Below are 56,461 nucleotides of genomic sequence, written 5' to 3'. Positions count from 1 at the left end.
CCGAACGGCACCAGAAAAATCAGATACAGAAACGGCGCCGCCATCGCCCGATAAACCCGCCGCCCCAGCACCCCGAGCAGCAGGGCCTGCACCATCCCCATCGCCGCAAGCTGCCGCCCCTCCATGATCCCGAGCCGATCCGCCGCCAGCCACCCGATCGCGAACGGCACCGCCAGCAGAATCGCGAGCGCCTCCGGTGCCGGCGTCAACCCCCGCAACCGCCCCCGCCGGTCCCACGCCAGCCAGACCGCGATCGGCAGAATCAGAAAACAATGATTATACGCGGTCGAAGCCGACCACACCTGAACCGCCGCCACGATCTCGGCATGAAACAGTACCCCCATCACCGCCAGCGCCACCCCCAGCACCCCCAGCGACGCCCGATACCGCGCCGGTATATCGATCCGCGGTACCCTCGATGTCACAACACTCATGCCGAAACCTGCTCTTCCATCGTGCCCACCGGCGCCGGAACTCCCAGCACCGCATCCAGCGGCGCCAGCGCCCGCGCCCAGGAATGCCGCGCCTCAACCGCCAGCCGCGCCGCCATCCCCATCGCGCCATGCCGCCCCGCCAGAACCGAAACCGCCTGATCGATCCAACAAGCCGCCCCATCCGCCACCAGCAGATCCCGCCCCGCCACCGCCGCGATCCCGGTGAACGCCGCTGAAGTCGCCAGCACCGGCCGCGCCATCGCCATCGCCTCCAGCACCTTGTTCTGCACCCCGCGCCCGATCTGCAACGGTGCCACCACCAGATCCGCCCGCGCAAGATACGGCCTGGTATCCGCCACCCGCCCGGTCACCATCACCGAGCCTTCCCGCGCAAGCCCCAAAACCGCCGGCCCCGGATTCGAACCCACGATCACGAATAACGGATCGAAAGCCCCAAGGTCAGGCATCACCTCATCCACGAACCACCGCACCGCCTCGATATTCGGCCGGTAATCCATCGCCCCGGTGAACAGAATGATCTTCCGCCCCACCGGCAAAGGCGACGCGCCCGCGAAATCGGGACTGAAATAATCGAGGTCCACCCCATTGCCGATCGCCATGGTCAACGCCTCGGATTCGGGGGCCAGCCGGGTGAAATGCCCCCGTTCCGCCTCGGAGACGAACAGGCTCCGATCGAACCGCCGCACCGCCGCGCGCTCATAGGCAAGCAGCGTCCGCCCCTCCCGCGCCCAGACCAGCCGCTTCGGCCACGCGGACGTCCGGCCATAGGCCGCGAATTTCTCGGAATCGATATCGACAAAATCGAGCAGTTTCGGCATGCCCGAAATCCGGTCGGCATATTGGGCCATCGCCGCCGAAAACACGACGATCTGGCTGACACCCTGCTCCCGCACCGTTGCATCCACCCAGGAAGCCAGCGCCGGATCATGAAAATACCCGGTCAGCAACGGCATCCCCGGACGGCAGCGCCACAACGCCCGCAGGCGCGCCCGGCGAGGATCGAGCGGGAAACACCCGAGGCTCGCCACCCGAGCGCGCAAGGCCGGCAAATGCACCGCATCCGCCGGATCATCGATGAAACAGCCCAGATGAACCCGGAACCGGGCACGCAGATGCTCGATCAGATGATACGCCCGGATCTTGTCGCCCTTGTCCGGCGGGTAGGGAATCCGGTGGCACAGAAACATCAGATCGCGCATCACCCCAGCCCCCGCACGATCATCGGCCCCAGCGCATTGGCCACCCCCAGCGGCAGGCGCTTCCACATCTCGATCTTGCGCTGATATTTCGGGCTGAGCGGATTGGTGTCCGGCATGCTCGCGCCGGGCCGCAGATAAAACTGATAACCCAACGGCGTCGGCGTAAATCCCCAGTTGGTCTTGAACTTGTGCGGGCCGGTCTCGCGCTTGCTGCGCCCGAAATCGAACGTGTCGCACCCGAGCGAAATCGCCCGGCGCACCACCTGCCAATACATGAAATCATGACCGCCACGGCCCCGCGCCGCAATGCCACCCCCGGCATAATACGGCAAAATCTCGCGCTTATCGATGAACGACAGCACGCCGCATAACGGCTTGTCACCGTCGAACACCGTGAGGATCTCGGCGGCATCGCCGAACACCTCCAGCAGGAGCCGGAAATATTTCGCGGGAAACACCGGTGTGCCGAGATTATGGACACTCTCCGCATAAAGCCCGAAAAACCGCCGCCAGTCGCGATCGATCGTGCTGGTCAACCCGAGATCGATCGCCTTGCGTACCACTGCCCGCTGCTTGCGGGGAATCGCCTTCAGACACGCCTCTTCATCGGGCGGGATCGACCGGCGGAAAATATCATAGATCGCGGGACCCGCGACCCAGCCGGGACCCGCGAAACCGCCTTCAAGCGTCCGCATTTCGCAGGACTCGGCCCCCAGCGAGATCATGAGCGCGAGCCCCGCCTCGACCAGCGCCTGGTCCACCGCCTCATCCTCGCCCAACGGCCCACCGAGCACGCAGAACGGCGTGGATACCAGAGTGTTCCGCCGGAACAGCCGCGACCGCATATGCACCAGCGGAAACACGCCGCAGATCCGCCCCGCCCGTTCCGCCAGCATGAAATGGGGCCGCTGGCCGAACGCCTCGCCAATCACCCGGTGCCAGCCGGACCGGTGGAAAAAAGTCCCGGCGGGGTGCGCCTGCACGAAACCGTCCCATGCCGCGACATCGCCATCATCCATTATCCGGCAGGTCACGCTCATGCCGCGCCACCGGCGATGTCGGCAGCAAAAACCTGGTCCATCCGGCCCCAGGCGAAATCGGTCAGCAAACGCTCCAGCCGCGCCGGCATGAGCGCAAGATTGACCCGGTGGCGAAATCGCGACGCACGCTTGGCCTGCGGCACGTCGGGCTGGCCCGGATCGAACTCCCAGGGATGCGAATAGAAAACCGCAGGCCGCCGTTCGGCCCGATGCAGATGCCGGATCCCGAACCGATAGGTCGCGTAGGGCAACAGGCGAAAATACCCGCCACCGGCACAGGGAAAGTTGCGACCGAACGCAGCGACCGTGGTCAGCGGGATCTCGACGATCGACCGCCCCTCCGGGTGATACGGCCTGCGCGGTGCATCGGGCGTGCCGTAAAGGTCGTGGCGGACCGGAAATACGCTCGAACTGTACCCATGCCCGGTGGCCGCAAGCACATCCCACGCCCAGGCATTGCGCGGGCCGATCGAGAAAGTCGGCGCGCGATAGCCGCGTACCTCGACCCCGCCAGTGTCTTCCAGCACCGCCTTGGCCCGTTCGAGATCGGCGCGAAATGTGGCCGGGGTCAGGTCGGTCACCAGTTGATGGCCGTAGCCATGGCTGGCGAGTTCATGCCCCTCCGCGACGATCCGGCGGATCAACCCGGGATGACGATCCGCGATCCAGCCCAGGGTGAAAAACGTCGCCTGCGTCGTGTGCCGTGCCAGCGCATCGAGGATCAGGGTCGTGTTGGCCTCGACCCGCCGGGGGATCGTATCCCAGCTGGCACGGTCGATGGCGCCGGCATAGGCCTGCACCTGAAAATAATCCTCGACATCGATGGTCAATGCATTGCGGATCAAGCCGGGATCGGGCGCAGCGGCGGTCATTATTCGCTCTTCGCCTTGAGGACCTGAAACAGCCGGTCGACGACCTGATCTCCCTGGTCCGGCGCCGGGTCGGACTCCGCGCGACGCGCGGACGTTGCCACCCCTCCACCGATGCCATCGAGATCGGTGTTGAGTTCCTCGGCGACGGAGTCGACGATCGCGGCGGTGATCACGGTATAATGTTCCAGCGCCGCGTTCAGCAGGATCCGGCTGCACAGCCGGTTGATCCGGCGCGGAATCCCCTGGCTCGCATCGTGGATCGCCCGCAGGGCGCCTTGTTCGAAAAAGCCTTCGGCACTCCCGCCCGCCGCCGTGAAGCGATGCAGGACATAGGCTTCGGTGTCCTCGGCCGTCAGAGGGCCGAGATGATACGAGGCGAGCACCCGTTGGCGCAGCTGATCGAGATCGGGGTTGGACAGCATGTCGCGAAATTGCGGCTGGCCGAGCAGCACGATCTGTACCAGCGCCTGGCCGCGTTCGGCCATGTTCGAAAGCATCCGCAATTCCTCGAGCGTCGGCTTCGAGAGATTTTGCGCCTCATCGACCACGATCAGCGCCCGCCGGCCCCGGCTGCGATCGGCGCGCCAGCGTTCCTTCAGCCGCAGCAGCAGCGTGGCCTTGTCGCCCGCTGCCGATAGGCCGAAATCGGCGGCGATCAGCCGCAGACTGTCATCCGGATCGATCTGGGTCGTCGAGAGGCTGGCGATCCGGTAGGTCGACTGAGTGAGCTGGGCGATCAGCCGCTCGACCAGCGTGGTCTTGCCCGCCCCGACCTCGCCGGTGATGACCACGAAGCCTTCGCTCTGCGCCAGCCCGAACAGCAGATGCGACAGGGCACGCCGGTGTTCGCTGCTCGCGAAATAATAGCGATCGTCCGGGGTGAGCCGGAACGGCATATCGGCGAGGCCAAGATGTTCGAGAAACACAATATCCCTTTCAGAATGTCTTGCGGAACCCGACGGTAAAGATGTTCTGAACCCCCTGGCTGCCGTATCCTGTATTGCCGTAACCACCGATATCATAGCCGCCATAAGCATTATTGGTCAGGCTATATTGCGCGTTGGCGTAAAGTGTTGGTGATAGCCGGTAGGTGAAGGCGGCACTGAAACCGTAAGTCGATGTCGTCGAGCTGTTCAGCGCCGGTGAATCGGTGCGGCCATAATCGAAGTAGACGGTTCCCGTCGCATAGGGCGAGAACTGGTGCGATTCCGATATCGAGACGGTCGCGCTCTTCTGGGAAAATCCAACCAGGCCGGGTGCCCTTGCCACCAGCGTATCCTGATAGGCCTGAACCGAAAGCGATACGGTATCGTACGTGTATTGCGTGGTCAGGGCCGCTGAGAACTGCCGGTTGCGGGTCAGGCTCGATTGCACGCTGAGGGACTGGTTGCTGAGCAGGACCGGCTGTCCGCTCAGGCCGCCGATCGGCAGACCGACGCTGTTGACGCCGCTCGATGCGACACCGAGACCGATTCCCTGTTGCTGGGTCGAGAGCGCTTCGGAATACCCGGCCGACAGGGTGGTGCGCTGGGTGAGCTGATAGGTCAGGCGAATATAGGGCGCATTGAACCCGTAGAGATGCTGATAGCGCGCGACCAGAATCCCGTTATCTGGGAACCTGATCCGCGCGCCGATGCTCCATGTCGCATCACGGATCAGGGTCGGTGGAATACCGGAATAGGCCAGATCTTCGTAGCCGCCGGATGCGGACAGCACGACGTGGGGGACGACGGCGTAGCGCACGGTATTTTTGATGAAATACTGGTGCGCGCCGTTGAGAACCCCGCTGCCGACATCCTCGGTCGCGGAGAAGCTCGGCGTGTCGTCGAACCGCCGGAAAAACGGCACGGTCGTGAAACTGCCGGCCTCGGTCTGGGCGAAGACATCACCGGTCTCGAAATACGGGTTGTTCTGGTTCGTGAGATAGGCGGTATTGCCGGACTGACGGGTGAATTGGGCAGAGTATAGCAGATTGAGCGTGCCGGTTTCGAACGTGTCGTTGAAACTGGGTGTGATGGAATAGCTTTGCGTCAGGGTCCGGTTGTTATTGTTGTAGACCGAACTGCCGCCGGGCGGCAGACCGCCCGAGGTCGCCTGTTCGGTCGCGTAGGCGCGGGCTTCCACCGTGAGCATCTGCGGGATCAGGGTCGCATCGATCACACCGTCGAGCGATTGATTGATCCCGTTATCCTGGGACTGGTTCGAATAGAACTGGATGCTCGGATTGTAGGCAAGGGTGAAGGTGGTGGCTCTTGTCGCGCCGTTGATCAGGAGGGACGGGTTGATCGAGGTGACGAATTCATGGCCGCTGCCATTGCCGGAGCCGCCATATCCCCCATACCCGCCGGTGACGAATTGTTCGGTCGCGCCGATCGAGGGCTGGATCTGAATGAATGGTGTTGGAACCGCGCTGCCCGATCCGCCGATCCCCGCACCTGGGGCGCTTTCTCCGCTGAGGCCCGGTGCGAGCAGCGTTCCGGCATCGCCCAACCGGACCGCCGTGCCGAATGGCGGGGCGCCACCGAGATCGCTCAGCGCCGCCGCGCCGGGAAACGCCGGAGCACCGCCGCTGACCGAGGAACCGGACGCCGTGGTAGCCGACGTCGAAGCGCCAGACGTGGTGGCGGCGGACGCTCCGCTATCGCCCGAGTCGGCAAATGCGACGCCCGGCGTTGCCGCCGCGGCGGCTGCGGCGAGAGCGAGCCATGAAACGCCGACCAACCGATGAATTTTTCGCATTCCCAGACCTTTTCTCCACAACCTGAAGTGTTGGAGCATGAATTTTGGCCAACGACCAGAACAGAGTTGACCCGCAGCCTTGGTGCTCAACGCGCCGGCCCATGGCCGCACGACCGACGCCAGGTTCAGTGACGGTGCGACGCCGCATCCTTGTGCCCCGAGCGCCGGTGCCCGGTATCACAGGGCGAAGCTGCCGCGCCCTCGCTTGGTCATGCGGTTGAGCACAAGGCTGATGTTCGGGCAGGCATCGATGAGATCGAGCGCGCCCTCGACATCCCGGCGGCGGGTTTGTCCGGCTTCAACCACGAGGACGATCTGACCGACCACCGACGCCAACTCGATCGGGTCACTGTTGGACAGGCAGGCCGGACTGTCGATCACGACGATGCTGTCACGGAACTGGTCCGCGAGACGCTCGACCAGCGCCTTGATCGGTTGGCGCGACGATATATCGCCACGGGCCGAAGGATCGAGGCCGCCGCCGATCGGAATGAAGGTGAGATTTTCCGATTCGGCGGGAATCGTCATCGCCTGGGCCAACTGGCGCGGCGACACCGCAAGGTCGAGCAATCCCGGCTTGGCTTCGAGTCCGAAATGCGACGACAGCGAGTTGCCGCCGATATCGGCATCGATCAGGACGACGGGCCGGTCCCCGCCTTCGGCGAGGATATTCGCGAGATTGAGGGCCATGAAGCTTTTGCCCTCGCCATGTTTCGCGCTGGTGACCATGACGACGTTCGCACAGGGCGGTACCGTGCCATCGGCACGCGAACCGCTGGCTGCCATTGATTGCAGGATCTGCTCACGGACGATCCGGAACTCTTCTCCGGCCTGATCCCGACGCCCGCGCCCGACCACCATGCCGGCCTCCTCCATGGTTTTTCGCGATATGACGTCGCCCCCGGCGACCCGCCCGGAGCCGACCGGGACCGGATCGACGATTGGTCGCACCGTGCGTGGCGCGATTGTACCGATCGGGGTCACGGTGATCGGCGCAGCAGGCCGGTCGGACGCCAGAGGTACGCCGCGCGCTGCGGCCTCGGCCTCAACCGGCTTCGCTGCTTCGGTTGGTGCCGGGGACGGGCGCAAGGGCTGGACCCTGGCTGCATTCATTCGGTCGAGACCGACCAACGAATCCGGCAGCAACTCGGCGGCGACACGCTCAGCGAGGTGGCGCGGGGTTTTGTTCTCGATCACGCGAACCTCTGCATCAGCACGGTTCCAACCATGAACCCGCTAAAAATGACGAACAGGAGAGCCATTGCCGCAGCGAGGCGCAAAACCGGCCCGAGCATTTCCGCCCGCTTGCGGATATCGGAGATGCCGCCGATCACCGGCAGGCCCAGTTTTTTCAGATCTTCGAGCGTGTCATAGCGCCCTTCGAGTTCCGCGAGCACCGCAGCAACCGCGGCTCCGGCTGCGACCCCGAGAATGAGCACCGCAGTCAGCAGCAGAGGACGATTGGGGGCGATGGGCAGACGCGGCACCTGCGGCGGATTGACCACCTGCAACTGAATCCGGTTGGCATCGACATTCGCCGCAGCGCCGATCCGCATCGCCTCGCGGCGTTCGATCAGATCGTGATATTCCTTCTGCAGAACCGAGTAATTGCGATCAAGATTGATGTATTTGGCCTCGATCCCCGGCTGGGATTTGGCAAGTGCGGCGAGCCGGTCGCGCTCGGCGGTTGATGACTTGATCTGCCGGCGCAGGGAAAACAGCGCCGTCTCGATCTTGAGGAGTTGCAGGCGCAACTGCTCATACACCGGATTGGCGACCGCCGGCGTTGCGATACCGGGCGTTGCTCCGCTGCCGGAGGCCATTTTTTTCAGGGCGGCAACCTGGCGTTCCGCGGCGATCACGCCGGGATAAGCGTCAGTGTATTGCTGCTTCAATTCGGAGAGCCGCGCTTCGGCCGCCGCAAGCGCCGCACCGCCCGATCCGCTCGCCATCGCCGCCGCACCGGTCAGAAGCGGTTTGGTACTGGCGAGTTGCTTTTCGATGATCGCGCGTTCGGCGAGCGCGTCTTCCAACGCACCGTTCAGCTGGCGCACCTTGGTCTGCTCCTGTTCGAAGGCGGAAACGCCGTTCGCTCCGGGCAGCAACTGGAGATATTTGGCCTGGAAATCCGCCCGGCGCTTTTCCAGCTGCTTGAGCTGGGTATGGAAGTAGGTGATCTGCGAATTCAGAAAATCCCGCGCGTTGTCGATATCGCCCTGATTACGGACCGAGGCGCGTTCGACATAGATGTTCACTAGGCCTTGCACGACCTGATAGGCCTTGGTCGGGTTGGGACTTTCAAAGCGGATCGTGAAGAGGTTATCGGTCTGCGGCACGATTTCCACCTGCTGGCGCAAGCTCCGGATCATGGCTTCCTGCGCGCCGGGTCCCTGCGCGCTGAGACCCAGACCGGTTTTTTGCAACAGGGTCGTCAGATTGGGGTCGCTCAGAAGGGTCCGCTGCAACAGGCTGAATTCCTCGCGGGTGTTGCCGTTGATCGCGATACCTTCGAGCAACGGGGTCAGAACCGGATCGGCGGCGACGTAGAGCTGCGCACTGGACTGATATTTAGGCGGAATCGTCATCACGCTGAACCAGCCGACCAGGCAGATCGCCCAGGCGACCGCCACGCCGAGCCAGCGTTTGCGCCACGCGCCACCGGCAAACCGTCGTGCAAGTGCTATGAGTTCGTCCATTGCCCTGCCTCAGAACATCGTTTGGGGAATGACGAGAATGTCGCCCGGCATCATCTGGATATCCTGCGACATCGCGCCCCGGTTGATCAACGCACCAAGCTTGACCGGAATTTTCTCGTCACCCGTTGCGGTGTGACGAATGATATACGCATCGTTGGCAGCTGCGAACTGAGGCAGGCCGCCGATTTCGGTCATGACATCGAGCAGGGTGATGTGGTCCACATAAGGGACGGCGACCGGCTTGGCGCCGCCACCGATGACGCGGATCGCCGATCCCAACATGCCGTGGAAACTGTCCACAATCACCGTCACGTTAGGATCGCGGACGAATTTTGATAGTTTGTGGGTGATATCCACCCCGAGTTCACGTGGCGTCTTGCCCACCGCGACGATCGAAGGCACCAGCGGTATCGCGATCCGCCCATCGGGCCGAACCGGAATACCATGCACACTCAGATCCGGTGATCCATAGACGAACACGCTTAACGTGTCGCCCGGACCGATCCTGTATGGGAGAGACACATTGGAAGAGGCTGCCGCCACGGGTGGCGCGATCGATGACGAATTCGAGCAGCCCGCAAGACCGCCTGCCGCCAGAAGACCGAATAAAGAGACAAACCCGATGTTATAGGCGCGCACCCGCCGGGCGAGACGTCCGGGCACACCCGCACGATCACCGGAAACCAACTGAAATTTCGTCGTTTTTTTCATAATTTTCTCTCAAACACCGTTATCAAATCATCGAACGCCGAACCGCTATCGATCAGGATATACTGCGTTATGGCATACTTCACAACGGAAAGCGTTAACGTGCGCGACGCTCGACACGCATTCCACAAGCATCCATCTGCCTAAAATTACTAAACTCGCCCAAAAATTATTCTGGCTCATATAAAAAACATCATGGCACCATCTTTTGCAACAGTCCAAGTTAATTTCCTCCTATCAATTGACGATCTTCGGCGATTTTGTTATGAACCTACAAGAAACGTGATATTGAAATTTTAGGACTAAACCTCAGGTTGCTCGACGTAAATCTGTAGTTGAATTTTGATATTGCCCCGTAATCCCGATGCCACGTTATTTTGTGGAAGGGTTTTTTCGTGGTGAATTCAATACGCTCCGGCGATGTCGAGTATGACAGGATTGAATAATAACTCGTAGTGGAGCGCGCCGGTTTACAAGAATATGTTACGTATAATTTTCGGTTTTCATTTTCTATTTGAAAAATAGCTTACGATGATTCGATCAAGATCAGGTTTCGGGGGGCAAGCGATGAGTGTCGTCAATTCCAGCGTCGTGTCGTTTGGTGACATTCGGCCCGACGAGCATCAGCGGACGCCATCTCAAATTTCGTCAATTACGTGTGAAAACTTCCGGAATATCGATGCCGGGGACCTCAAGCGGCAAGGCGTGAGCACGATCGTGGTGCCGTCCGCCTTCAGGGCGCTCGTGGACGATCAGGCCTTGATCCGGTGCCGTGCCGCCGGAATTCGGGTGCTCAACGAAATCGAGTATCGGGAAATGTCGTCGCGTTCGATCGATATCGACCGGCTTTCGAACGGGTGGCTGGCCTATGGCGACACGCTGGGCGGCGGGCGGTTTCGGCGCGTGGTCGAACGCTTGTTCGATATCGCCCTCAGCCTCATGATCCTGACGATCACCGCGCCGGTCCTGATCCTTGCGGCGATCGCGGTGAAGCTCGACAGTCCGGGACCGATCCTCTACCGGCAGACGCGGGTGGGGCGGTTCAACGTCCCGTTCGAGATCGTCAAATTCCGCAGTATGATCGTCGATGCCGAAGCCGGCGGCGCGCCGGTCTGGGCGTCGAAGCAGGACTCCCGGGTTACCCGCGTGGGGGCCGTACTACGCCTTTTGCGCATCGATGAACTCCCCCAGTTGTTGAATGTCCTGCGCGGCGACATGAGCGTGATCGGACCGCGGCCGGAGCGTCCTCATTTTGTGGATGACCTGGCCGCCCGGATTCCACACTACCGGGATCGCAGCGTCGCCAAGCCGGGAATTACCGGATGGGCGCAGGTCAACTACCCTTATGGTGCGTCGGTCGAGGACGCGCGGAAAAAACTTTCGTACGATTTATATTATATTACCTGCTTACCCATAAACCTCCGCCAGTTTCAGCAGTCTGTATGGCATTGGCGGGGCGTGGACGACGGCGTATCCGAGCCTTGGGATCATGCTGGCGAGATCGTATCGGCGATTATAGCGGTACTCGAATTCGGCGAGATATCGCGGCGTGTGTTTGCTGCTGATGGCCCGGTAGGTGCCGACGATCGCGGACTTGATGTTCCCAAGGGTTGTGTTGACCCATCGGAACACCGGGTGACGCGCGGCTTCGGCACCGCCTCCGGTGACGATTGCCTGATGCGCACACCCGGCGTCGGTGACCCGATGAAAGCAGGCCAACCCGTCACTGACCACATTGCAGGCGGGATCGAGACTGCGCAACGCGAAACGCGAAATCTCCTGGCCGGTGAACCCCGCGACCCGGCGCAGTTTCAACTGGACCGCCTTGCCGTCTTCGGTCGTCTCGACCGCCGCGACAAACGGGGTTTTGCCTGGCGCGCCGCGTCCTCGCTTACCACCGGAGCGCTGACCGCCGAGAACCGCGTCGTCGATCTCGATCCGCCCTTTCAGACGTTTGCGTCCGTCACGCTCCATCATCGCCTGCTGCAGCTTGTGCTTGAGCATCCACGCCGTCGTCTGGCGGACACCGAGGCGTCGGCCGAGCTCGATCGAGGAGATCCCCTGTTTGCTCTGCGTCATGTGGTACATCGCCCGGAACCACGTACGCAGCGGCAATTTCGTCGCAGCGAAGATCGTTCCCGCGGTCGGCGAGGTCTGCCGACGGCAGCGCGTGCATTGAAACAGCCCCCGCGATGTGTGGATGCTGTGCGACGTCCCACCGCAGACCGGACAGGAAAAGCCGTTCGGCCACCGCAGCTTGATCACCACCGCCCGGCATTGCTCCTCCGTGCCGTAAAGCCCGTCGAATTCAGCCTCGCTCAGCCCTTTCTGAAATTGCACAGCGTTGCGCGCCATCGAAACCTCCAGATCATATCGCTATGTTCCCGTTTCGTACCGCAGAGAAATCGGCGGATCAAGATGGGTAAGCAGGTTATATTAAGCATCGCAGCCTAATGATGGATATCAGAATTTGCCTTGCGACCATTCGTGTCATCATATTCCGGGAGGGTGCTCGCTGATTTTTCCAGCACGCGGGTAGTCACGATCATGACGATCCTTGCTTTGACCTATTCGCTGACCTCGATTGCCTACGGCCTTCTTGCAATCGGGCTGATCGGACTGCGGCGTACGCCGGCTATCGCACTCGCGGGATTCCTCACTGCGGTTTGGGCACTCAGCTTTCTGATCTATCCCGCGTTGCAGGACGCTGCGTGGTTTCTTCAGACGGCGGGCTGGCTCGGAGTGATCGGAGCCCTGTCGCGGCGGTTCACTCCCGAATCGAATGTCAGGCTCCGTCGCGCCACGACGGTTGCGATCGTCTGTTGTCTGGCGGTAGCGATGATCGCGGCCCTCGTCGCTCTCGTTGCCGCCGCGAGCGAAGAGGGGATTGTGGTCGAGGCGCGTCTGTTCTTCGCCCTGATCATCCTGATCCTGATCGAAAACGTCTATCGCAATGCCGATGACGATATCAGATGGCATCTGAACCTGCCCCTGATCGCGATTGCCGTCATGGCGGTCTTTACATTCGTTCTCTACGGCGAGGCGATCGTTCATCATCGTCTGTCGATCAGCCTGCTGCAGGCGCAGGCGGTCGTCTATATCCTGGTCATGCCGCTGTTCATCGGGTCGGAAAGCCGGATGCGGCGCTGGCGCAACCGGGTCAGCATGTCGCATGGCGCGGCTTTCTATACATCGAGTCTGATCCTGGGCGGGTCGTTCCTGGTTGGCCTCGGCCTCGCGGGCAGCGTGCTCGGTCGTTACAGCACCTATCGATATGGCCGGGACTGGGGCACGGTGATCGAGATCACCATGGTCTTCATCGGCCTGATCGTGGTAGCAATTCTCGCGAGTTCCGGCTCCGCGCGCTCGCGGCTGCGACGCCTGGTGACCGATAATTTTTTTGCACAGCGCTATGATTACCGGCAGGAATGGCTGCGGTGTATCGAGACGCTTGCCGCCATCGAGCAGGGCGGCCTGCCGCAACGGGTGATCCGGGTTCTCGCCGACACGGTGGACAGCCCGGCCGGCGCCTTGTTGTTGCGCAACGACATGTCGAACCTGCCGGCGTTCGAAGTTGCCGGTGAATGGAACATGAGGGCCCCCGCCGGCTCGCTCGACGAATCGCATCCGCTCATCGCGAGGCTCTCCGAGAGCTTTCATCATCGGCTCGGGTCCGGCCCGCCGATCATCATCACCAGCCCGGACACCTGGCTCGCGATCGCCCTGCCCGATCCCCGTTCGGCGCAACCGATCGGCGTGGTGCTGCTGGCAAAGCCGCGCGCCGGGGATGGACTTGGCGACGAGTCGATCGCGCTGCTCCGCGTCGTCGCACGGGAAATCTCGTTGATGCTCGCCGAGCGGCGCGCCGCGGAAGCTCTGGCCGAAGCCCGCCGCTTTGCCGCCGCCGGCCAGCGGTTCGCCTTCGTTGCCCATGATATCAAAAATGTTGCGAACCAGTTGGCGCTGCTGGTCTCCAACGCCGACCACCATATGGACGACCCCGCATTCCGCGACGACATGATGGCGACGCTGCGCGGATCGGTCGGCAAGATCCAGTCGATGCTCACGCGTCTGAAATCGCCGGAGGTTCTGCCGCCGATCCGGCTCGATGTTGGCGAACGGCTTCGACTGCTCAACGAAAGCGCCTGGGCGAAATCGGCGATCGGCGTGCTTCTGACGCTCGACGATCGCGCCACCGAGGTCGCCATCGAGCCGAGCGCGTTCGACGCGGTGATGAACCATCTGATCGAGAACGCGATCGAAGCCTCGAAGCCCGGTCAGACGGTCGCGGTGCAGACAAGGGTAAACGATGGCATGCTGTGCATCACGATCACCGACCGAGGAGCCGGCATGTCCGATACCTTTATCCGCGACCAGTTGTTCCGCCCGTTCAGTTCCTCCAAGCCCAGCGGTTTCGGGCTCGGCGCGTTCCAGGCACGCGAACTGGTTCATGCGGCGGGCGGGACCGTTTCGATTGCCAGCACGATCGATCTCGGCACCGAGGTGACGCTGCGGTTCCCTGCCCTTGACCCGCTTGCCGCCCATGCGAATTTGCTCGTCGCATGACTGATTTCGATCGCGACCGTCTGCTGATCGTCGAGGATGATGACGGGCTCTGCCGTCAGTATCGCTGGGCGTTTCCGGGGCGTACCGTCCTGACCGCCAATTCCCGATCCGAAGCGCTGGCGGTGCTCGAACGCGAGCGGCCTGCCGTCGCGGTGATCGACCTCGGGTTGCCACCGGACCCCGATGGCGTGACCGAAGGGTTCGCGACGCTCCGCGACCTGCTGAGCATCTGTCCGGACATGAAGATCATCGTGGCGACCGGCAACGCCGCCAAGCGCAACGCCATTCACGCGATCGGCCATGGCGCGCACGATTTTTACGAGAAGCCGGTCGATATCGACGTCCTGCGCCTGATCGTGGACCGCGCATTCCGCCTGTTCGAACTCGAAGCCGAAAATCGGACACTGGGTTCGATTACCGGGTCGAGCCCGATCAAGAGCATCATCACCGCCGCTGAGCCGATGCTGAAAATCTGCCGCGACATCGAAAAACTGGCGCAGACCGATGTCCCGGTCCTTCTGCTCGGCGACAGCGGCACCGGCAAGGAAGTGCTCGCGCGCGCGCTGCATGATCTGAGCCCCCGTGCATCCGGCCCGTTCATCGCGATCAATTGCGGCGCGATCCCCGAGAACCTGCTGGAAAGCGAATTGTTCGGCCATGAGAAAGGCGCGTTCACCGGAGCGGTCCGCCAGACGCTCGGCCGCGTCGAACTCGCTCAGAAGGGCACGTTGTTTCTCGATGAAATCGGCGATCTCCCGCAGAGCCTGCAGGTGAAACTGCTGCGCTTTCTTCAGGAGCATGTGATCGAGCGGGTCGGCGGGCGAAAATCGATCCCGGTCGATGCCCGGATCATTTCCGCGACTAACCAGAATCTCGAACGCCTGGTCGAGACCCAGCAGTTCCGGATGGACCTGTTCTACCGGCTCAACATCGTCTCGGTCAGGATTCCGCCCTTGCGGGAGCGCCCCGGCGATCCGGTGCTGCTCGGCCGGTATTTCCTCACCCGGTTCGCCCGCCAGTCCGGGCGGCGGGCGATCGGCCTGTCGGAGCGGGCGGCGGCGGCACTTGCCGCGCATTCCTGGCCCGGCAATATCCGCGAACTGGAAAACCGCATCCGGCGTGGTGCGATCATGGCGGAGGGCCGCTTCGTCGAACCCGCCGATCTCGAACTGGCGCCCGCCGATGTCACCGTGCCCGACCTGCGCGCCGCACGTCAGAAGGCCGAACGCGAGGCGATCCAGCTGGCGGTCGCCCACGCCCAGGGATCGATCGCGTCGGCAGCCAAATTGCTCGGCGTCAGCCGCCCGACCCTCTACGCCCTGATCGAGTCGCTTGGCATCGCCGAACTGATCAGAAACGTCTATGCCCCTCAGCAGACCGAAACGGTTACGGAATCAGAAGACCTATGAAAACCATCCATCGCGCCCTTCTCCTCGCCCTGCCGCTCGCCGCCGCATCCGTCGGGCTCGCGCATGCCGATCCGGTCGCGCGGGCGAAGACCTACCTCGCGAAGGACCAACCACGCGACGCGATGCTGGTGCTGCGCAATTTCCTGCGCGATCATCAGACCAACGGCCCGGCGAATTTCATGCTGGCCCAGCTAGACCTGCAACTTGGCAGTCCGGTCTCCGCCGAGCGTGAAGCGCGCGCGGCCCGCACCGCCGGCTATCAACCCAACCGGGCATTGACGCTGCTGCTCGATTCCTATCTGGCGCAGCGCCGCTATATCGACCTGCTGCACGATTTTCCGCTCGGCAGCACCACCGGCAGCGCCGGCGCCCGGATCGCTCTGGCCCGCGCCAGTGCCGAAAGCGCGCTCCACCGCGATGACCGCGCAACGGCGGACCTCAAACGTGCCGAGACGTTCGATGCCAAACTTCCGGCCGTATGGCTCGCAAAACAGGAGGCCGCGCTTCGACGTGGCGATGCCGCCGCCGCCGCGCACGATCTGGCGCAGGCGAAATCGCTTGATCCGACCGATCCCGACGTCGCGCTGAGCGAGGCGCGGGCGGCGCTGACCGCGCATCAGCCCGATGCGGCGATTGCCACCTTGCGGGATCTGCTCAAGCGTGATCCGGCCAATGTCGCCGGTCGCATCACCCTCGCGAATGCGCTGATCGCCAGCGGCAAGCCGAAGGCGGCGCAGACCGAAATCACCAAGGTTCTCGCCATAGCGCCCGGCTCGGTCGGCGCGCTGTATCTGCAGGCCGGGCTCTATGTCGATCAGCAGAACTGGAAAGCGGCGCAGACGGTGCTGCAACGGCTTTCGCCGATTATGTCGGATATTCCGGGGACGTATTTCCTGCAGGCCGAAACGTTGCTGCACCTCGGTGAAAGCGGCGCGGCGCAACAGGACGCGGCACATTATGTCGCAAAGGTTCCCAACGACCCGGCCGGTCGCCGTCTGCTGGCGGCGCTGGCGCTCAAGAACAATCACCCGCATGTCGCGCTGAGCACGCTCGATGCCGCCGGCCCGGCGCGGGACAAGGATTTCGGCATGACCATGCTGCACGGCGCCGCCGAGCAGGCGATCGGCGATATTCAGGCGGCAAAATCCGATTTCGTCCGGGCTGCCGGGCTCGCCCCGAAGGAACCGGCGCCGCTGATCCATCTCGGCCAGATCGATCTCACCAGCGGCAATCCGCAGGCCGCGGTGGCCCGGTTCAAGCAGGCGGCGGCGCTGGACCCGAAGAATCCGGGGCTGCAGGTCGTCCTCGCGCAGGCGGCCATCGCCAGCGGCGATCATGCGACCGCGCGGGCCGCGATCGACCGGCTCGACACGTTGAAAGGCAAGGCCGCCGGGGCTTTGCTCTCGGCCCAGTTGCATCTCGCCACGTTCGATCTCGGCGCCGCACGCAACGATTACGCCACGACGTTGAAGGCACAGCCCGACAATGTCGGGGCCATGCTCGGGATCGCCCATATCGACCTGTTGCAGGGCGATCAGGCCGGGGCGCAGGCGATGACCGCCAAGGCGGTGAAGGCCGATCCGACCAATCAGGCGGCGGTGTCCGCCCTTGCCTCGCTGCTCGCCAGCACCAAGGATTTCACCGGCACCGGGAAGGTTCTGGAAGCGGCGCACAAGGCAGCACCCGACAACCCGGTCTTCATTGCCGATCTCGCCAGCCTCGATATCCGGACCAAACAGTTCGACAAGGCGAAGTCGATGCTCGACGGGCTTTCTCCGGCCTTGCAGAGCAATCCGCTGATCCTCGCCGCCAAGGCGCAGGTTGCCCTCGCGCAGCACGATATCGCCGGGGCGAAGACCGATCTGGCTTCGTTGATCCGCAGCAACCCGCAGAATACCGGCGCCCGGCTGGCGCTTGCCCATCTCGATGCCAGCAACAATGACGAGGCCGGTGCGGCAGCCGCGATCAATGACGGGTTGAAAGCCGCGCCGCACGACATGGCCCTCCTCCAGGCCAAGGTCGGGCTTGCATTCAAGCAGGGCGGTGCGGCCAAGGCGATGGCAGCGGCGACCGAACTCGCGGATGATCCGGCGCACCAGCCGCAATCGCTCACTTTGCCCGGCAGCCTGGAGCTTGCGCAGAAACATCCGAAACAGGCCGTGGCCGCCTTTACCAAGCTGGCGGCCAGCCATCCCTCCGCATCGATCTCTCTCAACCTCGCCGAAGCGCAGGTGATCGCGGGCGACCGCGTCGGCGCCGCCGCCACGCTCGATGCCGCGATCAAATCCTTCGGCCCTCTGCCGGCGCTCGAAAATGCCGCGGGACAGGTGGCACTCGCCGCGAACGATCTGACCGGGGCGGCAGCGCATTATCAGGCCGCGCTCGCCAAATCGCCGACCGACGTGCTGGCGCTGAACAATCTCGCCTGGATCAGCGGCAAGCAGAATAACAAGGACGCCGCCGGTCTTGCCGCGCGGGCCTATGCGATCAGCCCGACCCCGCAGGTTGCCGATACGCTGGGATGGATTCTGGCCCGGCAATCCAAGCCGAAACAGGCGCTCGTGCTGCTCGATCAGGCGCATCAGGGCATGCCGGGCGATCCCGATGTGGCGTATCATTATGCTTCGGTACTGGCCGCGACAGGGGATAAAGCCAAGGCGGCGGCGGTTCTCAAGCCGGCGCTGGCGACCAAGGCAGCGTTCTCCGATCGGGCGGCGGCGGAAAAGCTCGATGCCAGCCTCTCGAAATCATGAGCTGAACCGGGGCCGGGCGTCGCGCGATGCTGCATAGTCTGATCCTTCTCGGGTTTCTCGTCAGTCTGGTGGTCCTGGCGATCATCCGGCCGATGGCGGGTGTGGTGGCGTTCGAATGCTTCACCTTCATGAGCCCGCAGCAGGAAACCTACGGGATGACCGGGGCGTTGCCGGTCGCGCTGATCGCCGGCGTGGCCACCGTGGTCGGCTGCGTCGTCAATCGGGAGCCGAAATCGTTTCAGCTCAACAGCATCACCGTGCTCGTCATTCTGTTCATCGCGCAGGCGACGATCAGCACGATCTTCGCCATGGCACCCAGTTCGATCGTGCTGCCGGTCTATACCGATCTGCTGAAATCGCTCGGGTTCCTCATCCTGGTTGCCGCGCTGCTGACCAACCGCCAGCGCGTGCATGCCCTGGTGTGGCTGATCGTGCTGGCGATCGGGTATTATGGGGTCAAGGGCGGCTTGTTCACTATCCTGACCGGCGGCGGCGATCATGTCTACGGCCCGCCGAACAGCGTACTGGCCGATAACAACCAGCTTGCCGTCGCGTTGCTCACCGTGCTGCCGCTGATGAACTATCTGCGGGTCATCTCGGCGCACCGGATCGTGCGGATCGGCATGACCATCGCGATGATGCTGACCGTGATCGCCGTGGTCGGCACCTATTCGCGCGGCGGGTTTCTCGCTCTGGGGGCGATGAGTGCTTTCCTGTGGTGGAACAGCAAGGGCAAGGTCAAATCCGGTGTCCTGATCGCGATCGGGCTGATCGTCGCGATCAGCATCATGCCGTCGCAATGGACCGAGCGGATGTACAGCATTCAGCATTACCAGAAAGACAACTCGGCCAATGATCGCCTCACGGTCTGGCGTCAGGCGTTCGGCATCGCCATGGCCAATCCGCTTACTGGCGGCGGGTTCAAGGCGACGGCGACCCCTTCGGTGATCCATCGTTATTACCCCGGGGCTCACCAACGCGCGACCCACAGCATCTGGTTCCAGCTGGTCAGCCAGGGCGGGTTTCCCATGCTGGGGATTTTCATCGCCCTGATCATCGCCACCGTCATCAAGCTGCGCCGGATCCGCTGGCGTACCCGGGGCGACCCCAGCCTGCGCTGGATCGACGAACTCTGCCGGATGATCGAGGTCTCGATGATCGCCTTTCTGGTCGGGGGGTCGTTTCTCTCGCTCGGCTATTACAGCCTGATCTATACGCTGCTGCTCACCGTCGGCGCGCTCGGGGCCATCGTCGCGCGGGTTCCGGCGCGCGGCGCGGTCCGCACCACGCGTGATCTTGCCAGAAGGCCGGCACCCCGCGCCCAACCCGGCGGAATGATGCCGTCATGGCGCCTCCGGCGCGATATTCAGGGATAGGCGCTTATGGAAGGCGTATTTTTCCTGGCTGGCCTGTTCGTGATTCTCTGGCTTGCCTACTGGATCGCGCAGGAGGGGCGGGAACGACCGGGCGCGAAACGCCGCTGGTCGCCGTTCGACTGGGCGGACGATGCCGCCCCCCAAGCGACGGCGCCGGAAGCCGCGCCGCGCGCCGCCGCTCCGTCATGGCGGGACCGGGCGCGTCGGTCGGAGCCCCGGGCCACGGGTACCGGCAGGCGGCGGTGACGATCCGGATCGTCACGATCTCGACGCTGTTTCCGCATCGGGCCCTTCCCGCTCATGGTGTGTTCGTCGAAACAAGGCTGCGCCATCTGGTCGCGGATGAGGATGTCGAAAGCATCGTCATCGCGCCGGTCGCGTGGTTTCCCTCGACCGATTCCCGCTTCGGCCCCTGGGCCCGGGCCGCGGCCTCACCACAGCAGGAGATGCGGTTCGGCCTCGATGTCCGTCATCCGCGTTATCTCGTCATCCCGAAAATCGGTCAGGGGCTGACGCCGCACACGCTCTACCGCGCGCTCAAATCCAGCCTCGGTCGCCTGATCGATGACGGCTATCGCCCCGACCTGATCGACGCCCATTACCTCTATCCCGATGGTGTCGCCGCCGCATGGGTGGCGCGTGATTTCAATCGCCCGCTGGTGCTCACCGCGCGTGGCTCGGACGTGACGCAATGGCCCGATTTCGCACGTCCCCGCGCGCTGATCAGGACGGCGGTCGCCCAGGCGGAGGCGGTGATCACGGTGAGCGAGGCCCTGCGGCGCGGCCTGATCGCCCTCGGGGCCGACGGCGGCAAAATCACCACCCTGCGCAACGGGGTCGATACGGCGCTGTTCCAACCGACCGACCCGGCCTCGGCGCGGCAGTCGCTCGGACGGACCCGCCCCTATTGCGTCTCGGTCGGGCATCTGATCGAACGCAAGGGGCACGACCGGGTGATCGAGGCGTTCGCCCTGCGCGCCCGATCGGGTGTGGCGACGCCCGACCTCGTCATCATCGGGGAAGGTCCGGAGCGGCAGACCCTCACCCGGCTGGCCGCGCGACTGGGCGTGGCCGATCGCGTCCATCTGGCCGGAGCGCTGCCGCAATCGTCCCTGCCGCTCTATTACAGCGGGGCCGAAGCCCTGATCCTCGCCTCCAGCCGCGAAGGCTGGGCGAACGTGCTGCTCGAAGCGATGGCCTGCGGCACGCCGGTGGTCGCCTCGCCCGCCGCGGGCAATGACGAGGTGGTGCGCGATCGCGCCGCCGGGGTGATCGCTGACGATTTCACGCCCGCAGCACTCGCCCGTGCCCTTGATGATGTGCTGCGCGACCCGCCTTCACGCGGGGCGACGGTCGCCTACGCCGCCGCGCATGACTGGCGCACGATCAGCGCCGGCCAGCGGGCGATTTTCGAGCGGGTGCTCAATCGGCGGCATCCTGCTCCCGCGCGAGAGCTTGCCCGATCAGGCTGATCGTCGGTTTCACGCCGTAAAGGGCGATGAACCCGCCGAATCGCGGGCCGTCGCTCTGGCCGAGCAGCACCTGATAAAGACAGGCGAACCAGTCGCGCAGCGAGGCGAAAGGGTGGCGCTTGCCGATATCGTACAGCAGGGTCTGCAATGCCTCGGCATCCGCAGGCTGGTCAGCGAGTGCCGTGGCGAGGTCTTCCAGCGCCGCGCGTTCAAGGTCGATCGCCGCGCGGTATCGCTTGGTCGGCTTGACGAAATCCTGGTAATATTTCACCGCGAAATCGACCAGCCGGGCCAGGAACGGCGAGGCCTCGGGGGTTGCATCCGGGCGGTAGGCGCGGATGAAGCCCCAAAGCATGTCCGGCGTTTCAGCGTTCACCACCGAGGCGAGGTTGAGCAGCATGCCGAACGGCACCGGGCTGCCGGATGAATCGGGGATGACGCCGCCATGGATGAACCAGGCGGGATTGTCCTCCGCCGTGCCGGTGCCCGCGCACAGCGCATCGACGCTGGTGAGATAATCGTCGGTCGCGCGGGGGATCACGTCGAAAAACAGGCGCTTGGCCCGCTGGGGCGAGGCGAACATGAACTGGCCGAGGCTTTCAGCCGGGGCATAGGCCAACCAGTCCTCGACCGAGAGGCCGTTACCTTTCGATTTGCTGATCTTCTGGCCCTTGTCGTCGAGGAACAACTCGTAGGTGAAGGTCTCCGGCGGCTCGGCCTCCATCGCACGGACGATGGCGCTCGACAGGCGGACGGAATCGATCAGATCCTTGCCCGACATTTCATAATCGACGCCGAGCGCGTACCAGCGCATCGCCCAGTCGGCTTTCCATTGCAGCTTGGCGGCGCCATCGTAGATCGAGGTTTCGTGGAGCGTGCCGGTTTCGGGATCGCGCCAGGTGACGCTGCCGGCCTCGACATCGACCTCATCGATCGCGACCTGCATGACCACGCCGGTGCGCGGGTGCAGCGGCAGGAAGGGCGAATAGGTCGCGCGGCGTTCCGGTCCCAGGGTCGGGCGGATGATGTCGCGGATGATATCGTGGCGGGCGGCAACCTCACGGAGCGCATCGTTGAAGCGGCCCGACGTGTAGTAGTCGGTCGAGGAGGCGAATTCGTACTCGAAGCCGAAACTGTCGAGAAAGGCGCGCAGCCGGGCGTTGTTATGGGCACCGAAACTGGCATGGGTGCCGAACGGATCGGGCACGCGGGTGAGCGGCTGACCGATATACGACGCGAGCATTTCCTGCTGCGGCACGTTGCCCGGCACTTTTCGCAGCGCGTCCATATCGTCGGAAAAGGCGAGGAGCCGGGATGGCAGGCCGGTGAGCTTGGTGAAGGCGAGCCTGATCCAGGAGGTGCGCGCCACTTCCATGAAGGTGCCGATATGCGGCAGGCCGGACGGGCCATAGCCGGTTTCGAACAGGGCGCTGGTTTTGCCGGTGCGGGCGAGGCGTTGCGCGACCCGTTCCGCCTCGCGGAAGGGCCAGCTGGTCGGGGTCTTGATGTCGGGCTCGGTCATGCGCCGGGTTTAGGGTCGGGTTGCGGTCGGGTCAAACCGAAGCCGGATCAATCGAGCAGGGGTTCGATACTGGTCCAGCGATACGCCGCCTGCGGCACCGCGATACCGCCGACGCCCACAGTGCCATCCTCGGCATGGCGCGCCCCCATCCGGGCATAAAACCAGCGTGCCGGATTGTCGGACAGCACCCACACCAGCAGCGAGGTGCAGCCGCGTGCCGCGAGATGGGCGGCGGCGGTGCGGAGCAGGTGACGGCCGAGACCACGTTCGCGGAAATCGTCGAGCACGTAGAGGGTTTCAATCTCGCCCTCGGTGGCGTGGCCGCGCTGTCGCCGGGCGGTAACGAAGCCGACCACGCTGGCCTCACCCTCCGGCACCGCATCACTGCCCGAGGCGACCGCGACATGAACCACCCCGCCGCCCCGGATCACCCGGTCGTAATATCCGGCCTGTCGCGGTGCCGAGAGCCCGGTCAGCACCGGTTCGGGCAATACCCCGGCATAGGTGCTGCGCCAGCTCGCGACATGAACGAGGCCGATTCCGGCGGCATCGGTGGGTCGCGCCCGGCGCACCGCGATCATGCCGGTGCCCTCACGCAGCGCGCTCCATCCGGCAGGCGAAAAACCCGTCCGTACCATCGCGCGCCGGGGACAGGAGCAGGTAATCGCCCTGCAGATAGGCCGGGAACGCCGCGCCGACCGGGGCAATCCGGAACGAGGGGTAGCGGGCGAGAAAGCCCGCGACCTGACCCTGATTTTCGGCGTCCAGCAACGAGCATGTCGCATAAATGAGCGCGCCGCCGGGTTTGACCAGACGCTGCGCTTCATCGAGGATGGCGGCCTGCTTGACCACCAGCTCGGCCAGATCGGATTCTTTCAGCCGCAGCCGCGCATCCGGGTTGCGCCGCCAGGTGCCGGTGCCGGTGCATGGCGCATCGACCAGCACGACATCGAATTTACCGCCCTGCCGCTTGGTCCATTTATCACCGGGTTCGAGCAGATGGCGCTCGGCATTGTGCACCCCGGCGCGGCGGAGGCGCTTGATCGCGCCATCGAGCCGCGCGGGCGACACGTCGCAGGCGACGATATGGCCCTTGTTTTCCATCGTCATCGCGAGCGCCAGGGTTTTACCCCCGGCACCGGCGCAGAAATCCGCCACCCGCATGCCGGGTTGGGCCTGGGCCAGAAGTCCGACGAGCTGGCTGCCTTCGTCCTGAATTTCGACCAGCCCGTCACGGAACGGCTGGCTCGTCGTCACGCTCTGGCGCGGGGCGAGCCGCAGGCCCCAGGGGCTGAGTCGGGTCGGCTCCGCCTTCAGCTTCGCCTTGGCGAGCAGGCCGGTCGCCTCCTCGCGGGTGGTCTTCAGCAGATTGACCCGCAGATCGAGCGGGGCCGGCTGCATCAGCGCGGCCGATTCCGCCTCCAGCCGGTCGCCGAACCGCGCGCGCAGCAGCGGGACCACGAAATCCGGCATTTCCAGCCGCACCCCCTCGCCCATGTTCGGATGATCGAGCGTGTGCTTGTCGAGCTGTTCGAGCACCCGCCGCTCCTCATCCTCCAGCGCGGGCGGCGCGAAGCGTGAGCCGCCGAATTCGGCGGCGGCACGATGCACGGTGATCCCGTTGAGCACCATCAATGCCAGCACCATCAGACGCGGCGTCGGCGTCGCCCCGACCCGCTCGATCCACCAGCCGAGCCGGCGGCGGGCGCGCAGCACGCCCCAGACCGTCTCGCCGATATCACGCCGATCGCCACCGCCGATGAACCGGCGGGTACGCAGGAATTCATTGGCAACCGCATCGGCAGGACGACGATCGGCCTCGATCGCGCCGAGCAATTCGATCGCGGCTTGCAGGCGGCCTGCGGGGGTCAAGCCGAAAGACCTAAATCAAGGACGGAAGCACTTCTTTTTTTGTAAAAAAAGAAACAAAAAAACTCTGATTCGCCGGGACTGTGCCGACGAAACCGCCCGAGGCCCAAACCACCAAAAGTTTTTTGCTTCTTTTTTTCAAAAATGAAGCCTTCCCCTTCCCTTCCTGCCATCACCCTCAATCCTGCCGATAATTCGGCGCTTCGCGCGTGATCGCCACGTCATGAACATGGCTTTCGCGCAGCCCGGCCCCGGTGATCCGGCGGAAGGTTGCCTTGGTCTGAAGTTCGCCGATCGTGGCACAGCCGGTGTAGCCCATGCCGGCGCGCAGGCCGCCGACCAGTTGGTGCACCACCGCCGAAGTCGGGCCTTTGTAACCGACCCGCCCTTCGATGCCTTCGGGGACCAGTTTCAGATTGTCCTTGATATCCTGCTGGAAATAGCGATCGGCGGAGCCGCGCGCCATTGCGCCGAGGCTGCCCATGCCGCGATAGGATTTGTAGGAGCGGCCCTGATAGAGAAACACTTCGCCGGGGGCCTCGTCGGTCCCGGCGAGCAGGGAGCCGACCATGACGCAGTCGGCCCCGGCGGCGAGCGCCTTGACCATGTCGCCCGAGGTCCGGACCCCGCCATCGGCGATCGCCGGCACATCGGCGTCGTGGCAGGCGGCGGCGGTTTCCATCACGGCGGAGAATTGCGGCACACCGACGCCCGCAACCACACGGGTGGTGCAGATACTGCCGGGGCCGATGCCGATCTTGATCGAATCAGCCCCCGCCTCGATCAGCGCGGCGGCGGCTTCGGGGGTAGCGACATTGCCTGCGACGATCTGCACCGCATTCGATCGTTCCTTGATCCGGCTCACCGCGCGCATCACGCCCTGGGAGTGGCCATGGGCGGTATCGACCACGATGACATCGACCCCGGCGGCGATCAGCGCATCGGCCCGGGCCGCGCCATCCTCGCCCACACCGGTCGCGGCGGCGACGCGCAGACGGCCGAATTCGTCCTTGTTGGCGAGCGGATGGGTTTCGGCCTTGTCCATATCCTTGACCGTGATCAGCCCGACGCAGCGATAGGCTTCATCCACCACCAGCAGCTTCTCGATCCGGTGCCTGTGCAGCAGGTGCCGCGCCATTTCCGGGCCGACATCGGCAGGTGCCGTGACCAGATTCTCGCGGGTCATCAATTCGTAGACTTTCGAGCCGGGATCGGTCGCGAACCGGACATCGCGATGGGTCAGGATACCGACGAGGCGCTTGGTCTCGCGCTCGACCACAGGGACCCCGGAAATCCGGTACTGCGCCATCAACCCCTGAGCGTCCGCCAGCGTCTGATCGGGGTGGATGGTGAGCGGGTTGACCACCATGCCGCTCTCGAATTTTTTCACCTGACGGACCTGATCGGCCTGCTCCTCGATGGTCAGGTTCTTGTGAACCACCCCGATACCACCCTGCTGGGCCATGGCGATCGCCATCTGCGCTTCGGTGACGGTATCCATCGCCGCCGAAATGAGCGGAATGTTGAGCCGGATGCTGCGGGTCAGCCGCGTTTCGGTGCTGACCGCACTCGGCAGAACCTCGGAATAGGCGGGGACCAGCAGGACATCGTCAAAGGCAAAAGCCTCAACAATGCGCGCCAAGCCGCGGGGCTGGGTAGTGGAATTCATGGGAGCCATGGTGCATCCTTGCCGGTTTGCGAACCTTGGCGATCCCTACTATCGGGCCGTTGCGGTTCCGGCAAGGCCGGGGGCGCAAATCGCCCCCGCGCCACCGGCACGGCTATGCTTCAGCCCTGACGAACGGGATGAGCGGCAGCCGGAACCGGATAATCGGCAAAAAGTAGTTTGGAGGGCGGCGGCAGCGCATTCGCCGGCCGGGCCGGTGCGGCGGGCACCGGCGCGAGCGTCTGCCCCGGTGCTTTACCAAGCGCGGTCGGCAACGGCGCGCAGGCATTGCCGCTGCGGCGGACGAAAACCCGGGTCTGCCCGTTCGGGCCGGGGATGATCTGCATCTGCTCGCTGCAGACGCCGCCGGGTCCACCGACGCTGACCATCGAAACCTGCATCATGCCGCCGGGCAGCGCACCCGGGGCGAAGCTCGTGGGCAGCGGCAGCGGCGCGAAGGCGATGCGCTGCAGCATCGCCATCTGCTGCTGCATCTGTTGCTGCATCTGGGCGATCTGCTGGAAAAAGGCCGCCGGCATCAGCATCGGCATGGGCTGGGGCACAGGGGCGAAAACCACCGGAACCAGCACCGCCTGCGGGGCAGCGGGGGCGGCGGCGAAGCTGATGGCCGGCAGGGCCACCGCCGCAGCGATCAGGGACAATCCAGAACGGATCATGGCGCACGCTCCTATCGAGGGTTGACGGACTTTACAGAGAATTGGCGGCCTTCGGCGAAAAATCCAGCGGGATCTCCGCGTATTTCGTTCACATCCACGCGCGCGGCGGTTCAGCGCGGGGCGTAGAAATCGCAATAGCCGCGTGGGCCGACCGGCCCGGCGATCAATTGACAGCGTCCCGGCAGAGCCGGGTTCGGCGCGGGCAGATAGAACTGGCATGTCGCGCAATCGGCACCGCCGGGGCCCGGCGCCGCCTGATACTGGGCATCCTGACGGCTCGCGGGGTTATTGGCCACGCCGAGCCGGGTGGTGGCGAGCCAGACGAAACCGCCAAGGCCAAGGGTTACGCGGCGACGCTTGAGCATGACACAGGTTAAAGGTTGGCGACGGCGTGCTGCTTGGCGAGGAACCAGGCATCGACCGCCGCTTTCATCGACCCCGCGATACGCTGGCGGAACGCATTGGTCCGTAATGCCGCTTCGTCCTCCGGGTTGGACAGGAAGGCGGTTTCGACCAGAACGCTCGGGATCGCGGATGATTGCAGCACCGCGAAGGTCGCGTGGCGGGCGGGGTTTTGCAGCATGTCGACATTGCGGGCGAGCGCGCCAACCATTTTCCGTTGCAGCAACAGGGATTCCACCTTGGTGCTGTGCGCCATCAGGCTGAACAGGATGCGCCCGACCTGCGGCGAAACCCCCCGGAATGTCGGGTTGGAAATCCGCTCGACACTGTTTTCCAGACCGGCGATTTTGGCGGCGAGCGGGTCCGACGCCCGGTTGGAGAAGGTATAGACGCTGGCACCGCGCACCGTGGTATTGGGAGCCACCGAATTGGCGTGCATCGAGAGAAACAGGGCGGCCTTGTGCTTTTCCGCGATATCGACCCGTGTCTGCAGGGGGATGAAAATATCCCTCGCCCGGGTCATGCGGACCTCGTACCCGCCCCGTTCGAGCGCATGGCGCAGATCCCACGCGGCGGAAAGGGCGATGTCCTTTTCGTAGAGATTGCCATTGCCGATGCAGCCGGGATCGCGACCGCCATGGCCGGGATCGATCATGACGAGGCGATTGCGCGTGGCTTCGCGATAGGCGGCGGGCGTGATCATCGCCGCGCGGTCAGGTCCGGCGGCGCGGGCCAGTGCCGATTGCATCCAGAGCGGCAGGCTGATCGTTGCCTTGACCCCGGCATCAAGCATGAAACGCCGTGAAAATGCCATCGTTAGTCTCCCGAAGCGAACAAAATGCTGTTCCAAGCTGACGTGCCACCAATTTATCAGCAACGCACGTTAAAACATTGAGATTAACAGGGAGTTGATCGACCCGATCGAGGTATCCCGCCGATCAGGGGGTTGCGAAGGGTCGCAACAACTTGCGGCGGGCAGGACCGCGCCATATGCAGGAGGGGAACATCATGGATCAGTTATGCGCGGACGCTTGGGACTCTATCTGGCGACATTGATCGCCTATCTGCTGATCGATGCGGTGTGGCTCACCCTCACCAGTTCGGCGATCTATCGGGAGACGCTCGGCGACATCATGCTGGCCGGGTTCAAACCGGTGCCGGCGATCGCGGTGTATTTGTTGCAGGTGCTCGGTTTGATGGTGTTCGTGATGCCGCGCGCGCGCGCCAGCGGGCGGGTCAGTTCGGCACTGATTTACGGGGCGGCGTTCGGGGTCTTCACCTACGGGCTGTACGATCTGACCAATCTCGCGACGCTGAAGCACTGGACGGTGGCACTCGCGATCACCGACATCGTGTGGGGCGGCGTCGTTTCGGGTCTCGCCTCGATGATCGGGTGGCTGGTCGCCGGACGGATAACGCGGCAGCGGCTGTTCAAGTAAAAGCCGCCCGGGATTGCCCCGGACGGCCTTCGGTCACGCGTCGTTATCAATCAGCCTTTGGCGTGTTGGCCGGATTTCTTGTGAGCTTCGGTCGAATGCTTGTGCGCGCTCTCCGAATGAGTATGCGCCTTCTGCGAATGTTCCGCACCCGTCTTGTGATCGCCCTTGCCATGATGCTCGGCTGCGGTGTGGTGAGCCTTGGCAGCGTCTTCGTGAGCTTTGGCGGCTTGTTTGTGACTGGCTTCGGCCATGATGGTTCTCCTCGTTGGTTGTTGTTCCGCAAATTGCGGTGATCCCGGAAGAGTTCCGCCCCGGGCGACGAGATCCGAAAGGAAAGGGGTAAGTCGGCCCTGACCAATGCTGATCGTGGCGCAATAGTTCGGGCCGAAGCGGCGCCGAAGCAATGCACGAGGCGGTTACAAATATTTAGGAACGTACACCGAATATTGTCGGGACACTGATCGACTTCTGCAACTATCCTTCGCCCTGCGGTCGCTCGAACGCATCCTTCCCGTCGAACCGCTGCAGTTTTTCGACATGCATCCACGAGTGTTTCTGGCCGATCCGGCCAACGAGGTCGGCGATGCCCTGGGGCGGATTGCCCTCGGCGGGGGTGAGCAGCATGAACCGGCAATCGAAATGATCGACCAGGAAGGTCTGCCCTCCGGTCGAAGGCCACACCTGAACCCCGCGATTGGAGATCGATTCCAGCCGCAGCGCGGTGCCTTCCGCGATGGCGGTGAGCGAATGGCCGAGTTCGGCGGCAGAGAGTTCGGTTTCGATAAACACGTCGATCCCGAGGAGTTCGCGCGATTTCGGCTCGGTATGTGCGGTCAGGTTGGGCCACGGGGTGAGTTTCAGCGGGCGATACTCACGGGACGGCAGATTGCTGGTGCGGCCCAGATTGGCGATCACCTGACCCACGAATTTCTCGGTGCCGACACCGTGGCCGCGCGGCGAAAGATCGCCGGTGAGGTTTTCGCCTTCGGCGAGGGTGATGAACAGCGCCTGCTCGATCGTGGCGGCGACCTCGAACGCCCCGATGTGGCGGAGCATCATGATCGCGGCGGAGAGCAGGGCGGTGGGATTGGCAAGGCCCTTGCCGGCGATCTGCGGCGCCGAACCGTGGACCGCCTCGAAGATCGCGGCATGGTCGCCGAGATTGGCGGAAGGCGCGATGCCGAGCCCGCCGACCAGTCCGGCGGCAAGGTCGGAAATGATGTCGCCGTTCATGTTCGATGTCACGATGACGTCGAATTGCTCGGGGGCAATCACGAGTTGATGGGCGCAATTGTCGATGATGATGTGGTCCTGCGCGATGGCGGGATATTCGGGACCGACCGCTTCGAACACCCGTTTCATCATGCCCTCGGTGAGCTTCATGATATTTGCCTTGGTGGCGCAGGTGACTTTCCTGCGGTCCTCCGCGAGAGCGAGGCCGAAGGCGGCGCGGATGATGCGCTCGCAGCCCGGGCGGGTCATGAGTTTGAGGCACTGCGCGACATCGGGCGTCTGCATGTGCTCGATGCCGGCATAGACGTCCTCGACGTTTTCACGGACGATGACCATGTCGATGCCCCGCCCGGTGAAGGGGGTCTTGATGCCGGGCAGTTCGCGGACCGGGCGGATATTGGCGTAGAGTTCGAAATGCTTGCGCAGCGTGACGTTGGCCGATTTCGCGCCATAGCCGACCGGGGTTTCCAGCGGGCCTTTCAGCGCGAGGCGATTTTTCGCGATACTGTCGAGGGTTTCGCGTGGCGCGCCGGAAGGGATGCCCTTCCTGAAGACTTCGGCACCGGCCTCGGCGATCTCCCACTCGATCGGCGCTCCCGCCGCCTCGAAAATGCGTCTTGTCGCCTCGAAGACCTCAGGGCCGATACCATCGCCCGGCATGGCGGTGACGCGGGTTGTGGCGGGATGAGCTGCGGTCATCGGTAATCCCCTTTTTTATTCGATGAACCACCTATACGACGCACCACCGCACGGCGCTACCGCAGTGCGGCATGGGTGATGTTCTCCTGTGGCGCCGGGCGCGCTTCGTGCTAGGGTCGGCTGGTCGATGGTCCCGTGCGAGCGGGTGAAAAGGGAATATCGTGCGCTCCGGCGGAACCAGTGGTTCGGGGGCAAGTCGGTAGCTGCCCCCGCAACTGTCAGCGGTCAGTCGGCGGTCCGTCCGTTCGCCATGATCTGGCGACGGGTCACTGAGCCGAGGGGTTCGGGAAGGCAGGACCGGCGATGATGCATCCGGCGTCGGCCGGGTGCGGCAACCGCGAGCCAGGAGACCTGCCCTCGTCGCGCCAACCATGCCGCCGGGCGGGGTGTTCCGGAGGCGGATGACGATGATGATCGAAACGCTGCGACGGATTTTCCGCGATCAGGGCACCGATGTGCGGGCCAAGGTGAGCGGCATTTATCTGTTCCTGATCGCGTTCAATCTGGCGGCGGCGGCCTACGCGCTGATCGCGTTCCGTGATCGCCCGATCCTGATGGGAACCGCCTTGCTCGCCTACGGGTTCGGGCTGCGTCACGCCGTGGATGCCGATCATATCGCCGCGATCGACAACGTGACGCGCAAGCTGATGCAGGAGGGCAAGCGCCCGGTCGCGGTGGGGTTTTTCTTCTCGATCGGGCATTCGGCGGTGCTGTTCATCGGCACGCTGATCGTCGCGGTAACGGTGATGCAGGTTTCCGGCCGGTTCGACCGGTTCAACGATTTGGCCGGGATCGTCGGCACGGTGGTCTCCGGCGTGTTCCTGCTGGTGATGGCGATCATGAACCTGATGATCGCGCGTTCGACCTACCGGATCTTTCGGCACGTGAAGGCGGGCGGTGCCTATGACGAGGATGATTTCAACGTCCTGTTGAACAGCCGGGGACTGATCGCGCGGCTGCTGCGGCCGCTGTTCCTGCTGATCGAACATAGCTGGCAGATGCTGGGGGTGGGGTTTCTGTTCGGCCTCGGCTTCGACACCGCAACCGAGGTCAGCCTGTTGACGGTGGCTGCGGCCGAGACCGGCAAAGGAATGCCGGTGTGGTCGATCCTCGCGTTTCCCGCGCTGTTTTCGGCGGGAATGTCACTGATCGACACGACGGACGGGGTCCTGATGCTGGGCGCCTATGGCTGGGCCTTCGTCAAGCCGATCCGCAAACTCTACTATAACCTGACGATCACCCTGGTTTCGGTCGCGATCGCGCTGCTGATAGGCGGCGTGGAAACCCTCGGGCTGATCGGCACGGAATTCGGCCTGCGCGGCTGGTTCTGGGGTCCGGTGGCGGGGCTGAACGGGCATTTCGGGCTGCTGGGGTTCGGGATCATCGGAATTTTCGTCGTGGCCTGGGTGGTTTCGGTGGTGGTGTACCGGATGAGCCGGCTGGACGAGCTTGAGGTGGGGTAACCGTGCGGCTGGCCGGGCGCTGATGATTTCAATCATCCGCCCCGACCAGATACAGCATCGGCCGTGGGGCAGTGCGCGGCGCATCGGCCGCGGCGCCCCCGCCCGCGATGACGCGCGGCTGGAAACTGCGCCGGTTCACCGCAGGCGTCGCAGGCACCGCAGGCAGGGCGTTGCGGCGATTTTCCCGATGCAACAGCACCGCAACGACCCCGTGAGCGATCGCGACGACGGCAACGATAAGGATCGGCAGATAAAGGAAGGCCAACATGCGACGATCCGCCGCCGGTCAGGGCGACGACCTTTCAACATCGAGGCACCGCGAGTCAGCGGCGGAAATCAGGCTGGGAAGGGGGTAGACGGAGCCGACAGATCAGGCGGTGAAATGGCCGCGCGTCGTTCCGGTTTTCGTCATCCCGAAGGGCGAATGATCAACTGCCAACACTCAACCCTCCTGCAAGAATGAAACGATGGCGTGTGAGTAACAACTGCGTCCTGCACTGTCCAGCAAAAATTCGATGCACGAGCGATGTTTTGTTCACGATGCGGTATCTGGCTCCCCGGGAGGCGGGAAGGACTGTTTAAGATTGACACGAAACGCGCGCCACCCCTTAAATCGATCCGTGAGACCGCCGGACATCAAACCGTCCGGTTCGCGCTCACGACATGTCGATACGTCCTTGAAACATAAATAATGCCGGCAGACGGCGAGGTGACATATGGGTTGGATGAGGGTGACACGAGGTCTATCGGCCTGTTTCATTGCGACGGGTCTGGCCGTAATGGCCCTTCCGGCATCGGCGCGGGCACAATCGTTCAGTCCTTTTCCAGGGTACGGCATGCCGATGGGTATGGGATCGCCAATGCCGGGTTATGGCATGCCGATGGGCATGGGATCACCAATGCCGGGTTATGGCATGCCGATGGGCATGGGATCACCAATGCCGGGGTACGGCATGCCGATGGGGATGGGATCACCCTTTCCAGGATACGGGTCACCCATGGGCATGGAATCACCAATGCCGGGATACGGTATGCCGATGGGTATGGGATCGCCCTTTCCGGGGTACGGATCACCCATGCCGGGTTATGGAGCGCCGTTTCCCGGCTACGGAACGCCGTGGTCCGAATATGGCGCGCCGATGGGCCGGTCATCGCCGTGGTCGGGCTATGGCGGGGGACCATGGAACGGATATGGCGGGCCATGGAACATGGGCGGCGTCAACTTCCGGATGCCCCGTTTCGGGCCGTTCGGCGGCTATGGCGGGCCGTTTTCCGCTTGGAGTTGCTGTCCGTTTTTCGGCAATGGCTGGTCGGGCGCGCGTCCCGGGCCGTCATGGTAGCCCATCGGCACGGTTCCGGGGAAACCCGGAGCCGCTGACCGCCGCAATGAACCGCCGGCGTCACGGTGCTTTGCGAGCACGCGACCAAAAACAGCGAGAAACTGCTGCCACACGTTGCTGATTGTAAGGATGGCGGAGGGGATGGGATTCGAACCCACGAGACGGTTTAACCCGTCTAACGGTTTAGCAAACCGCCGCCTTCGGCCACTCGGCCACCCCTCCGCCGGGGTACACGGCGTATGCAGGGGCGGTTCTAGTGACGGTGGGGCGGTTCGTAAAGAGCGGGTTGCGGAAGATAACGCCGGGCCATCGCCAAACTTGAATAAATTGTTATATTCCGTTCATGCAGACCGGTACAACCGCATGACCGTCCAGCACAACGGGCACAATTCAAGGGTGTCGGGCTCATGAGGGCGCGGGCATGAGCTTGCGGCGCGGCGCGGCTCACGGCGCGGCCTGGAATTTCGCCACCGCGGTAGGGGAGCGCAGCATCGGGTTCGCCGTGCTCGCCATTCTGGTCCGCCATATCACGCTCGCCGATGTCGGGCTGATCGCCATCGCCTCCGCACTCTCGGAAATCGGGCGCATGATCACCACAGGCGGCTCGGGGGAACAGGTGGTTGCCTCCCCCGGTGACCGGACGGTGGAAGCCGGCGCATTCTGGGCCCAGTTTATTCTCGCCGCTGCAATCGCTGGCTTGCTGTTCGTCGCGGCCCCGGTTCTGGCACGCGCCTATGGTGCCCCCGCGCTGTCATGGGTCACGCGCGTTCTGTCGGTCAATATTATCCTCGGAACCTTCCTGGTGGTGCCCTCGGCGCGGCTGGTGCAGAATTTCGGCTTCCGGGCGCTCAGCCTGATGTCGCTGGGCTCGACGATTCTCGGCGGCACGGTCGCTTTGGCGCTGGTGTTTTCCGGTCGCGGGCTCGATGCGCTGATCGCCCAGCGGATCGTCGGCATCACCTTCTACGCCGCCGCCGCCTCGATCACCGCGCGCTGGTACCCGCCGGCGTTTCCCTCGCTCGCCGCGATCGGGCGGGCCTTGCGGTTCAATATCCCGATGATGGGGGCCGCCTTCGTCGATTACGTGGCCGCGACCGGCTATGTCGTTCTCATCGGCATCCGCATGCCGGTGGCCGCCGTTGGCGAGTTCCGGATCGCCCAGCGCCTCGCCGAGGTTCTGCGCGAGCTCACGGTTTTTCCCGCGAGCAAAGTGTTCCTCCCGGTCTTCGTTGCGGTCCGCGACGATCCGGATCGCCGTTTCGCGGTCGCGCGCTCGCTGGTGGATGTCCTTGCGATCGGGTCGCTGGCGGCAGCGGCGGTCGCGGGGGCGGTGGCGAAACCGGTCGTGGTGCTGATGTTCGGGGTGCGATGGGCCAGCTCCGCCCCGGTATTCGCCGCGCTCAGCCTGATCGTTCCCGCGGCGGCAGTCTACGCCTTCGTCAACCCCATGCTCACCGCCCTGCGCCGGCCCGTGCTGGTTTCCGTATTCGCCGCGATCAATGCCGCGAGTACGGCACTGGCCGCGTGGTTCGCCGCACCCGAAGGATTGTTGATCCTGGCCTGGACCCTTGCGGCCCGTGGCCTTCTGACCGCGATCCTGTTGCTGCCGGCTCTCTCGATCGGGATCGGCCGACCCGCCTGGCCCTTGCTGCGGCTGTTCACCGCGCCGTTCATCGCCCTGATCGCGGCGCGGGTGGCAGCCGCCGCCCTGGTGCCGGTTCTGGTGCAGCAATCCGGGCTGGGCATCGTCGCCATGTTCAGCCAACTCGCGGTGGGCGGCATCATCGCCGCATCGGTCTTCCTGGGCACGCTCGCCCTTCTCGCCCCCCGGCGGATCGGCACGTTGCTGGGCCAGCTCACCAGCGCCTTCCGCCGGGTCCCCGTGGTGGCCGAACCGGTCGGATGACGGTGCCGGAGGTGCTGCCTCGCCGGGTCGCATGGCTGGGGCCGCTTGCCTTCAGGACCGCGCCGGGTTAAGCGACCCGCCGAATGACCGGTCGGCATCGGTCGCCCCAGGAGAGTACGATGAAAGCGAATATCCACCCCGAATATCACGAGATCAACATCATCATGACCGATGGCACCGCCTACACCACCCGGTCGTGCTACGGAAAGGCGGGGGATACGCTACGCCTCGACATCGATCCCAAATCCCATCCGGCATGGACCGGCCAGCACCGGGTCATGGATACCGGCGGTCAGGTCGCCAAGTTCAACAAGCGCTTCGCCAGCATCGGCGCGCGCACCAAGTAAGCGCCTTTCCTGCCCGTTTCGGCCCGCCGCGATCTGCCCTGCAGGTCGCGGCGTTTTGCGCTGGGGGAAAAATCGGCGCGGCGGGCCGAAACCCTCTTGAACACCTCCCCTGCCTTTCCTTAATATCGAACCGAAGGATGCCATTGGGTCCTTCAGCGTCCGGAAGTTCCTCGGGAGCTTTACGGGCATCACCACGGGTTGGTCATCGTGACAATCCGCCACACGACCTTGCTTTTTGAGGAGGTTTACATGACTCTCGATTTCTCTCCCCTGTTTCGCTCCGCGATCGGTTTCGACCGGCTCCAGCAACTGCTCGATGCGGTGCCCGATGCGAGCGCGACATCCTATCCGCCCTACAACATCGAGAAGCTCAGCGCCGAAAACTATCGGCTGACCATGGCGGTCGCCGGCTTCCGCGCCGAGGATATCGAAATGACGGTGAAGGAAAACAACCTCATCATCGCCGGCAAAATCGGCAACGAGTCGCCGAAGGGTGAAACCCTGTATCGCGGCATTGCGGCCCGGGCGTTCGAACGTCGCTTCGCGCTGGCCGATCACATGGTGGTCGAAGGCGCATCGCTCGAAAACGGCCTGCTCCATGTCGCGTTGAAGCGCGTCATCCCCGAAGCGCTGAAGCCGCGCCGGATCGCGATCACCAGCGCCCCGGCGCCGGTGCCGACCATCGAGCAGGACAGCCAGAAACTGGCCGCCTGACCGATCCCGCTGACCGGACCGAGCCCCGCATCACCCGATGCGGGGCTTTTTTCGTTGGGGGCTTACCGGTGGGCACGATGCGGCACGATCCGCACCGTCGCGGTCATTCCCGCCGCCAGAAACAGATCCGCCGGCACCCTGCCAAGCGCGATATGCACCGGAATTCGCTGCGACAGCCGCACCCAGGAATAGACCGGGTTAACCACAGGAAGCCCGCCCGCCGAATTCTGCGCATCGGTCACCGAAATCCCGCGCCCGATCCCCTGCACGGTACCGTGCAACACCTGGTCGGGGTCGGCGAGTAACCGAATGGTCGCCGCCGCGCCCGGATGGATCATCGGCAATTCGGTCTCCTCGAAATAGGCGGTCACCCAGATATCATGTTCGTCGACCAGCGTGATCGCCGGCGTGCCCGCATGCGCGTAATCGCCGGCGTGCAGGGTGAGGTTGGTGATCGTGCCGGTCACCGGCGCATGCACCACGGTGCGTTTCAGGTTGAGCAGAGCCTGCGCAAGCCGCGCCTTGTCCCCCGCAACCGCCGCCTCGGCTGCCGCCGCCGCCGCCGCGGTGTTGCCCTGGGATTCGGCGGAAACGGCAATCGAAGGCAGGCGCGCACGCCGGGACGCATCCGCCGCCTTCATCCGCGCGATCGCTTCATCCGAGGCCAGCGCCGCCTGCGCCTCGGCAACCGCGTTGATGAAATCGGCCGGATCGATCCTCATCAGAACCTCGCCCTTGTGGACGATCTGATTGGCATGGACCGCAACGGAGACGATCGGGCCGGAAATCTGCGGCGCGACCGCAACCGCATAGGCCCGCACCCGCGCATCGCGGGTCCAGGGCGTGGCGTCATAGCGGTGCCATGCCAGCACGGCGAGCCAGATCGCGGCAATCACCACGATCAGCGTCGCCAGAACCGAAAACAGCGGTTTGTAAGGGCGCGGCGGCGCGGCGGCTGCGGGCTGAGAGAGCGCCGCCATAACCTGCGGCCCCGGAATCGTCTCGCGATGAAGAAAATCGAGCATCGTGGTTTCCGATCAGATCGAAGGCATCGCGAGGATCAGTCCCGCCGCGACGCATCCGAACATTGACAGTATGAAAAGTGGCCAGTTCCAGACCATCCGGTCCACCCCGGCCCGTGCAAGCAGACGGCGCAGAAGGTCGGTGACCAGCACGGCGAGCAGCAGCATCGGCACCGCCGGCTCGATCCCGATACCGAACACGGAAAATTCGGCCAGTGGCGGCAGAATACTCATGTCGGCCGCCGCACGAGTTCACGGATCGGCACGAAGCCGAGAAACGCCGCCACCGAGACCAGCACCCCGGCCATCATCGCGAAATCGGTATTCAGCGCGCTGCCCAGATCGAAATTGAGGCTGTTGGAGGGATCGGCCGCCAGAATGAACGCGAGATTATAGCCGGTCGCCGGCCCCTGGGTGCGCGGATCGGCCACGCCGAGCCCGCCGAGCACCAGAAACGGCAGCAGCATCAGCGCCTCGACGCCGAACCCGGCCCCCTGGGTGAACAGCGCGAACCGCACGAACAGTCCAAGGCCGGTGCCGAGCAGAAAGCCCCGCAGCAGCCCGAGCGTCGCCGATAATTTACTCGGATGCGCCGCAAACAGCGTCACCGCCGCGCCCGACATCAGCACGAAATCGGGCCCGTTTTCCCATTCCGAACCATACCAGTACAGGCTGGCCAGTCCGATCGCCAATGCCGCCCGCAGCGCGTTCCGCCGCGCCTGCCCCGGCACCGGCGAGTCAGCCTGGGTGGCTCTCCCGGCGCGATGGCCTGCAAAAATCACCGTGGCCAGCCCGGCACACACCACCCCGATCGTCACTTCGGCGGTCCGGGTGATCGCCACGGTAAAGGCCCCCGCCGGATCGGCGATGCTGCCATAGGCGATGATCCCGGTGGTCAGCCAGGTCAGCGCCAGCGCATAGGTTTCATACTGGCGCGCCTTGGTACCGAGATACACGCACAGCGCCGCCCAGAGCACCATGGCGAGGTCGAACAGCAGCGGGGCCTGCGCGAACAGCGCAATGAACAGCACCCCGACCGCCGCCCCGACCAGCGTGCCGATCATCCGGTGAAACGATTTCAGCAGCGCCTGATCGATCGAGGGCAGACTGACGGTGAGCACGGTCCACGCGGCCCAGTGCGGCGTTCCGAGATCCAACGCCATCGCGACATAGAGCGACAGCAACGCCGCCGCCGCGGTGCGCAGCGCGAACCAGAGGTCGCGCGGCAGATCGCCCGCAAGGGCGGTCGCCGACGCACGCAACTGGGAAAATCCGGAAACCGCCATGACGAATGACATATATTCATATCGGACGCTGTCGGTTAAACTAAAAAACGATTTATCTCATGCACCGCTCGTTATAAATCCCGAAAGTCTCATCGATGGACCAGTTAAGCCTGCTCAACACGTTCGTCCGTGTCGCGGAACGCGGGTCGTTTTCAGCCGTGGCGCGCGATTTCAACACCTCCCAGCCGGTGATCTCGCGTCAGGTCGCCACACTGGAAGACCAGCTCGGAGTCCGGCTGATCCAGCGAACCACCCGCCGGCTCTCCCTCACCGAGGACGGGCAGATCTATCTCGAACACGCGCGCGCGGTGGTCGAGGCGATGGATGCGGCCCAGGCCAGCGTCGGCATCGCGCGCCGGACCCCGACCGGGCAGGTCCGGGTCGGCGTGCCGACCTCGGTGGGCATGTATCTCGCAGCCCGTCTGCCCGAATTCTTTGCCCGCTATCCGGAAATGTCGCTCGACCTGAAAATGCGCGACGGCGCGTTCGATCTGGTCGAGGAAGGGCTCGACCTCGTGATTTCCATCGCGGAGGCAACCCAGACCAGCGTGATCACGCGCACCATCGGCAGCGCCGCGTCGGTGCTGGTGGCCAGCCCCGCCTATCTCGCGGCACGGGGCACGCCGCAATCGCCGCAGGATCTGCTCGCCCATGAATGCATCGTCTACACCCGCCCGGGGATCGACCGAAACTGGCGGTTCATCGGCAAGGGCGGTGACGAGACCGTGTCGGTGCAGGGCCGATTTCACGTCGATTCGAGCGAGGCGGTCCGCCGTGCGGCGCGCGCGGGCCTGGGCATCGCAATGCTGCCGCGCCTGACCACGATCGATGATGTCGATGCCGGGCGCCTCGTCACCGTGCTCGATGCGTTCTGCCCGGTGAAAGTCAAAATCTACGCCGTCCTGCCCTCGCGCCGCTACATCCCGGCGCGCACCCGCGCGATCATGGATTTCCTGATCGCCGAATTCGAAACCACGCCCTTCCTGCAATCGACCGCGCAACTCGCCGGGGTGGCGAACGCGCCGATCTTCGACTGACTTCATCACAAAAAGGGGCGGCACCGTCACCGGTGCCGCCCGCCCCCTCACGATCGCGCGCGCGGGCCGGTCAGCCCTGCGGCGCGGGCGGAACCGCAATCGTGGCGAGATCACTCATCGGGCGTTCGCCCTGGACCCGCCCCAGCTGCGCCGCGCCCAACCGTTCATTGCTGCTGGGAACGATGAAATCCGGATAGCTCTGGTAGCCGGCATTGCTGGCCGAACGCTCCGAAACCACCGGGCGGGTCTGCCCGCCGAACAGCGGATACCCCTCCCCGGCCACGCCGGGCGCGGTCATCGATATCACCGGTCGCGCGGGCACGTTGGGAATGCCCTGATCGGCGAGGGCAATCCCGATGCTGGTGGTGGCGGCCATGGCCAGGGCCGCAAACGTAATCAGGCGAGTCATGTCGAAATCTCCGTTGAAGCGGAGGAACCGGCGACCTCACGACGGGATCGCCACGGTCCACCCCGCTGCTGCATTGCAACATGGGCCGGATCCGCCGCGACAATTATGGGGCGCGCGACATTTCATTCATGTCCGCACATGATGAAACCAGAACGATCCCCGCGCGCCGCGCTACCGGTCGCCCCGGCGCAACCCGATCACCAGCGCCTCCGCGCCCGCGGCATCGAGGGCGAGGGCCCGCTCGGCGGTCTCGCGGTCGAACCCGTTGCGGGCCAGCGCCGCCATCGCCCGCAACGGGTCACCGGCCCCGAAAGGCGGCAGCCGGCGCCGTCGCAGATAGGCGCAGGCGGAGGCCAGATCCTGATCGGCCTGCGACTCGGTCGCGGTGGCGGCGAGCCCGGCCTCGATCCCCTTGGCCGCCAGATGAACCAGGGTGGCCCGGCGCGATTTGCCGGCGCGCGCCAGCCGCCGCGAGCGGGATTCGGCGAAGGCCGCATCGTTCAAAGCCCCCAGCGCGCGCAATTCATCGATGATACCGGGGATCGCGGCCAAGGCGGCATCGCGTTGGGGTGCCGCCGCCTCGGCATCGTCCACCGCGCGGGCCCATCGCTCGACCCGCCGGGTCAATACCCGCACCAGCCCGGCCTCGGTGGCGGCGAACCGGGCAAGATGCGCCAGCGCCGCCTCGCGCAACCGGCGTGCATCGGGTGCCGACCCCGGTTTGCGGGGCCTCGCTTCGCGTGGGCCGGGCTTGCGTCCCTCGATTTTCATCGCATCAGTGTGGCATGGCGCGCGGGTTGACCGGAAGCCCCGCCGGGCGATAGTGCGCCCAACCACAAAGGAGCAATTCCATGGCCAAATCCCCCGTCCGTATCGCCGTCACCGGCGCCGCCGGCCAGATCGCCTATGCGCTGGTCTTCCGCATCGCCAGCGGCGCGCTGCTCGGCCCCGATCAGCCGGTGATCCTGCACCTGCTCGACCTGCCGCCCATGCAGGGCGCGCTCAAGGGCGTGATGATGGAACTGGAGGATTGCGCCTTCCCCGCCCTCGCCGGAATGGTGGCGACCGACGATCCCAAAACCGCGTTCAAGGACATCGATATCGGCTTCCTGGTCGGCGCGCGTCCGCGCGGCAAGGGCATGGAACGCAAGGATCTGCTGGGCGCCAACGCCGAGATCTTCACCGTGCAGGGCCGCGCGCTCAACGAGGCCGCGAAACGCACCGCGCGGATTCTCGTGGTCGGCAACCCGGCCAACACCAACGCCCATATCGCGATGAAATCGGCCCCCGATCTCTCGCCCGACTGCTTCTCGGCGATGATCCGGCTCGACCATAACCGCGCCGCCTCGATGCTCGCGGGCAAAGCGGGCGTGGCGGTCGATGCCATCGAAAAACTCGTGGTCTGGGGCAATCATTCACCCACCATGTACCCCGACTACCGTTTCGCCGAAGCCAATGGCCGCAAGCTTGCCGAGATCATCGGCGACGAAGCCTGGAACCGCGACGTGTTCATCCCCACGGTGGGCAAGCGCGGTGCGGCGGTGATCGAGGCGCGCGGAGCGTCCTCGGCGGCATCGGCGGCGAATGCCGCGATCGATCAGGTACGGGACTGGGTGGTCGGCTCGCATGGAAGATGGGTCTCGATGGCGGTGGCGTCGGACGGCAGCTACGGCATCCCCGAAGGCATCATGTTCGGCGTGCCCGTCACCACCGAGGCCGGTACCGTCACCCGGATACCCGACCTCGCAATGGACGAATTCGCCCGCGAGCGCTTCGCCCTCACTTTGAACGAATTGAAGGAAGAACGCGACGCCGTTGCCCACCTGCTCGGCTGACCCTGACTCAACAAAAGCCCGCCGGATCATCAATCCGGCGGGCATCGCTCGCACCGATCAGTTTACGGGCGGACCCGTTTACTGATTGACCTGTTCGGTCTCCGAATGCGTCGTGGTCACCGTGGCCGGTGCGCCCTGCGGTGCCACCATGACCGGGCGGGTCGAGGTTTCCTCGGTCGTCGTGGTGGTCCGCGTCGGCGGGCTACCCGAACAACCGGCAAGGCTGGCGCCGAGCACGACCATCCCGGCGATCGCACCTAACCTCATCGTTCTGATCTGCATGATCGATCTTCCTCTGCGTGTTGAAACGTCGGTTCCGACTCAATTACCTGAGCTTGTCGTGGTCGTGGTGGTGCGCTTGCTGCTCTCGATCGCCACCGGCGGCGGTGCGGTCACCTGGGTTCGCGTGCTTTGCGAAACCGCCGCCTGACCATCCCCATACGTCGTCTTGCGCGAATAGGTTTTGTCGCCCATCCCGTCATTGCTTTTGGTAACGGTGGTGCGGCTCAGCACGCCGGGTGGCGGCGGTGCCACCGGTGCGGGGGCAGCGGGGGTCACCGCCGTCGTGGTCGTGGTCGACTGGTAGGACGATTGCGCGAGGGCCGTGGCACTGCTCAATGCCAGAACCACCAGGGACGACAGGATATATTTCTTCACGTCACTCTCCTCTGAAACGATCACGTGTAACCGTAATCATGGTGAAATATCTGGTGGTGCCAGAGCGATCGTTCCACTTAAAAAGCGATTACAGAATCGAGAGGAACCGATGCGTTGTCAGATTGATCGCTGCCTTGATTTCGCCTCACCGGTTAAAGCGCGCGCAGGTTTTCACCCGGGCCGCCACGATTCCGCCGGATTCCGGCTGGACGGCGCATGACACTGGCGTCATCGAATACGCGCGCTGCGTGTGGCGCCCCGCCTAAACCGTGAACTGCTCGCGGATGATCCGTTCCGACAACGCCCGGTCGGGGTCCGACAATATCCGCGCCGTCACGTTGCGGTCCTCGCTGGCGGCGACCGAAATGACCCGGCGAACCTCGGTCGAATCGGCAACGGCCGAAACCGGGCGCTTCTCGGGTTCGAGTATCTCGAACACCACCTCGGACGATGTCGGCAGCAGCGCCCCCCGCCAATGCCGGGGGCGGAACGCGGCAATCGCGGTCAGCGGCAGCAGATTGGCACTCAGCGGCACGATCGGCCCATAGGCGGAGAGATTATACGCGGTCGAGCCCGCCGGGGTCGAGATCAGCACGCCATCCCCGATCAACTCGGGCATCCGCACCTTGCCATCGACGATGATGCGGATCTTCGCCGCCTGCCGCAACTGCCGCAGCAGGCTGACCTCGTTGAACGCCAGCGCCTCCTCGACCGCGCCGGTCATGGTGATCGCATGCATCCGCAATGGATGGATGTCGTTGCACAAGGCCCGCCCGATCCGCTCGGGCAGCAGATCCTCGGCGAAATCGTTCATCAGAAACCCGACCGAACCGCAATTCATGCCATAGACCGGCAGGTTATGCGCGAGCAGCCGGTGGATGGTTTCCAGCATCAACCCGTCGCCGCCGAGGGCGACCACCACATCGGCCCGTTCGGCGGCTTCGTTGCCATAGATCGAAACCAGCCGCTCGCGCGCCGCGCGGGCCTGATCGGTCGCGGCGGCGGCAAAATGAATCCGGGTCACACGAGCTTGCGGTGCTCGAGCACGGGCATGTCGGTGCGATACTTGGCCGATTTCGCAAGATCGATCCGCGCCGTGACAAATCCCGGGCCGTCGGAACAGCGGGCGCTCACGATCCCCCAGGGATCGACGATCAGCGAATTGCCATAGGTCACGCGCGGTACGTTCGAGCCGTCGTAATGGGTGCCGGTGCAGGCCGGAGCCGCGACCCAGCACTGGGTCTCGATCGCGCGCGCCCGCAGCAGGACCTCCCAGTGATCCTTGCCGGTCTGCAGGGTGAAAGCGGCGGGCACCAGAATGATATCGGCTCCGGCCCGGCGCAGCGCGAGATAGAGTTCGGGGAAGCGCATGTCGTAACAAATACTCAGCCCCACCGTGGCAGTACCAAGCCGGAACGTCACGATTTTATCGCCGGCCCCATAGATCGCGCTCTCCCGGTAGCCCTGACCGTCGGGGGTGACGATGTCGAACAGATGGATTTTTCGGTAGCGCGCGATTTCAGCCCCGTCCGGATCGAACACCAGCGTGGTGTTGAACAATGTCTCGCCGCCCAGCTCCCCGATCGAACCGCCATGGACGTGAATTTTATGCCGGCGCGCCATCTCGCGGAGAAACTCGTAAGCCGCGCCGCCCGTCTCACCGGCACTGCCCGGCGCCGGCAGGGTTTCCGCCGCCGCGAATTTGGTCGCCCGATCGCCGCCGAGGCAGGTCCAGATCTCCGGCAGCGCAACCAGATCCGGCCGATCCTGCGCCACCGCCGCCTCGATCAAGCCGCGCGCCTGCTCGATATTCCGCACCTTGTCGGCACCGGGCGCGAGCTGGATGACGGTCATGCGAAGATCATCGTGCGACATCATTTTATCGTGCGCCATAGGCGGGATTCAGGCAAGGGCGACGATGCGTTGTCTCGGTCCGCCCCCGCATGTCGAGACATGCACCGGTCGCACCGCGCATATCCAACGAAAGTTTGCCACCTTTTTCCAAAAAGCAGGCCTTCCTTGACCTTCCGTCTGGCTACTCCGCCGCCCGCCGCGCCGCGAAATGCGCCCCCAGCCGCGCAATCGCCTCCTGCAGCACCGAATCGCGTTTGCAGACGGCGAAGCGCGCATAGCGGGTTGGCGCGTCCGCCGGGTAGAACGCCGAGACCGGGATCGCCGCGACCCCGGCATGTTCGGTGATATGCCGGCAGAACGCGACATCGTCGCCCTCGAATCCCAGCGGGCTGAAATCGGCGGTGATGAAATACGAGCCCGAACTCGCCAGCACATCGAACCCGATGCCGCGCAACCCCGCGCCGAGCAGATCGCGCTTGCGGGCAAGGTCGCGTCCGAGGGCGAGGAAATAATCATCATCCTTGCCTAGCCCGATCGCTACGGCCCGCTGCAGGTTCGGCGGCGTGGTGAAGGTCAGGTTCTGATGGGCCCGCGCGATCAGGGTCGCCAGGTGCGCGGGCGCCGTGACGTAGCCGATCTTCCAGCCGGTGAGGCTGAAGGTTTTCCCCGCGCTGCCGATCCGCGCACAACGCTCGCGCATCCCCGGCAGGCTCATCAGCGGCAGATGCGACAGCCCGTCGAAAATCAGATGCTCGTAAACCTCGTCGCACACCGCATAGGCATCATGGCGATGCAGCAGGCCCGCGATGAAGCCGAGTTCATCGGCGGAAAACACCTTCCCGGTCGGGTTCATCGGCGAATTGAGCAGCAGGAGCTTGGTCTTCGGGCCGAACGCCGCCTCCAGTGCGGCGCGCGGCAGCACCCAATCCGGTGGTTCGAGCCGCACCAGCCGCGCGGTCGCGCCCAGCATCCGCACCACCGGCAGATAGGTGTCATACAGCGGCTCGATCAGCACGACCTCGTCGCCGGGATTGAGCAGCGCCATCAGGCAGGCCGTGATCGCCTCGGTCGCCCCCGAGGTCACCACGACCTCCGATGCGGGATCGACCTCGATGCCGTAAAATCGCCGGTTCGCCGCCGCAACCGCCGCGCGCAGTTCCGGCACCCCGGTCAGGGGCGGATACTGGTTGCGCCCATCCTTCAGCGCATCCGCCGCCGCCATGATGATATCGTCCGGCCCATCGGTGTCGGGAAACCCCTGACCGAGATTGATCGCACCGTGCTGCACCGCCAGCGCGGACATCACGGTGAAAATGGTGGTTCCGATCTGGTCGAGCAGAAAATTGGGCGATTTCACAGCGCGTCTTCCTTGGCCTACCCTGCCAGTATCGCGGCGACGCCCGGATCGGCAAGGGGTTTCGCAGGTGACGTTTCATTTCTAGGCATGAATTGCCCGCTTTTTAGGCATGAAATCTGCCCCTCCCGTGAGCAACCGCGCGCGCAGGCGGGTGGCCTGCGTTTGGCACGGCTCATGCATCAGTGGTACGCCGTCCCGGTCAGGGGCGGTGCGTGCTTTTGCCCGCCGAGATGAACCAGCAACAAGGAGGGTGCCCGTCTCGGATCGGGCGTGAACCGGATGAAAAAAATCGAAGCGATTATCAAACCGTTCAAGCTGGACGAGGTGAAGGAAGCCTTGCACGAGGTTGGGCTTCAGGGCATCACTGTGATGGAAGCGAAAGGGTTTGGCCGTCAGAAGGGCCATACCGAGCTTTATCGCGGCGCCGAATACGTGGTCGACTTTCTACCCAAGGTGAAGATCGAAGTGATCTGCGAAGACAACGTGGCGGAGCGGGCGATCGAGGCGATCACCAACGCCGCGCGTACCGGGCGGATCGGGGACGGCAAGATCTTCGTCTCCTCCATCGAGGACGTGATCCGAATCCGCACCGGCGAGAAGGGCGAAGCGGCAATCTGAATTTCCAACCGGCGATGCCGCGTCGTGCGGCATCTCAATCTGACCAGCAGTGAGGACCACAATGGCGAAAAAGCCCAGCGGCGGCGGAGATGCAATCAGCAAAGCGATCGCGATGATGAAGGAGAACGGGGCCGATTACATCGACCTGCGGTTCACCGATCCGCGCGGCAAATGGCAGCATACCTCGCAGCATATCTCCACGATGGACGAGGATGCCTTCCGTGACGGCATCATGTTCGACGGTTCCTCGATCGCCGGCTGGAAGGCGATCAACGAATCCGACATGATCCTGATGCCGGATGCCGAAACCGCGGTGATGGACCCGTTCTCGGCCAAGCCGAGCATGATCCTGTTCTGCGACATCATCGAACCCTCCACGGGCATGGGCTATGCGCGCGATCCGCGCGGCACCGCCAAGCGGGTCGAGGCCTATCTGAAATCGACCGGCATCGGCGATACCATCGTGGTCGGCGCCGAAGCCGAATTCTTCGTGTTCGACTCGGTGAAGTTCGGCACCGGCGGCAATTTCGGCATGTACCAGATCGACAGCATGGAAGGCCCCGGCTCCTCGCTGAAAGACTATCCGGAAGGCAATATGGGCCACCGCCCCGGCATCAAGGGCGGGTATTTCCCGGTCCCGCCGGTCGATTCCGAAAGCGATCTGCGCGCCGAAATGCTCGCAACCATGGGCGAAATGGGCCTGCCGATCGAAAAGCACCATCACGAAGTCGCCCAGAGCCAGCACGAACTGGGCACCCGCTTCGGCTCGCTGACCAAAATGGCCGACCAGATGCAGATCTACAAATACTGCGTCCACAACGTCGCCCATTCCTACGGCAAGACCGCGACCTTCATGCCCAAGCCGATCTATGGCGATAACGGTTCCGGCATGCACACCCACCAGTCGATCTGGAAGAACGGCAAGCCGCTGTTCGCCGGCAACGGCTATGCCGACCTGTCCGAAATGTGCCTCTATTTCATCGGCGGCATCATCAAGCACGCCAAGGCGATCAACGCGTTCACCAACCCCTCGACCAACAGCTACAAACGCCTGATCCCCGGCTTCGAAGCCCCGGTGCTGCTGGCCTATTCGGCGCGCAACCGCTCCGCCTCGTGCCGGATTCCCTACACCACCAACCCGAAGGCCAAGCGCGTCGAAGTCCGCTTCCCCGATGCTTCGGCCAACCCCTACCTCGCCTACTCCGCCATCGCGATGGCCGGGCTCGACGGCATCAAGAACAAGATCCACCCCGGCGACCCGATGGACAAGGACCTCTACGACCTGCCGCCGGAAGAACTCAAAGGCATCCCGACGGTGTGCGGCTCGCTGCGCGAAGCCCTCGGCGCCCTCGCCACCGACCACGACTTCCTGCTGGCCGGCGATGTGTTCAGCAAGGAACAGATCGAAAGCTACATCGAACTGAAATGGTCGGAAGTGTACCGCTTCGAACACACCCCGCACCCGGTCGAGTTCGAGATGTATTACTCGGTATGACATTAAGTCAGTAAGGACTTCTTTTTTGTAAAAAAGAAGCAAAAAACTTTTGTTCACTGGGCCGTCGCGGGTTGAACCTTCGATGACCTGATGAATCAAAGTTTTTTTGCTTCTTTTTTTTGCAAAAAAAGAAGGCCTTGCTTTCTTCTGCTCAGCCCAAAGCGCCGCCAAGCAGGCTTGCCAAATTTTGCCGGATCAATATCGTGACGTGATGGTCGGCGTCCGACCTCACCGCCCGCCAAACAACGCCGACCCCACCCGCACCTGCGTCGCCCCGCAGGCGATCGCCGTCTCGAAATCGCCGGACATCCCGATCGAGCGGATCGGCAACCCGTGATGATCCGCCATCGCCACCAGATCGCGGAAATACGGCGCGGGATCGACCCCGACCGGCGGGATCGCCATCAGCCCGCGTAACGCCTCGCCGAACCGCGCCCGCATGGCGCGGATGAACCCATCCGCCTCTGCCCGCGCCACCCCGGCTTTCTGCGCCTCATCACCGATATTGACCTGCACCAGCAGGTTCGGGAGCGTCCCCTCGCGCTCAGCGGCGGTGGCCAGCGCATCCGCGAGTTTCGGGCGGTCGAGCGTCTCGATCTGGTCGAACAACAGCACGGCGTCGCGCGCCTTGTTGGTCTGCAACGGCCCGATCAGATGCAGATCGAGCGTGGCATACGGAATCCGCAGCGGCGTGAATTTCAACGCCGCCTCCTGCACCCGGTTTTCACCGAACACCAGTTGCCCGGCCGCAATCGCCGCCTCGATCGCGGCAACCGGCTTGGTCTTGGAAACCGCAACCAGCCCGATCTCGCGCCCCGCCGCCGCCCGCTCGATCCGCGCGCGCACCTCCGCAATGGTTGCGGCAAGGTCGGGAATCGGCTGATCATCGGTCATGGACCAACAACTGATCAGCCAGGCCCGCGCGGTCAAGCGCCGCCGCCGCACAACCCTCCCCACGCTGTTCCTGTTCACCGATGCCGCGCACCACCCCGACCTCGCCGGCCTCGTCGCCCGCCTGCCGCGCGACATCGCCGGGATCGTCTTCCGGCATGACGGATTTCCCGCCCGCAACCGCCTCGCCCGCCGGATCGCGCGGATCTGCCGTGCCCGCAGGCTCGCGCTGGTGATCGCGGGCGACTGGCGACTCGCCGCCGCCTGCCGGGCCGGTCTGCACCTGCGCGGCGGCGCGCGCCCCCGCACCGCCTATCGCGGCGATCTCACCACCGCCTCGGTTCACGATCGCGCCCAGCTCGTCGCGGCACGCCGCGCCGGGGCCAACATAATTTTCATCTCCCCCGCCCATCCAACATCGAGCCATCCCGGCGAACCCGCCCTCGGCCCGGTGCGCTGGGCCGCCCTCGCGCGTCACAGTCCGATCCCAACCATCGCATTAGGCGGCATGACCGGCCACAATCTCAGGTCGCTGGGTCGGCACTGCGCCGGTGCCGGCGCCATCGGTGCGCTGGCCGGGCCCTGAAACCTGCCCGTATCATTCTTACTGTCATCGCGATGACATATACTGTGGCTCCGAAACAACATCCCCTCAAAATACCACGTCAGGTCGCACCGGGATGTTGCTTTGAACCGATAAAATGCCCTTTATCCCGGTTGTAAATGATCTGTGTCTCAGAACGAGGCCGATACCAAAACGCTGGCGGGTTAGCGCCAACCAGATCGACGACAGGGTTCACCCCGGGCAACCGGTTTCACGGAGGATGATATGCGCAAGTTTCTGCTGGCCTCGGCCGCGACGTTAGCGATGGTAGCCGGTGCCACCGGTGCCGCCCACGCCCAGGCCGCCAAGCCGCCCGCACCCGGCACGCTGGTCGTTCATCTGAACGGCCTGTTCACCTACCAGCTCGACGATGTCGGCTCCTCGGTCAATTCCTACGGCAACAACAAGCTGAACCCGATCACCAATGCCGGGTTCCTTCGCCTCTATCCCGGTTTCGATGCGATGACCGAAAACGGGTTCGAATACGGTGTCGCCTCGGAAATCCGCGATGCCTACACCAACCCCGGTCAGGGAATGCAGGAAAACAGCGTCACCGGCAACGGCGTCGAAGCTCTGGTCGTCCGCCGCGCCTACGCCTATTTCGGCACGAAAAAGGCCGGCATCGTCCGCATCGGCCAGGGTGACGGTCCGTGGAGCCTGATGCAGGATGGCGTGATCGAAAACTTCGGTGACGGCAATCAGTGGAACTCCGATGGCGGCATCGGCTCGCTGGTCCCGGGTGCAGCCTACCCGACCTGGCTGTTCGCCGATACCAGCGTGCTCTACACCACGCTCAAGGTCGTCTATCTGTCGCCCGATCTCGCCGGCTTCAATTTCGGCGTCGGCTTCGAGCCGAACTCCAACGGCATCAAGGAAGGCGACGCGACCTGCGTGGTTGCATCGACAACCTGCGCCGCCCTCGCCAGCGCCCCCGGCGGCGTCGGCAACGCCCGCCGCAAGAACACGCTCGACGCCATGCTGCAATACACCGGCCTGTTCAGCGGCGTCGGCGTGAAGGTCTCGGGCGGTTACATCATGTCCTCGCCGATCGGCAACAGCACCGGCGTTCCGTTCGAAACCATCGTTTCACCGCAGACCGGTTCACGCACCCCGATCACCGAGTACAAGCGCATGGGCATCGCCACGATCGGCGGTCAGGTCACCTATGCCGGCTTTATCCTTGGCGCCAATGTCAAGGACGGTCAGGTCAATAACGGCTACACCTTCCTCGCCCCTGGCCAGCGCAGCGCCTTCGACTACATGATCAGCGCCGAATACAATGCCGGCCCGATCACCGTCGGCGGCTACTACTTCAGCAACCAGAGCGCCGGCGGCCATCAGGCAACCAACAACGTCGCCCGCACCGAACAGGATAACGGTGTCGCCCTCGGTGCCAACTACGCGGTCACCCCGAACCTCGGCTTCTTCGTCACCTACCTCTACGGCCAGCGCAAGCAATACGGGTTCGACTTCGCGAACAACACCGTCGTCGGCCAGACCGGTTACAGCGCCGCCTACGACCGTACCCACAGCCAGGCGATCGGCGTCGGCGCCGCCCTCAAATGGTAATCTGATCGCCCGCCGATCAGTCATCGATGAAGAGGGTGACGGTTCTGCCGTCACCCTTTTTTCATGAACCACGACCGAAGCGGAACCTGCCCGCCCACCCTGCCCTTGGCGGCAGCCCCCGGCAACGCTAAACACCCCAGATTGTCGCTCAGACTTCCTGGCGCGACCGAGCGGAGATGAACGTGCGGCCCCATAGCAATATTTCGACCCGGCGCTTCAACCCGGCCACCGGCATCGCCCTCGCCGCGGTCTGTGCGCTCGGCCTCGCCTCGTGCAGCAATTCAAAACCGCTCCAGGCCAGCCAGATCAATTCGTCGCAAACCGAATACACGCCGCCTTCGATGGACGGTGCCGCCAGCAGCGGCGGCATCGGCGACCTGCTCACCCTCGGCGGCGGCACCAAAACCGCCCCTGCCGGCACCGCCAGCGGCGTCGCGGTCAACGCCTATCTCTGGCGCGCCTCGCTCGACACGCTGAGCTTCATGCCGCTCGCCTCGGCCGATCCGTTCGCCGGCGTCATCATCACGGACTGGTATTCCCCGCCCGCCACGCCCAACGAGCGCTTCAAGGCCACCGCCTATGTGCTGGGCAGCATGCTCTCGGCCAACGACTTGAAAGTCTCGGTCTTCCGCCAGTCCCGTCAGGGCGGCGAATGGGTCGATCAGCCGGTCGATCCCGCCACCGCCAACGGCATCGAAGACCGCATCCTGGCGCGCGCCGCCCAGCTCAAGGCCGCCGGACAGTTGAACGGCTGAGCCGATGGACCAGAACCAGCCCGATCTAGCGCCCGACGCGTCCTCCGATCACGCTTACGATTTCCGCACCGCCGAGCCGCGCTGGCAGGCGGCGTGGGCGGCAGCAGGCTGTTTCGCCACCACTGACACGCCGGATTCCACCAAACCGAAATCCTACGTGCTGGAAATGTTCCCCTATCCTTCGGGGAAAATCCATATCGGCCACGTCCGCAACTACGCGATCGGCGATGTCGTCGCCCGCGCCCGCCGCGCGCAAGGCTACGACGTCCTGCACCCGATGGGGTGGGACGCGTTCGGCCTGCCCGCCGAAAACGCCGCCCGCGAACGCGGCGTCGACCCCGCGCAATGGACCCGCGAGAACATCGCGGCGATGCGCGACGATCTCAAACGCGTCGGCCTCTCCTTCGACTGGTCGCGCGAATTCGCCACCTGCGACCCCGATTATTACGGCCAGCAACAGAAAATCTTCCTCGATTTCTGGCGCGCCGGCCTCGCCTACCGCCGGGAATCCGCGGTCAACTGGGACCCGGTCGACCTCACCGTGCTCGCCAACGAACAGGTGATCGACGGTCGCGGCTGGAAATCCGGCGCCCCGGTCGAAAAGCGCAAGCTGCGCCAATGGTTCTTCAAGATCACCGACTTCGCCGAAGACCTCCTCGCCGGACTCGACACGCTGGACCGCTGGCCTGAACGCGTCCGCACCATGCAGCGCAACTGGATCGGCCGCAGCGAAGGGGCCAACGTCACCTTCGCGCTCGCCACTCCGCTCGACGGCATCGCCACCGTCAAGGTCTACACCACCCGGCCGGACACGTTGTTCGGCATGAGCTTCCTCGCCATCGCGCCCGACCATCCGCTGGCGACGGCACTCGCCGCGACCAATCCCGATGCCGCAGCCTTCATCGCCGAATGCCAGAGCAACGGCACCTCCGAAGCCGCGATCGAAGCCGCCGAAAAACGCGGGTTCGACACCGGGCTGCGCGTCCGCCACCCCTTCACCGACGCAACCTACCCGATCTGGATCGCCAATTTCGTCCTGATGGAATACGGCACCGGCGCCATCTTCGGCTGCCCCGCGCACGACCAGCGCGACCTCGATTTCGCCCGCAAATACGCCCTCGCCGTCACCCCGGTCGTCGCCCCCAAAGGCAGCGAACCGGGCGACGTGGATAATACCGCCCTGACCGGCGACGGCATCATCGTCAATTCGGATTTCCTCACCGGGCTCGACGTCGCCGCCGCCAAGCGCCGCGTCATCGCCGAGCTGGAATCGCGCGGCATCGGCCAGGGCGTGGTCAACTGGCGCCTGCGCGACTGGGGCGTCTCGCGCCAGCGCGCCTGGGGCTGCCCGATCCCGGTGATCCATTGCGAGGTCTGCGGCACCGTCCCGGTCCCCGCCAAAGACCTGCCCGTCCTCCTGCCCGACAACCTCCCGTTCGACCGGCCGGGCAACGCGCTCGACCATCATCCCACCTGGAAACACGTCGCCTGCCCGCAATGCGGCGCGCCCGCCCTGCGCGAGACCGACACGTTCGACACTTTCGTGGACAGTTCCTGGTACTTCGCCCGCTTCTGCGCCCCGCACGCCACCACGCCGACCGATGCCGCCGCCACGAAGCACTGGATGCCGGTCGATCAATATATCGGCGGCATCGAACACGCGATCCTGCATTTGCTCTACGCCCGCTTCTTCACCCGCGCGATGCACCGGCTCGGCCATGTCGGGGTCGATGAACCCTTTGCCGGCCTGTTCACTCAGGGCATGGTCACCCATGAAAGCTACCGCACCGAAGACGGGCGCTGGCTCTACCCCGACGAGGTCGTCAAACATCCGGACGGCACGGCAACCAGCAACGGGGCCCGCGTTATCGTCGGCCCCAACGAGAAAATGTCGAAATCCCGCCGCAACACGGTCGATCCCAGCGCCGTGATCGAGCGGTTCGGCGCGGATGCCGCCCGCTGGTTCACCTTGTCGGACAATCCCCCGGAACGCGATGTCGAATGGACCGAGGCTGGTGCCCAGGGCGCCTTCCGCTTCGTCCAGAAACTCTACCGCCTCGCCCGTACCATCGCCGATGCGCCCGCCGATGCCACTCCGCTCGGTCACGCCAGCGGCGAGGCCCGCAAACTCCGCCAGGCCACCCATCGCGCCATCGCCGGCGTCACCCAGGCGATCGATGATTTCGCCTTCAACGTCGCCATCGCAAGGCTGCACGAACTCAGCAACGCCATCACCGATTCCGAAACCCGCGCGACCCCCGGCGTGGCCTTGGGCCTCACCGCAGCGCGGCGCGAGGCGGTGGAAGCCCTGATCCGCCTCGCCGCCCCGATCATCCCCCATGTCGCCGAGGAAGCCTACGCCCTGCTCGAACCCGGCGCCGGTCTGGTCGCCACCCTGCCCTGGCTCACCGCCGAGCCGGACCTGCTCCGCCGCGACAGCGTCACCCTCGCGGTCCAGATCATGGGCAAACTCCGCGGCACCATCGACCTCCCGGTCGGCGCGGACGCCGAAACCGCCATCGCCACCGCCATGGCCGAGCCCAAAATCGCCCAAGCCCTCGCCGGTGCCACCATCGTCAAGCGCATCCATGTGCCGGACCGCATCCTGAATTTCGTGATCCGTGCGTAAACTCCTCGCCCTTCCCTGCGTCCTCGCCCTCTCGGCCTGCGGCTTTCACCCGCTCTACGGTCCGCAGCACGGCCAATCGGCGACCGTGGCGGCACGGCTCGATGAAGTAGATATCGGCCTGATCCCGGACCGCCAGGGCCAGCTCCTGCGCGAGGCCCTCGAATCCGATCTCCAGCGGGCCGGCGCGCCGAGCTACTACCGCTACCACCTCGCGGTCAGCTACAGCATCAACGTCCAGATCATCGGCATCCAGCAAGACAGTTCGAACACCCGCAACCGCTACCTCGCCACCGCGCAATGGACCCTCACCCCCGAGGGCAACCGCACCATCCCCGTCGCCAAGGGCACCGCCTCCGCGATGGATGCCGAGAACGTCATCGACAACCAGTATTTCCAGGCGACGCTCGACAATGGCGTCATGCGCCACCAGCTCGCCCGCGAAATCGCCCACCAGATCACCGCCCAACTCGCCATCTACCTGCGCGCCCATCCCGCCGCCGGGAGCTGAACATGGCACCCGCCCCCGCTTCGGCCCCCTGTCCGGCCCGATGAAGCTCGATGCCCGTCAGGCCGACCGCTTCCTCGCCGACCCCCACCTCGCCAACCCCGGTTCCACCCGCCTCGTCCTGATCTACGGCCAGGACACCTCCCTGATCACCGACCGCGCCCGCACCCTGGCCAAACGCATCGCCGGCTCGCTCGACGACCCGTTCCGCCTCGCCGAGCTCGATGCCGATCACGCCGACCGCCTCCCCGAGGAAGCCAGCGCCCAGGCTTTCGGCGGCGGCCGCAAAATCGTCCTGATCCGCGATGTCGGGGACAAGCAGGCCCCCGCCTTCGAAGCCGCCCTCGCCGCCAAAGGCGATGCCCTGATCATCGCGACCGGCGGCGATCTCAATGGCCGCTCCAAACTCCGCACCCTCGCGGAAAAACACCCCGAAGCCGCCGCGATCGCCTGCTACACGCCGGATGCCGCCGCGCGCGGCCCGGCCCTCGAAGCCGCGCTGCGCAGCGCCGGGGTCACCATCGCGCGCGACGCCATCACCCTCGCCGCCAGCCGCCTCGGCGGCGAATCCGGGGCGCTGGCCGATGCCGCCGAACGCCTGATCCTCTACGCCGGCCCCAACGGCACCCTCACCCTCGCCGATATCGACGCCGTGCTCGACGATCAGGGCACCGCCTCGATGATCGACGCGATCGACGCAGCCCTCGCCGGCAATCCGCGCGCCGCCGACCACGCCATCGGCCTCGCGATCGATGAAGGCGCCGCCCCCGTCGCGATCCTGCGGGTCCTGCTTACCGAGTTGTCCGGCCTGCGCCTCACCGCCGAAGCCATCGCCCGCGGCGCATCCCCGCGCGACGCGATCGCCGGTCGCCGCCCCCCGGTATTCTTCCGCCGCCAGCCCACCGCGATCAAGGCCGCGACCCTCTGGCGCGAAGAGGCCATCCTCGCCGCGATCGACCGCGCCCGCCGCGCCGAAGCCGACTGCAAACGCACCGGCAGCGTCCCTGAGGCGATCGCCCGCCAAACCCTGCTCGGCCTCGCCCAACGCGCCGCCCGCGCAACCGGCTGACCCGATCTTCACACCCGGCCCGCCACCGCACTGACCGCACAACCCGCCAGAGCGGTCATCGCCAACACCCCGTCCCACCCATCCGCCGATTTTGCAAACACCCAGCCCGGGACTAAACATCGCGCACGACACCGCACGGGACCGCCCGCCATGAACACCTCACTCTTCCGCAAGATCGATCGCCCGCACTACGATCGCTCCTTCGGCATCGCGACCAAGCTGCTCCGGGTGAACTGGCTGTTCGTGCTCGCCTGCTGCGCCCTCGCCGGTATCGGCTACGCCGCGCTCTACTCCGCCGCCGGCGGCC

55 protein-coding genes, 1 tRNA gene, 1 pseudogene and 1 riboswitch (2 of these 58 running past the window's edge) are annotated in these 56,461 nt (G+C 64.6%); of the genes and pseudogenes, 24 read left to right on the top strand and 33 right to left on the bottom strand.

Annotation, left to right across the window (positions count from 1 at the left end):
- The 9 genes from xrtA to SIL87_RS04765 form a co-directional block, all read right to left on the bottom strand.
- Window positions 1-434 carry the 5' portion of an exosortase A gene (gene xrtA / locus SIL87_RS04805; protein WP_319613064.1) on the bottom strand. 1,051 nt of this gene lie to the left of the window's left edge, so only the first 434 of its 1,485 coding nucleotides appear in the window; its start codon is at window positions 432-434; the stop codon falls past the left edge of the window.
- Entirely contained in the window at window positions 431-1,654 is a 1,224-nt protein-coding gene (locus SIL87_RS04800) for a TIGR03087 family PEP-CTERM/XrtA system glycosyltransferase (RefSeq protein ID WP_319613063.1), read from the bottom strand. Before SIL87_RS04800 ends, xrtA begins: the two co-directional genes overlap by 4 nt.
- A complete protein-coding gene (locus SIL87_RS04795) occupies window positions 1,654-2,694 on the bottom strand; it encodes a FemAB family XrtA/PEP-CTERM system-associated protein (protein ID WP_319613062.1) in 1,041 nt (346 codons plus the stop codon). Before SIL87_RS04795 ends, SIL87_RS04800 begins: the two co-directional genes overlap by 1 nt.
- A complete protein-coding gene (locus SIL87_RS04790; protein WP_319613061.1) occupies window positions 2,691-3,566 on the bottom strand; it encodes an XrtA system polysaccharide deacetylase in 876 nt (291 codons plus the stop codon). Before SIL87_RS04790 ends, SIL87_RS04795 begins: the two co-directional genes overlap by 4 nt.
- Window positions 3,566-4,492: an ExeA family protein gene (locus SIL87_RS04785; RefSeq protein ID WP_319613060.1), complete on the bottom strand. Its 927-nt coding sequence runs from the start codon at window positions 4,490-4,492 to the stop codon at window positions 3,566-3,568. The genes SIL87_RS04790 and SIL87_RS04785 overlap by 1 nt, the downstream gene beginning before the upstream one ends.
- A gap of 10 nt (window positions 4,493-4,502) precedes the next feature.
- Window positions 4,503-6,305: a porin family protein gene (locus SIL87_RS04780; protein WP_319613059.1), complete on the bottom strand. Its 1,803-nt coding sequence runs from the start codon at window positions 6,303-6,305 to the stop codon at window positions 4,503-4,505.
- Between the two features lie 177 nt (window positions 6,306-6,482).
- Window positions 6,483-7,502 carry a P-loop NTPase gene (locus SIL87_RS04775; protein ID WP_319613058.1) on the bottom strand — a complete coding sequence of 340 codons (1,020 nt, stop codon included), beginning with the start codon at window positions 7,500-7,502 and terminating at the stop codon, window positions 6,483-6,485.
- Window positions 7,499-9,001, bottom strand: coding sequence for an XrtA system polysaccharide chain length determinant (locus tag SIL87_RS04770; RefSeq protein WP_319613057.1), 1,503 nt, complete (start codon window positions 8,999-9,001; stop codon window positions 7,499-7,501). The genes SIL87_RS04775 and SIL87_RS04770 overlap by 4 nt, the downstream gene beginning before the upstream one ends.
- A gap of 9 nt (window positions 9,002-9,010) precedes the next feature.
- A complete protein-coding gene (locus tag SIL87_RS04765) occupies window positions 9,011-9,712 on the bottom strand; it encodes an XrtA/PEP-CTERM system exopolysaccharide export protein (RefSeq protein WP_319613056.1) in 702 nt (233 codons plus the stop codon).
- Between the two features lie 528 nt (window positions 9,713-10,240).
- Here SIL87_RS04765 and SIL87_RS04760 point away from each other — a divergent pair.
- Window positions 10,241-11,101 (top strand): annotated as a pseudogene (locus tag SIL87_RS04760) (sugar transferase); the annotation flags it as partial.
- Window positions 11,102-11,116: 15 nt separating this feature from the next.
- On the opposite strand, the gene SIL87_RS04755 reads toward SIL87_RS04760, so the two are convergent.
- Window positions 11,117-12,064: an IS1595 family transposase gene (locus SIL87_RS04755; RefSeq protein ID WP_319612908.1), complete on the bottom strand. Its 948-nt coding sequence runs from the start codon at window positions 12,062-12,064 to the stop codon at window positions 11,117-11,119.
- Between the two features lie 192 nt (window positions 12,065-12,256).
- Between SIL87_RS04755 and prsK the strand changes: the two genes are divergently transcribed.
- Genes prsK through SIL87_RS04725 form a run of 6 tightly spaced genes read left to right on the top strand, consistent with a single transcriptional unit; the run spans window position 12,257 to window position 21,285 of the window.
- On the top strand, window positions 12,257-14,275 hold the full coding sequence (gene prsK, locus SIL87_RS04750) for an XrtA/PEP-CTERM system histidine kinase PrsK (protein WP_319613055.1): 2,019 nt from the start codon (window positions 12,257-12,259) through the stop codon (window positions 14,273-14,275).
- Window positions 14,272-15,684 carry a PEP-CTERM-box response regulator transcription factor gene (gene prsR / locus SIL87_RS04745; protein ID WP_319613054.1) on the top strand — a complete coding sequence of 471 codons (1,413 nt, stop codon included), beginning with the start codon at window positions 14,272-14,274 and terminating at the stop codon, window positions 15,682-15,684. Before prsK ends, prsR begins: the two co-directional genes overlap by 4 nt.
- The gene (prsT, locus tag SIL87_RS04740; protein ID WP_319613053.1) at window positions 15,681-18,437 is read left to right on the top strand and encodes an XrtA/PEP-CTERM system TPR-repeat protein PrsT; all 2,757 of its coding nucleotides are present in this window, start codon (window positions 15,681-15,683) and stop codon (window positions 18,435-18,437) included. The genes prsR and prsT overlap by 4 nt, the downstream gene beginning before the upstream one ends.
- Before the next feature lie 26 nt (window positions 18,438-18,463).
- Window positions 18,464-19,813, top strand: a complete 1,350-nt coding sequence (locus SIL87_RS04735; RefSeq protein ID WP_319613052.1) for a putative O-glycosylation ligase, exosortase A system-associated — start codon at window positions 18,464-18,466, stop codon at window positions 19,811-19,813.
- Between the two features lie 6 nt (window positions 19,814-19,819).
- Window positions 19,820-20,059 (top strand): hypothetical protein, encoded by a 240-nt coding sequence (locus tag SIL87_RS04730; RefSeq protein WP_319613051.1) that lies wholly within the window; start codon window positions 19,820-19,822, stop codon window positions 20,057-20,059.
- A complete protein-coding gene (locus SIL87_RS04725; protein ID WP_319613050.1) occupies window positions 20,056-21,285 on the top strand; it encodes a glycosyltransferase family 4 protein in 1,230 nt (409 codons plus the stop codon). The genes SIL87_RS04730 and SIL87_RS04725 overlap by 4 nt, the downstream gene beginning before the upstream one ends.
- Here SIL87_RS04725 and SIL87_RS04720 read toward each other — a convergent pair.
- The 8 genes from SIL87_RS04720 to SIL87_RS04685 form a co-directional block, all read right to left on the bottom strand.
- Window positions 21,236-22,807: a lysine--tRNA ligase gene (locus SIL87_RS04720; RefSeq protein WP_319613049.1), complete on the bottom strand. Its 1,572-nt coding sequence runs from the start codon at window positions 22,805-22,807 to the stop codon at window positions 21,236-21,238. The two genes, SIL87_RS04725 and SIL87_RS04720, sit on opposite strands and share 50 nt — an antisense overlap.
- A 47-nt stretch (window positions 22,808-22,854) precedes the next feature.
- Window positions 22,855-23,388 (bottom strand): GNAT family N-acetyltransferase, encoded by a 534-nt coding sequence (locus tag SIL87_RS04715; protein WP_319613048.1) that lies wholly within the window; start codon window positions 23,386-23,388, stop codon window positions 22,855-22,857.
- 10 nt (window positions 23,389-23,398) lie between these two features.
- Window positions 23,399-24,679: an RsmB/NOP family class I SAM-dependent RNA methyltransferase gene (locus tag SIL87_RS04710; RefSeq protein ID WP_319613047.1), complete on the bottom strand. Its 1,281-nt coding sequence runs from the start codon at window positions 24,677-24,679 to the stop codon at window positions 23,399-23,401.
- Window positions 24,676-24,849 carry a hypothetical protein gene (locus tag SIL87_RS04705; RefSeq protein ID WP_319613046.1) on the bottom strand — a complete coding sequence of 58 codons (174 nt, stop codon included), beginning with the start codon at window positions 24,847-24,849 and terminating at the stop codon, window positions 24,676-24,678. Before SIL87_RS04705 ends, SIL87_RS04710 begins: the two co-directional genes overlap by 4 nt.
- Window positions 24,850-24,854: 5 nt before the next feature.
- Complete coding sequence (guaB, locus tag SIL87_RS04700) at window positions 24,855-26,354, bottom strand: IMP dehydrogenase (RefSeq protein ID WP_319613045.1); 1,500 nt, start codon at window positions 26,352-26,354, stop codon at window positions 24,855-24,857.
- A 110-nt stretch (window positions 26,355-26,464) separates the two neighbouring features.
- The gene (locus tag SIL87_RS04695) at window positions 26,465-27,019 is read right to left on the bottom strand and encodes a hypothetical protein (RefSeq protein WP_319613044.1); all 555 of its coding nucleotides are present in this window, start codon (window positions 27,017-27,019) and stop codon (window positions 26,465-26,467) included.
- Between the two features lie 110 nt (window positions 27,020-27,129).
- Entirely contained in the window at window positions 27,130-27,384 is a 255-nt protein-coding gene (locus SIL87_RS04690; RefSeq protein ID WP_319613043.1) for a hypothetical protein, read from the bottom strand.
- 8 nt (window positions 27,385-27,392) lie between these two features.
- Window positions 27,393-28,235, bottom strand: a complete 843-nt coding sequence (locus SIL87_RS04685; protein ID WP_319613042.1) for an N-acetylmuramoyl-L-alanine amidase family protein — start codon at window positions 28,233-28,235, stop codon at window positions 27,393-27,395.
- A 205-nt stretch (window positions 28,236-28,440) separates the two neighbouring features.
- Between SIL87_RS04685 and SIL87_RS04680 the strand changes: the two genes are divergently transcribed.
- Complete coding sequence (locus tag SIL87_RS04680) at window positions 28,441-28,860, top strand: DUF2177 family protein (protein WP_319613041.1); 420 nt, start codon at window positions 28,441-28,443, stop codon at window positions 28,858-28,860.
- A gap of 50 nt (window positions 28,861-28,910) precedes the next feature.
- Here the strand turns inward: SIL87_RS04680 and SIL87_RS04675 are convergent, their stop codons facing one another.
- Entirely contained in the window at window positions 28,911-29,111 is a 201-nt protein-coding gene (locus SIL87_RS04675) for a hypothetical protein (protein ID WP_319613040.1), read from the bottom strand.
- Between the two features lie 223 nt (window positions 29,112-29,334).
- Window positions 29,335-30,792: an NADP-dependent isocitrate dehydrogenase gene (locus SIL87_RS04670; protein WP_319613039.1), complete on the bottom strand. Its 1,458-nt coding sequence runs from the start codon at window positions 30,790-30,792 to the stop codon at window positions 29,335-29,337.
- Window positions 30,793-30,903: 111 nt separating this feature from the next.
- Window positions 30,904-31,165: riboswitch (cobalamin riboswitch) on the top strand.
- A 34-nt stretch (window positions 31,166-31,199) separates the two neighbouring features.
- Here SIL87_RS04670 and SIL87_RS04665 point away from each other — a divergent pair.
- On the top strand, window positions 31,200-32,255 hold the full coding sequence (locus tag SIL87_RS04665) for a HoxN/HupN/NixA family nickel/cobalt transporter (protein ID WP_319613038.1): 1,056 nt from the start codon (window positions 31,200-31,202) through the stop codon (window positions 32,253-32,255).
- Window positions 32,256-32,283: 28 nt separating this feature from the next.
- Here SIL87_RS04665 and SIL87_RS04660 read toward each other — a convergent pair whose 3' ends face one another.
- Window positions 32,284-32,523, bottom strand: a complete 240-nt coding sequence (locus tag SIL87_RS04660) for a hypothetical protein (protein ID WP_319613037.1) — start codon at window positions 32,521-32,523, stop codon at window positions 32,284-32,286.
- 808 nt (window positions 32,524-33,331) lie between these two features.
- Here SIL87_RS04660 and SIL87_RS04655 point away from each other — a divergent pair.
- Window positions 33,332-33,595, top strand: coding sequence for a hypothetical protein (locus tag SIL87_RS04655; protein WP_319613036.1), 264 nt, complete (start codon window positions 33,332-33,334; stop codon window positions 33,593-33,595).
- A gap of 130 nt (window positions 33,596-33,725) precedes the next feature.
- On the opposite strand, the gene SIL87_RS04650 is transcribed toward SIL87_RS04655, so the two are convergent.
- Window positions 33,726-33,817 (bottom strand) — tRNA-Ser (locus SIL87_RS04650).
- A 199-nt stretch (window positions 33,818-34,016) separates the two neighbouring features.
- Between SIL87_RS04650 and SIL87_RS04645 the strand changes: the two genes are divergently transcribed.
- The 3 genes from SIL87_RS04645 to SIL87_RS04635 all read left to right on the top strand — a co-directional run bounded on the left by SIL87_RS04645 (window position 34,017) and on the right by SIL87_RS04635 (window position 36,562).
- Entirely contained in the window at window positions 34,017-35,501 is a 1,485-nt protein-coding gene (locus SIL87_RS04645) for an oligosaccharide flippase family protein (RefSeq protein WP_319613035.1), read from the top strand.
- A gap of 119 nt (window positions 35,502-35,620) precedes the next feature.
- Window positions 35,621-35,848: a 50S ribosomal protein L31 gene (gene rpmE / locus SIL87_RS04640; RefSeq protein WP_319613034.1), complete on the top strand. Its 228-nt coding sequence runs from the start codon at window positions 35,621-35,623 to the stop codon at window positions 35,846-35,848.
- Window positions 35,849-36,097: 249 nt separating this feature from the next.
- Window positions 36,098-36,562 (top strand): Hsp20 family protein, encoded by a 465-nt coding sequence (locus SIL87_RS04635; RefSeq protein ID WP_319613033.1) that lies wholly within the window; start codon window positions 36,098-36,100, stop codon window positions 36,560-36,562.
- 62 nt (window positions 36,563-36,624) lie between these two features.
- Here SIL87_RS04635 and SIL87_RS04630 read toward each other — a convergent pair whose 3' ends face one another.
- Genes SIL87_RS04630 through SIL87_RS04620 form a run of 3 tightly spaced genes read right to left on the bottom strand, consistent with a single transcriptional unit; the run spans window position 36,625 to window position 38,882 of the window.
- Complete coding sequence (locus SIL87_RS04630; RefSeq protein WP_319613032.1) at window positions 36,625-37,587, bottom strand: HlyD family secretion protein; 963 nt, start codon at window positions 37,585-37,587, stop codon at window positions 36,625-36,627.
- A gap of 12 nt (window positions 37,588-37,599) precedes the next feature.
- Complete coding sequence (locus tag SIL87_RS04625) at window positions 37,600-37,818, bottom strand: DUF1656 domain-containing protein (RefSeq protein WP_319613031.1); 219 nt, start codon at window positions 37,816-37,818, stop codon at window positions 37,600-37,602.
- Window positions 37,815-38,882 carry an FUSC family protein gene (locus SIL87_RS04620; RefSeq protein WP_319613030.1) on the bottom strand — a complete coding sequence of 356 codons (1,068 nt, stop codon included), beginning with the start codon at window positions 38,880-38,882 and terminating at the stop codon, window positions 37,815-37,817. Before SIL87_RS04620 ends, SIL87_RS04625 begins: the two co-directional genes overlap by 4 nt.
- An 83-nt stretch (window positions 38,883-38,965) precedes the next feature.
- On the opposite strand from SIL87_RS04620, the gene SIL87_RS04615 reads away from it, so the two are divergent.
- Window positions 38,966-39,907, top strand: coding sequence for a LysR family transcriptional regulator (locus SIL87_RS04615; RefSeq protein ID WP_319613029.1), 942 nt, complete (start codon window positions 38,966-38,968; stop codon window positions 39,905-39,907).
- Between the two features lie 70 nt (window positions 39,908-39,977).
- Here SIL87_RS04615 and SIL87_RS04610 read toward each other — a convergent pair whose 3' ends face one another.
- Entirely contained in the window at window positions 39,978-40,316 is a 339-nt protein-coding gene (locus tag SIL87_RS04610) for a hypothetical protein (protein ID WP_319613028.1), read from the bottom strand.
- Window positions 40,317-40,487: 171 nt separating this feature from the next.
- Window positions 40,488-41,087 carry a regulatory protein RecX gene (locus SIL87_RS04605; protein WP_319613027.1) on the bottom strand — a complete coding sequence of 200 codons (600 nt, stop codon included), beginning with the start codon at window positions 41,085-41,087 and terminating at the stop codon, window positions 40,488-40,490.
- A gap of 80 nt (window positions 41,088-41,167) precedes the next feature.
- Between SIL87_RS04605 and SIL87_RS04600 the strand changes: the two genes are divergently transcribed.
- Window positions 41,168-42,151: a malate dehydrogenase gene (locus tag SIL87_RS04600; RefSeq protein ID WP_319613026.1), complete on the top strand. Its 984-nt coding sequence runs from the start codon at window positions 41,168-41,170 to the stop codon at window positions 42,149-42,151.
- Between the two features lie 78 nt (window positions 42,152-42,229).
- Here the strand turns inward: SIL87_RS04600 and SIL87_RS04595 are convergent, their stop codons facing one another.
- The 5 genes from SIL87_RS04595 to SIL87_RS04575 form a co-directional block, all read right to left on the bottom strand.
- Entirely contained in the window at window positions 42,230-42,433 is a 204-nt protein-coding gene (locus SIL87_RS04595) for a hypothetical protein (RefSeq protein ID WP_319613025.1), read from the bottom strand.
- 39 nt (window positions 42,434-42,472) lie between these two features.
- Entirely contained in the window at window positions 42,473-42,808 is a 336-nt protein-coding gene (locus SIL87_RS04590) for a hypothetical protein (protein WP_319613024.1), read from the bottom strand.
- Window positions 42,809-43,070: 262 nt separating this feature from the next.
- Complete coding sequence (locus SIL87_RS04585; protein WP_319613023.1) at window positions 43,071-43,832, bottom strand: NAD kinase; 762 nt, start codon at window positions 43,830-43,832, stop codon at window positions 43,071-43,073.
- On the bottom strand, window positions 43,829-44,686 hold the full coding sequence (locus tag SIL87_RS04580; RefSeq protein ID WP_319615908.1) for a carbon-nitrogen hydrolase family protein: 858 nt from the start codon (window positions 44,684-44,686) through the stop codon (window positions 43,829-43,831). The genes SIL87_RS04585 and SIL87_RS04580 overlap by 4 nt, the downstream gene beginning before the upstream one ends.
- A 157-nt stretch (window positions 44,687-44,843) precedes the next feature.
- Window positions 44,844-46,019, bottom strand: coding sequence for an aminotransferase (locus SIL87_RS04575; protein ID WP_319613022.1), 1,176 nt, complete (start codon window positions 46,017-46,019; stop codon window positions 44,844-44,846).
- Window positions 46,020-46,298: 279 nt separating this feature from the next.
- Between SIL87_RS04575 and SIL87_RS04570 the strand changes: the two genes are divergently transcribed.
- The gene (locus SIL87_RS04570) at window positions 46,299-46,637 is read left to right on the top strand and encodes a P-II family nitrogen regulator (protein ID WP_319615907.1); all 339 of its coding nucleotides are present in this window, start codon (window positions 46,299-46,301) and stop codon (window positions 46,635-46,637) included.
- Between the two features lie 61 nt (window positions 46,638-46,698).
- Window positions 46,699-48,132 carry a type I glutamate--ammonia ligase gene (gene glnA / locus SIL87_RS04565; protein WP_319613021.1) on the top strand — a complete coding sequence of 478 codons (1,434 nt, stop codon included), beginning with the start codon at window positions 46,699-46,701 and terminating at the stop codon, window positions 48,130-48,132.
- 228 nt (window positions 48,133-48,360) lie between these two features.
- On the opposite strand, the gene SIL87_RS04560 is transcribed toward glnA, so the two are convergent.
- Window positions 48,361-49,026, bottom strand: a complete 666-nt coding sequence (locus SIL87_RS04560; RefSeq protein ID WP_319613020.1) for a YggS family pyridoxal phosphate-dependent enzyme — start codon at window positions 49,024-49,026, stop codon at window positions 48,361-48,363.
- On the opposite strand from SIL87_RS04560, the gene SIL87_RS04555 reads away from it, so the two are divergent.
- The 7 genes from SIL87_RS04555 to rodA form a co-directional block, all read left to right on the top strand.
- Entirely contained in the window at window positions 49,025-49,609 is a 585-nt protein-coding gene (locus SIL87_RS04555) for a thiamine phosphate synthase (protein ID WP_319613019.1), read from the top strand. The genes SIL87_RS04560 and SIL87_RS04555 overlap by 2 nt on opposite strands.
- Window positions 49,610-49,852: 243 nt before the next feature.
- Window positions 49,853-51,196, top strand: a complete 1,344-nt coding sequence (locus SIL87_RS04550; RefSeq protein ID WP_319613018.1) for a porin family protein — start codon at window positions 49,853-49,855, stop codon at window positions 51,194-51,196.
- A gap of 182 nt (window positions 51,197-51,378) precedes the next feature.
- Window positions 51,379-51,951: a DUF3576 domain-containing protein gene (locus tag SIL87_RS04545; protein WP_405055211.1), complete on the top strand. Its 573-nt coding sequence runs from the start codon at window positions 51,379-51,381 to the stop codon at window positions 51,949-51,951.
- Between the two features lie 4 nt (window positions 51,952-51,955).
- Window positions 51,956-54,580, top strand: coding sequence for a leucine--tRNA ligase (gene leuS / locus SIL87_RS04540; RefSeq protein WP_319613017.1), 2,625 nt, complete (start codon window positions 51,956-51,958; stop codon window positions 54,578-54,580).
- Window positions 54,573-55,088 (top strand): LPS assembly lipoprotein LptE, encoded by a 516-nt coding sequence (lptE, locus tag SIL87_RS04535; protein WP_319613016.1) that lies wholly within the window; start codon window positions 54,573-54,575, stop codon window positions 55,086-55,088. Before leuS ends, lptE begins: the two co-directional genes overlap by 8 nt.
- A 40-nt stretch (window positions 55,089-55,128) precedes the next feature.
- Window positions 55,129-56,154 carry a DNA polymerase III subunit delta gene (holA, locus tag SIL87_RS04530; protein WP_319613015.1) on the top strand — a complete coding sequence of 342 codons (1,026 nt, stop codon included), beginning with the start codon at window positions 55,129-55,131 and terminating at the stop codon, window positions 56,152-56,154.
- A 150-nt stretch (window positions 56,155-56,304) separates the two neighbouring features.
- Window positions 56,305-56,461 carry the start of a rod shape-determining protein RodA gene (gene rodA, locus SIL87_RS04525; protein WP_319613014.1) on the top strand. The gene runs 1,001 nt beyond the window's last position, so 157 of the gene's 1,158 nt are visible here — the first part of the coding sequence; the start codon lies at window positions 56,305-56,307; its stop codon lies beyond the right edge, outside the window.

The sequence above is a fragment of the Acidiphilium acidophilum genome (assembly GCF_033842475.1).
Taxonomy (GTDB): Bacteria; Pseudomonadota; Alphaproteobacteria; order Acetobacterales; family Acetobacteraceae; genus Acidiphilium; species Acidiphilium acidophilum.
The sequence above is the reverse complement of the archived record's forward strand: the minus strand, read 5'-3'. Positions and strand labels throughout refer to the sequence as shown.

Coding starts and splice junctions, on each gene's coding strand:
- SIL87_RS04800 (WP_319613063.1), bottom strand. CDS start 1,654: ATGCGCGATCTGATGTTTCTGTGCCACCGGATTCCCTACCCGCCGGAC.
- SIL87_RS04795 (WP_319613062.1), bottom strand. CDS start 2,694: ATGAGCGTGACCTGCCGGATAATGGATGATGGCGATGTCGCGGCATGG.
- SIL87_RS04790 (WP_319613061.1), bottom strand. CDS start 3,566: ATGACCGCCGCTGCGCCCGATCCCGGCTTGATCCGCAATGCATTGACC.
- SIL87_RS04780 (WP_319613059.1), bottom strand. CDS start 6,305: ATGCGAAAAATTCATCGGTTGGTCGGCGTTTCATGGCTCGCTCTCGCC.
- SIL87_RS04770 (WP_319613057.1), bottom strand. CDS start 9,001: ATGGACGAACTCATAGCACTTGCACGACGGTTTGCCGGTGGCGCGTGG.
- SIL87_RS04765 (WP_319613056.1), bottom strand. CDS start 9,712: ATGAAAAAAACGACGAAATTTCAGTTGGTTTCCGGTGATCGTGCGGGT.
- SIL87_RS04755 (WP_319612908.1), bottom strand. CDS start 12,064: ATGGCGCGCAACGCTGTGCAATTTCAGAAAGGGCTGAGCGAGGCTGAA.
- prsK (WP_319613055.1), top strand. CDS start 12,257: ATGACGATCCTTGCTTTGACCTATTCGCTGACCTCGATTGCCTACGGC.
- prsR (WP_319613054.1), top strand. CDS start 14,272: ATGACTGATTTCGATCGCGACCGTCTGCTGATCGTCGAGGATGATGAC.
- prsT (WP_319613053.1), top strand. CDS start 15,681: ATGAAAACCATCCATCGCGCCCTTCTCCTCGCCCTGCCGCTCGCCGCC.
- SIL87_RS04735 (WP_319613052.1), top strand. CDS start 18,464: ATGCTGCATAGTCTGATCCTTCTCGGGTTTCTCGTCAGTCTGGTGGTC.
- SIL87_RS04730 (WP_319613051.1), top strand. CDS start 19,820: ATGGAAGGCGTATTTTTCCTGGCTGGCCTGTTCGTGATTCTCTGGCTT.
- SIL87_RS04720 (WP_319613049.1), bottom strand. CDS start 22,807: ATGACCGAGCCCGACATCAAGACCCCGACCAGCTGGCCCTTCCGCGAG.
- SIL87_RS04715 (WP_319613048.1), bottom strand. CDS start 23,388: ATGATCGCGGTGCGCCGGGCGCGACCCACCGATGCCGCCGGAATCGGC.
- SIL87_RS04705 (WP_319613046.1), bottom strand. CDS start 24,849: ATGGCAGGAAGGGAAGGGGAAGGCTTCATTTTTGAAAAAAAGAAGCAA.
- guaB (WP_319613045.1), bottom strand. CDS start 26,354: ATGGCTCCCATGAATTCCACTACCCAGCCCCGCGGCTTGGCGCGCATT.
- SIL87_RS04695 (WP_319613044.1), bottom strand. CDS start 27,019: ATGATCCGTTCTGGATTGTCCCTGATCGCTGCGGCGGTGGCCCTGCCG.
- SIL87_RS04690 (WP_319613043.1), bottom strand. CDS start 27,384: ATGCTCAAGCGTCGCCGCGTAACCCTTGGCCTTGGCGGTTTCGTCTGG.
- SIL87_RS04685 (WP_319613042.1), bottom strand. CDS start 28,235: ATGGCATTTTCACGGCGTTTCATGCTTGATGCCGGGGTCAAGGCAACG.
- SIL87_RS04680 (WP_319613041.1), top strand. CDS start 28,441: ATGCGCGGACGCTTGGGACTCTATCTGGCGACATTGATCGCCTATCTG.
- SIL87_RS04675 (WP_319613040.1), bottom strand. CDS start 29,111: ATGGCCGAAGCCAGTCACAAACAAGCCGCCAAAGCTCACGAAGACGCT.
- SIL87_RS04670 (WP_319613039.1), bottom strand. CDS start 30,792: ATGACCGCAGCTCATCCCGCCACAACCCGCGTCACCGCCATGCCGGGC.
- SIL87_RS04665 (WP_319613038.1), top strand. CDS start 31,200: ATGATGATCGAAACGCTGCGACGGATTTTCCGCGATCAGGGCACCGAT.
- SIL87_RS04660 (WP_319613037.1), bottom strand. CDS start 32,523: ATGTTGGCCTTCCTTTATCTGCCGATCCTTATCGTTGCCGTCGTCGCG.
- SIL87_RS04655 (WP_319613036.1), top strand. CDS start 33,332: ATGCCGGGTTATGGAGCGCCGTTTCCCGGCTACGGAACGCCGTGGTCC.
- SIL87_RS04645 (WP_319613035.1), top strand. CDS start 34,017: ATGAGCTTGCGGCGCGGCGCGGCTCACGGCGCGGCCTGGAATTTCGCC.
- rpmE (WP_319613034.1), top strand. CDS start 35,621: ATGAAAGCGAATATCCACCCCGAATATCACGAGATCAACATCATCATG.
- SIL87_RS04635 (WP_319613033.1), top strand. CDS start 36,098: ATGACTCTCGATTTCTCTCCCCTGTTTCGCTCCGCGATCGGTTTCGAC.
- SIL87_RS04630 (WP_319613032.1), bottom strand. CDS start 37,587: ATGCTCGATTTTCTTCATCGCGAGACGATTCCGGGGCCGCAGGTTATG.
- SIL87_RS04625 (WP_319613031.1), bottom strand. CDS start 37,818: ATGAGTATTCTGCCGCCACTGGCCGAATTTTCCGTGTTCGGTATCGGG.
- SIL87_RS04620 (WP_319613030.1), bottom strand. CDS start 38,882: ATGTCATTCGTCATGGCGGTTTCCGGATTTTCCCAGTTGCGTGCGTCG.
- SIL87_RS04615 (WP_319613029.1), top strand. CDS start 38,966: ATGGACCAGTTAAGCCTGCTCAACACGTTCGTCCGTGTCGCGGAACGC.
- SIL87_RS04610 (WP_319613028.1), bottom strand. CDS start 40,316: ATGACTCGCCTGATTACGTTTGCGGCCCTGGCCATGGCCGCCACCACC.
- SIL87_RS04605 (WP_319613027.1), bottom strand. CDS start 41,087: ATGAAAATCGAGGGACGCAAGCCCGGCCCACGCGAAGCGAGGCCCCGC.
- SIL87_RS04600 (WP_319613026.1), top strand. CDS start 41,168: ATGGCCAAATCCCCCGTCCGTATCGCCGTCACCGGCGCCGCCGGCCAG.
- SIL87_RS04595 (WP_319613025.1), bottom strand. CDS start 42,433: ATGCAGATCAGAACGATGAGGTTAGGTGCGATCGCCGGGATGGTCGTG.
- SIL87_RS04580 (WP_319615908.1), bottom strand. CDS start 44,686: ATGATGTCGCACGATGATCTTCGCATGACCGTCATCCAGCTCGCGCCC.
- SIL87_RS04570 (WP_319615907.1), top strand. CDS start 46,299: ATGAAAAAAATCGAAGCGATTATCAAACCGTTCAAGCTGGACGAGGTG.
- glnA (WP_319613021.1), top strand. CDS start 46,699: ATGGCGAAAAAGCCCAGCGGCGGCGGAGATGCAATCAGCAAAGCGATC.
- SIL87_RS04555 (WP_319613019.1), top strand. CDS start 49,025: ATGGACCAACAACTGATCAGCCAGGCCCGCGCGGTCAAGCGCCGCCGC.
- SIL87_RS04560 (WP_319613020.1), bottom strand. CDS start 49,026: ATGACCGATGATCAGCCGATTCCCGACCTTGCCGCAACCATTGCGGAG.
- SIL87_RS04550 (WP_319613018.1), top strand. CDS start 49,853: ATGCGCAAGTTTCTGCTGGCCTCGGCCGCGACGTTAGCGATGGTAGCC.
- leuS (WP_319613017.1), top strand. CDS start 51,956: ATGGACCAGAACCAGCCCGATCTAGCGCCCGACGCGTCCTCCGATCAC.
- holA (WP_319613015.1), top strand. CDS start 55,129: ATGAAGCTCGATGCCCGTCAGGCCGACCGCTTCCTCGCCGACCCCCAC.